Annotated in this window: 58 protein-coding genes, 1 tRNA gene and 2 pseudogenes (1 of these 61 cut by a window edge); 55 read left to right on the top strand and 6 right to left on the bottom strand. The window is 68.9% G+C overall.

Going from position 1 to position 55,249, the window contains the following annotated elements; genetic code table 11:
* Positions 1-1,151, bottom strand: partial view of a diaminopimelate decarboxylase gene (gene lysA / locus IM725_RS05490; protein WP_193779570.1) — the 5' portion only. It extends 127 nt beyond the left edge of the window; only the first 1,151 of its 1,278 coding nucleotides appear in the window; its start codon is at positions 1,149-1,151; the stop codon falls past the left edge of the window.
* Positions 1,148-1,372: an LPS translocon maturation chaperone LptM gene (lptM, locus tag IM725_RS05485; RefSeq protein ID WP_227753599.1), complete on the bottom strand. Its 225-nt coding sequence runs from the start codon at positions 1,370-1,372 to the stop codon at positions 1,148-1,150. Before lptM ends, lysA begins: the two co-directional genes overlap by 4 nt.
* A 107-nt stretch (positions 1,373-1,479) precedes the next feature.
* On the opposite strand from lptM, the gene cyaY reads away from it, so the two are divergent.
* On the top strand, positions 1,480-1,806 hold the full coding sequence (gene cyaY / locus IM725_RS05480) for an iron donor protein CyaY (RefSeq protein WP_193779569.1): 327 nt from the start codon (positions 1,480-1,482) through the stop codon (positions 1,804-1,806).
* A gap of 12 nt (positions 1,807-1,818) precedes the next feature.
* Here cyaY and IM725_RS05475 read toward each other — a convergent pair whose 3' ends face one another.
* Positions 1,819-4,233 (bottom strand): penicillin-binding protein 1A, encoded by a 2,415-nt coding sequence (locus tag IM725_RS05475; protein WP_193779568.1) that lies wholly within the window; start codon positions 4,231-4,233, stop codon positions 1,819-1,821.
* Positions 4,234-4,499: 266 nt separating this feature from the next.
* On the opposite strand from IM725_RS05475, the gene IM725_RS05470 reads away from it, so the two are divergent.
* From IM725_RS05470 to tatC, 43 genes and pseudogenes are all read left to right on the top strand, one after another.
* On the top strand, positions 4,500-5,579 hold the full coding sequence (locus IM725_RS05470; protein ID WP_193779567.1) for a pilus assembly protein PilM: 1,080 nt from the start codon (positions 4,500-4,502) through the stop codon (positions 5,577-5,579).
* On the top strand, positions 5,576-6,214 hold the full coding sequence (locus IM725_RS05465; RefSeq protein WP_193779566.1) for a PilN domain-containing protein: 639 nt from the start codon (positions 5,576-5,578) through the stop codon (positions 6,212-6,214). The genes IM725_RS05470 and IM725_RS05465 overlap by 4 nt, the downstream gene beginning before the upstream one ends.
* Before the next feature lie 2 nt (positions 6,215-6,216).
* The gene (locus IM725_RS05460) at positions 6,217-6,906 is read left to right on the top strand and encodes a type IV pilus inner membrane component PilO (RefSeq protein WP_193779565.1); all 690 of its coding nucleotides are present in this window, start codon (positions 6,217-6,219) and stop codon (positions 6,904-6,906) included.
* Complete coding sequence (locus tag IM725_RS05455; RefSeq protein WP_193779564.1) at positions 6,903-7,445, top strand: pilus assembly protein PilP; 543 nt, start codon at positions 6,903-6,905, stop codon at positions 7,443-7,445. Before IM725_RS05460 ends, IM725_RS05455 begins: the two co-directional genes overlap by 4 nt.
* On the top strand, positions 7,442-9,574 hold the full coding sequence (gene pilQ / locus IM725_RS05450) for a type IV pilus secretin PilQ (RefSeq protein ID WP_193779563.1): 2,133 nt from the start codon (positions 7,442-7,444) through the stop codon (positions 9,572-9,574). The genes IM725_RS05455 and pilQ overlap by 4 nt, the downstream gene beginning before the upstream one ends.
* 30 nt (positions 9,575-9,604) lie before the next feature.
* Complete coding sequence (locus IM725_RS05445; protein WP_193779562.1) at positions 9,605-11,341, top strand: Ig-like domain-containing protein; 1,737 nt, start codon at positions 9,605-9,607, stop codon at positions 11,339-11,341.
* A 4-nt stretch (positions 11,342-11,345) separates the two neighbouring features.
* On the top strand, positions 11,346-11,870 hold the full coding sequence (locus IM725_RS05440) for a shikimate kinase (protein WP_193779561.1): 525 nt from the start codon (positions 11,346-11,348) through the stop codon (positions 11,868-11,870).
* Between the two features lie 9 nt (positions 11,871-11,879).
* Positions 11,880-12,992, top strand: coding sequence for a 3-dehydroquinate synthase (gene aroB / locus IM725_RS05435; protein ID WP_193779560.1), 1,113 nt, complete (start codon positions 11,880-11,882; stop codon positions 12,990-12,992).
* A 2-nt stretch (positions 12,993-12,994) separates the two neighbouring features.
* Positions 12,995-14,125, top strand: coding sequence for a deoxyguanosinetriphosphate triphosphohydrolase (locus tag IM725_RS05430; protein ID WP_193779559.1), 1,131 nt, complete (start codon positions 12,995-12,997; stop codon positions 14,123-14,125).
* The gene (locus IM725_RS05425; RefSeq protein WP_193779558.1) at positions 14,125-15,339 is read left to right on the top strand and encodes an MFS transporter; all 1,215 of its coding nucleotides are present in this window, start codon (positions 14,125-14,127) and stop codon (positions 15,337-15,339) included. Before IM725_RS05430 ends, IM725_RS05425 begins: the two co-directional genes overlap by 1 nt.
* Positions 15,340-15,373: 34 nt before the next feature.
* A complete protein-coding gene (locus tag IM725_RS05420) occupies positions 15,374-16,021 on the top strand; it encodes a hypothetical protein (RefSeq protein WP_193779557.1) in 648 nt (215 codons plus the stop codon).
* Position 16,022: 1 nt separating this feature from the next.
* Positions 16,023-16,601 (top strand): DUF1415 domain-containing protein, encoded by a 579-nt coding sequence (locus tag IM725_RS05415; RefSeq protein ID WP_193779556.1) that lies wholly within the window; start codon positions 16,023-16,025, stop codon positions 16,599-16,601.
* Positions 16,598-17,440 (top strand): class I SAM-dependent methyltransferase, encoded by an 843-nt coding sequence (locus IM725_RS05410; protein ID WP_193779555.1) that lies wholly within the window; start codon positions 16,598-16,600, stop codon positions 17,438-17,440. Before IM725_RS05415 ends, IM725_RS05410 begins: the two co-directional genes overlap by 4 nt.
* 41 nt (positions 17,441-17,481) lie before the next feature.
* On the top strand, positions 17,482-18,186 hold the full coding sequence (locus tag IM725_RS05405; protein WP_193779554.1) for a transposase: 705 nt from the start codon (positions 17,482-17,484) through the stop codon (positions 18,184-18,186).
* A 118-nt stretch (positions 18,187-18,304) separates the two neighbouring features.
* Positions 18,305-23,038, top strand: a complete 4,734-nt coding sequence (locus IM725_RS05400) for a glutamate synthase-related protein (RefSeq protein ID WP_193779553.1) — start codon at positions 18,305-18,307, stop codon at positions 23,036-23,038.
* A 12-nt stretch (positions 23,039-23,050) separates the two neighbouring features.
* Positions 23,051-24,517, top strand: a complete 1,467-nt coding sequence (locus IM725_RS05395) for a glutamate synthase subunit beta (RefSeq protein WP_193779552.1) — start codon at positions 23,051-23,053, stop codon at positions 24,515-24,517.
* Between the two features lie 105 nt (positions 24,518-24,622).
* Positions 24,623-25,438 (top strand): ABC transporter ATP-binding protein, encoded by an 816-nt coding sequence (locus tag IM725_RS05390; RefSeq protein ID WP_193779551.1) that lies wholly within the window; start codon positions 24,623-24,625, stop codon positions 25,436-25,438.
* Positions 25,435-26,217 (top strand): lipid asymmetry maintenance ABC transporter permease subunit MlaE, encoded by a 783-nt coding sequence (gene mlaE, locus IM725_RS05385; protein WP_193779550.1) that lies wholly within the window; start codon positions 25,435-25,437, stop codon positions 26,215-26,217. The genes IM725_RS05390 and mlaE overlap by 4 nt, the downstream gene beginning before the upstream one ends.
* Before the next feature lie 10 nt (positions 26,218-26,227).
* Positions 26,228-26,719 carry an outer membrane lipid asymmetry maintenance protein MlaD gene (gene mlaD, locus IM725_RS05380; protein ID WP_193779549.1) on the top strand — a complete coding sequence of 164 codons (492 nt, stop codon included), beginning with the start codon at positions 26,228-26,230 and terminating at the stop codon, positions 26,717-26,719.
* Positions 26,716-27,528: an MlaA family lipoprotein gene (locus tag IM725_RS05375; RefSeq protein WP_193779548.1), complete on the top strand. Its 813-nt coding sequence runs from the start codon at positions 26,716-26,718 to the stop codon at positions 27,526-27,528. The genes mlaD and IM725_RS05375 overlap by 4 nt, the downstream gene beginning before the upstream one ends.
* Before the next feature lie 101 nt (positions 27,529-27,629).
* Positions 27,630-28,301, top strand: a complete 672-nt coding sequence (locus IM725_RS05370) for an MlaC/ttg2D family ABC transporter substrate-binding protein (RefSeq protein ID WP_193779547.1) — start codon at positions 27,630-27,632, stop codon at positions 28,299-28,301.
* Positions 28,302-28,304: 3 nt separating this feature from the next.
* Complete coding sequence (locus tag IM725_RS05365) at positions 28,305-28,577, top strand: STAS domain-containing protein (protein ID WP_193779546.1); 273 nt, start codon at positions 28,305-28,307, stop codon at positions 28,575-28,577.
* 58 nt (positions 28,578-28,635) lie between these two features.
* Positions 28,636-29,607 (top strand): ABC transporter ATP-binding protein, encoded by a 972-nt coding sequence (locus IM725_RS05360; RefSeq protein WP_193779545.1) that lies wholly within the window; start codon positions 28,636-28,638, stop codon positions 29,605-29,607.
* Positions 29,604-30,359: an ABC transporter permease gene (locus IM725_RS05355; protein WP_193779544.1), complete on the top strand. Its 756-nt coding sequence runs from the start codon at positions 29,604-29,606 to the stop codon at positions 30,357-30,359. The genes IM725_RS05360 and IM725_RS05355 overlap by 4 nt, the downstream gene beginning before the upstream one ends.
* Entirely contained in the window at positions 30,356-30,598 is a 243-nt protein-coding gene (locus tag IM725_RS05350) for a BolA family protein (RefSeq protein ID WP_193779543.1), read from the top strand. Before IM725_RS05355 ends, IM725_RS05350 begins: the two co-directional genes overlap by 4 nt.
* Before the next feature lie 4 nt (positions 30,599-30,602).
* Complete coding sequence (murA, locus tag IM725_RS05345; protein ID WP_193779542.1) at positions 30,603-31,865, top strand: UDP-N-acetylglucosamine 1-carboxyvinyltransferase; 1,263 nt, start codon at positions 30,603-30,605, stop codon at positions 31,863-31,865.
* Positions 31,866-31,873: 8 nt separating this feature from the next.
* Positions 31,874-32,539 (top strand): ATP phosphoribosyltransferase, encoded by a 666-nt coding sequence (hisG, locus tag IM725_RS05340; RefSeq protein WP_193779577.1) that lies wholly within the window; start codon positions 31,874-31,876, stop codon positions 32,537-32,539.
* A gap of 7 nt (positions 32,540-32,546) precedes the next feature.
* Positions 32,547-33,872: a histidinol dehydrogenase gene (hisD, locus tag IM725_RS05335; RefSeq protein WP_193779541.1), complete on the top strand. Its 1,326-nt coding sequence runs from the start codon at positions 32,547-32,549 to the stop codon at positions 33,870-33,872.
* Between the two features lie 78 nt (positions 33,873-33,950).
* Positions 33,951-34,187 carry a CopG family transcriptional regulator gene (locus tag IM725_RS05330; RefSeq protein WP_193779540.1) on the top strand — a complete coding sequence of 79 codons (237 nt, stop codon included), beginning with the start codon at positions 33,951-33,953 and terminating at the stop codon, positions 34,185-34,187.
* Positions 34,184-34,642 (top strand): PIN domain-containing protein, encoded by a 459-nt coding sequence (locus IM725_RS05325; protein ID WP_193779539.1) that lies wholly within the window; start codon positions 34,184-34,186, stop codon positions 34,640-34,642. Before IM725_RS05330 ends, IM725_RS05325 begins: the two co-directional genes overlap by 4 nt.
* On the top strand, positions 34,635-35,741 hold the full coding sequence (gene hisC / locus IM725_RS05320) for a histidinol-phosphate transaminase (RefSeq protein ID WP_227753598.1): 1,107 nt from the start codon (positions 34,635-34,637) through the stop codon (positions 35,739-35,741). The genes IM725_RS05325 and hisC overlap by 8 nt, the downstream gene beginning before the upstream one ends.
* Positions 35,738-36,334, top strand: coding sequence for an imidazoleglycerol-phosphate dehydratase HisB (gene hisB / locus IM725_RS05315; RefSeq protein ID WP_193779538.1), 597 nt, complete (start codon positions 35,738-35,740; stop codon positions 36,332-36,334). The genes hisC and hisB overlap by 4 nt, the downstream gene beginning before the upstream one ends.
* Positions 36,335-36,339: 5 nt before the next feature.
* Complete coding sequence (gene hisH, locus IM725_RS05310) at positions 36,340-36,984, top strand: imidazole glycerol phosphate synthase subunit HisH (protein WP_193779537.1); 645 nt, start codon at positions 36,340-36,342, stop codon at positions 36,982-36,984.
* 37 nt (positions 36,985-37,021) lie between these two features.
* Positions 37,022-37,762, top strand: coding sequence for a 1-(5-phosphoribosyl)-5-[(5-phosphoribosylamino)methylideneamino]imidazole-4-carboxamide isomerase (hisA, locus tag IM725_RS05305; RefSeq protein ID WP_193779536.1), 741 nt, complete (start codon positions 37,022-37,024; stop codon positions 37,760-37,762).
* On the top strand, positions 37,762-38,541 hold the full coding sequence (hisF, locus tag IM725_RS05300; RefSeq protein ID WP_193779535.1) for an imidazole glycerol phosphate synthase subunit HisF: 780 nt from the start codon (positions 37,762-37,764) through the stop codon (positions 38,539-38,541). Before hisA ends, hisF begins: the two co-directional genes overlap by 1 nt.
* A 54-nt stretch (positions 38,542-38,595) precedes the next feature.
* On the top strand, positions 38,596-38,997 hold the full coding sequence (gene hisI, locus IM725_RS05295; protein ID WP_193779534.1) for a phosphoribosyl-AMP cyclohydrolase: 402 nt from the start codon (positions 38,596-38,598) through the stop codon (positions 38,995-38,997).
* Entirely contained in the window at positions 38,994-39,371 is a 378-nt protein-coding gene (locus IM725_RS05290; RefSeq protein ID WP_193779533.1) for a phosphoribosyl-ATP diphosphatase, read from the top strand. Before hisI ends, IM725_RS05290 begins: the two co-directional genes overlap by 4 nt.
* On the top strand, positions 39,368-39,715 hold the full coding sequence (locus IM725_RS05285) for a DUF4870 family protein (protein ID WP_193779532.1): 348 nt from the start codon (positions 39,368-39,370) through the stop codon (positions 39,713-39,715). The genes IM725_RS05290 and IM725_RS05285 overlap by 4 nt, the downstream gene beginning before the upstream one ends.
* Before the next feature lie 5 nt (positions 39,716-39,720).
* Entirely contained in the window at positions 39,721-40,083 is a 363-nt protein-coding gene (locus tag IM725_RS05280; protein ID WP_193779531.1) for a histidine triad nucleotide-binding protein, read from the top strand.
* A 98-nt stretch (positions 40,084-40,181) separates the two neighbouring features.
* A complete protein-coding gene (tatA, locus tag IM725_RS05275) occupies positions 40,182-40,427 on the top strand; it encodes a Sec-independent protein translocase subunit TatA (protein ID WP_193779530.1) in 246 nt (81 codons plus the stop codon).
* A gap of 54 nt (positions 40,428-40,481) precedes the next feature.
* Positions 40,482-40,716, top strand: a pseudogene (gene tatB / locus IM725_RS20780) (Sec-independent protein translocase protein TatB); the annotation flags it as partial.
* Between the two features lie 110 nt (positions 40,717-40,826).
* Positions 40,827-40,970 (top strand): annotated as a pseudogene (tatB, locus tag IM725_RS20775) (Sec-independent protein translocase protein TatB); the annotation flags it as partial.
* Entirely contained in the window at positions 40,970-41,755 is a 786-nt protein-coding gene (tatC, locus tag IM725_RS05265; protein WP_193779528.1) for a twin-arginine translocase subunit TatC, read from the top strand. The pseudogene tatB (IM725_RS20775) and the gene tatC, both read left to right, overlap by 1 nt.
* A 24-nt stretch (positions 41,756-41,779) precedes the next feature.
* Here tatC and IM725_RS05260 read toward each other — a convergent pair whose 3' ends face one another.
* Positions 41,780-42,931, bottom strand: coding sequence for a S1C family serine protease (locus IM725_RS05260; protein ID WP_193779527.1), 1,152 nt, complete (start codon positions 42,929-42,931; stop codon positions 41,780-41,782).
* Between the two features lie 123 nt (positions 42,932-43,054).
* On the opposite strand from IM725_RS05260, the gene IM725_RS05255 reads away from it, so the two are divergent.
* Entirely contained in the window at positions 43,055-43,813 is a 759-nt protein-coding gene (locus IM725_RS05255) for a Nif3-like dinuclear metal center hexameric protein (protein ID WP_193779575.1), read from the top strand.
* Positions 43,810-44,838 carry a 4-hydroxythreonine-4-phosphate dehydrogenase PdxA gene (gene pdxA, locus IM725_RS05250; protein ID WP_193779526.1) on the top strand — a complete coding sequence of 343 codons (1,029 nt, stop codon included), beginning with the start codon at positions 43,810-43,812 and terminating at the stop codon, positions 44,836-44,838. The genes IM725_RS05255 and pdxA overlap by 4 nt, the downstream gene beginning before the upstream one ends.
* A gap of 9 nt (positions 44,839-44,847) precedes the next feature.
* Here pdxA and mscL read toward each other — a convergent pair whose 3' ends face one another.
* Positions 44,848-45,291, bottom strand: a complete 444-nt coding sequence (mscL, locus tag IM725_RS05245) for a large conductance mechanosensitive channel protein MscL (protein ID WP_193779525.1) — start codon at positions 45,289-45,291, stop codon at positions 44,848-44,850.
* 150 nt (positions 45,292-45,441) lie between these two features.
* Between mscL and petA the strand changes: the two genes are divergently transcribed.
* The 6 genes from petA (at position 45,442) to IM725_RS05215 (ending at position 49,649) form a co-directional block, all read left to right on the top strand.
* Positions 45,442-46,041, top strand: coding sequence for a ubiquinol-cytochrome c reductase iron-sulfur subunit (gene petA / locus IM725_RS05240; RefSeq protein WP_193779524.1), 600 nt, complete (start codon positions 45,442-45,444; stop codon positions 46,039-46,041).
* A 10-nt stretch (positions 46,042-46,051) separates the two neighbouring features.
* Positions 46,052-47,497, top strand: a complete 1,446-nt coding sequence (locus tag IM725_RS05235; protein ID WP_193779523.1) for a cytochrome b — start codon at positions 46,052-46,054, stop codon at positions 47,495-47,497.
* A 17-nt stretch (positions 47,498-47,514) separates the two neighbouring features.
* Complete coding sequence (locus IM725_RS05230) at positions 47,515-48,270, top strand: cytochrome c1 (RefSeq protein WP_193779522.1); 756 nt, start codon at positions 47,515-47,517, stop codon at positions 48,268-48,270.
* 94 nt (positions 48,271-48,364) lie between these two features.
* A complete protein-coding gene (locus IM725_RS05225) occupies positions 48,365-48,976 on the top strand; it encodes a glutathione S-transferase N-terminal domain-containing protein (protein WP_193779521.1) in 612 nt (203 codons plus the stop codon).
* Between the two features lie 33 nt (positions 48,977-49,009).
* A complete protein-coding gene (locus tag IM725_RS05220) occupies positions 49,010-49,519 on the top strand; it encodes a ClpXP protease specificity-enhancing factor (RefSeq protein ID WP_193779520.1) in 510 nt (169 codons plus the stop codon).
* A 55-nt stretch (positions 49,520-49,574) separates the two neighbouring features.
* Positions 49,575-49,649, top strand: a tRNA-Thr gene (locus tag IM725_RS05215).
* Between the two features lie 67 nt (positions 49,650-49,716).
* Here IM725_RS05215 and IM725_RS05210 read toward each other — a convergent pair.
* Positions 49,717-50,031: a DciA family protein gene (locus IM725_RS05210; RefSeq protein ID WP_193779519.1), complete on the bottom strand. Its 315-nt coding sequence runs from the start codon at positions 50,029-50,031 to the stop codon at positions 49,717-49,719.
* A 16-nt stretch (positions 50,032-50,047) separates the two neighbouring features.
* Here IM725_RS05210 and IM725_RS05205 point away from each other — a divergent pair, with 16 nt between their 5' ends.
* The 3 genes from IM725_RS05205 to cqsA all read left to right on the top strand — a co-directional run bounded on the left by IM725_RS05205 (position 50,048) and on the right by cqsA (position 55,125).
* Complete coding sequence (locus IM725_RS05205) at positions 50,048-51,007, top strand: M23 family metallopeptidase (RefSeq protein WP_193779518.1); 960 nt, start codon at positions 50,048-50,050, stop codon at positions 51,005-51,007.
* A 119-nt stretch (positions 51,008-51,126) separates the two neighbouring features.
* Positions 51,127-53,895, top strand: a complete 2,769-nt coding sequence (gene secA, locus IM725_RS05200; protein ID WP_193779517.1) for a preprotein translocase subunit SecA — start codon at positions 51,127-51,129, stop codon at positions 53,893-53,895.
* A 150-nt stretch (positions 53,896-54,045) separates the two neighbouring features.
* Positions 54,046-55,125, top strand: a complete 1,080-nt coding sequence (gene cqsA, locus IM725_RS05195) for an alpha-hydroxyketone-type quorum-sensing autoinducer synthase (RefSeq protein ID WP_193779516.1) — start codon at positions 54,046-54,048, stop codon at positions 55,123-55,125.
* Positions 55,126-55,249: the final 124 nt, after the last annotated feature.

The following is a 55,249-nucleotide window of genomic DNA, read 5'->3' as shown; positions in this document are numbered from 1 at the left end:
CTCATGCAGTAGGCGCCGGCCGACATCACGGCCAGGTTGTCCCCGGCGGCGACCGCCAGCGCGCGGTCGCGGCCGATCCAGTCGCCGCTCTCGCACACCGGGCCCACCACGTCCCAGGTCTGCGCCGGGCCCTCGGCGGCCTGCAGCGGCTCGATGGCGTGGAAGGCCTGGTACATGGCCGGGCGCGGCAGGTCGTTCATGGCCGCGTCGACGATGCAGAAGTTCTTCTTTTCGCCGGGCTTGAGGTACAGCACCTCGGTCACGCAGGCGCCGGCGTTGCCCACCAGCGAGCGGCCGGGCTCGATCATCAGCGTCTTGCCGCCCATGCCGCGCGCGTCCACCTTGGCCAGCAGCTTGTGCCAGAGTTCGTCGGCCGCGGGCGGGGTGTCCTCGCCGTAGAGGATGCCCAGGCCGCCGCCGAAGTCGATGTGCGCGAGCGGCACGCCGGCCGCCTCGATGGCCTGCACCAGGTCCAGGATGCGGTCCATCGCGTCCAGGTAGGGCGACTCCTCGGTGATCTGCGAGCCGATGTGGCAGTCGATGCCCACCACGCGCAGGCCCGGCAGCGAGGCCGCGTGCCGGTACACGCGCACCGCGTCCTCATGGGCGACGCCGAACTTGTTGCCCTTCAGGCCGGTGGAGATGTAGGGGTGGGTCTTGGGGTCCACGTCGGGGTTGACGCGGATGCTCACCGGCGCCCGGACGCCGCCGGCCTCGGCGGTGGCGCTGAGCACCTCCAGTTCGGCCTCGCTCTCGACGTTGAAGCAGCCGATGCCGGCGTCCAGCGCGCGCCGCATCTCGGCGCGGGTCTTGCCGACGCCCGAGAAGATGATGCGGGACGGGTCGGCCCCGGCGGCCAGCGCACGCTCGAGTTCGCCGCCGGAGACGATGTCGAAGCCGCAGCCGGCCCGCGCGAAGAGCTGCAGGATGGCCAGCGAGGAGTTCGCCTTCATGGCGAAGCAGATGCGGGCGTTGCGGCCCGCGAAGCCGCGCTGGTAGGCGGCGAGCGCGTCCAGCATGGACGCCTTGGAGTAGACGAACAGGGGCGTGCCGTGCTCGCGCGCCAGGGCTGCCAGGGGCACGCCCTCGCAGTGCAGGGCGCCGTCCTCGCGGTGGAAGTGGGGTTGGCCGGGAAGGGGACGGACGCTCATGGCTGGGTCGGCTGCGCGGGGGCGCCGGCGGTGCTGGGGTTGGAGGCGGCGCGGAGGGGGTTCAGCACCTGGGGCAGCGTGGCGCGCTGGGCACTGGCCTCGCCGCTGGGAATGTAGAGCGGGCCACGCTGGCCGCAGGCACCCAGCAGGGCGCCCACGCACAGCAGCAGGCACAACCGTGCGACGCGGCGGCCGCGCAGGGTGGGGAATTCGGGAGGCATAAGGTTCGAAATTGTAGGGGCGGGCCCGCCTGGCCCTGGCGGTGCGGTCTTTGCCGCTCCACTACACTCCGGGGCCCAGGCCCGCAACGGGCTGCCCGAGCAACACGATGACCGATTCCGAGTTCATGGACCGCGCCGAGGCGCTGCTGGCGCGCATCGAGGCCCGCTGCGACGAGATCAACGACGAGACCGATGCGGACATCGACAACCAGCGCGTGGGCGGGATGATCACGCTGACCTTCCCCAAGGGCAGCCAGATCGTCGTCAACCTGCAGAAGCCGCTGCACGAGGTGTGGCTGGCGGCGCGGGCCGGCGGCTTCCACTACCGCTTCGACGGCAGCGCCTGGCGCGACACCAAGGGCCCCGGCGAGTTCTTCGAGGAACTGAGCGCCCAGGCCAGCGCCCAGGCCGGCCTGCAGCTTCGCTTCGCCTGAGGCGCCTGCCCCTCAGTTCCTGAACAGGTCGAGGATGCTCTTGCGCTCCTCGACCGGGGCCGCCGGCGCCCGGGCGGGTGCCGTGGCGTCGCCGCCGGCCGGCGCGGCGGGCGCCGCGGCCGCATCGCTCGCACCGCCCAGGCTGGCCACGCCGCCGCCGCGCGCGTACTCGTCGTAGTACCACTCGCCGTTGACGTTCACCACGCCTTCGGGCGGGGTCGGCTCCATCACGGGCACGCCCTTGAGCGCGGTCTGCATGAAGTCGATCCACACCGGCAGGCTGAGGCCGCCGCCGGTTTCACGGTCGCCCAGGGAGCGCGGCTGGTCGTAACCCATCCAGACGATGGCCACCAGGCTGGGCTGGAAGCCGTTGAACCAGGTGTCGATGGAGTCGTTGGTGGTGCCCGTCTTGCCGTACAGGTCGGGCCGCTTGAGCATGGCCTGCGCCCGCGCCGCCGTGCCCGAGCGCGCCACCTCCTGCAGCAGGCGCTCCATGATGAAGGCGTTGCGGGCGTCGATGGCGCGCACCGACTCGTTGGGCAGGGGCGGCTGGCTTTCCACCAGCACCTTGCCCTTCTGGTCGGTGATGCGGCTGATCAGCCAGGGGTTGACGCGGAAGCCGCCGTTGGCGAAGACCGAGTAGCCCATCGCCATCTGCATGGGCGTGACCGAGCCGGCGCCCAGGGCCATGGTGAGGTAGGGCGGGTGCTTCTCGGGGTCGAAGCCGAAGCGCGAGATCCATTCCTGCGCCGTCTGGGTGCCCACGGCCTGCAGGATGCGGATGGACACCATGTTCTTGGACTTCGCCAGCGCGGTGTGCAGCGGCATCGGGCCCTCGAACTTGCCGTCGTAGTTCTTGGGCTCCCAGGGCTGGCCGCCGGTGACGCCGGCGTCGAAGAACAGCGGCGCGTCGTTGACGATGGTGGTGGGCGTGAAGCCCTTCTCCAGCGCCGCCGAGTAGATGAAGGGCTTGAAGCCGGAGCCCGGCTGGCGCCAGGCCTGGGTGACGTGGTTGAACTTGTTCTTGTTGAAGTCGAAACCGCCGACCAGGGCGTGGATCGCGCCGTCGCGCGGGTCCGCGGCGACGAAGGCGCCCTCGACCTCGGGCAGCTGGGTGATCTCCCAGGTGTTCTTGGGCGTCTTCATCACCCGGATCACGGCGCCGGGACGGATCTTCACCTTGGGCTGGGCCTTGTCCAGCAGGCCGGACTGGGCCGGGCGCAGCCCTTCGCCGACGATTTCCAGGCGCTCGCCGCCCTGGCGCTCCGCCACGATCTTCTTGGGCGAGGCCTCCAGCACCACGGCCGACATCACGTCGCCGTTGTCGGGGTGGTCGCCCAGCGCGTCGTCGATCGCCTCCTCGCGGTCCTTGGCGGCGGCCGGCAGCTCGATGAACTCCTCCGGGCCGCGGTAGATCTGCCGCTTCTCGTAGTCCATGATGCCCTTGCGCAGGGCCTTGTACGCGGCCTCCTGCTGCACGGCATTGAGGGTGGTGTAGACGTTCAGCCCGCGGGTGTACGCATCGTCGCCGTACTGGGCGAACACCAGCTGGCGCACCATCTCGGCCACGTAGTCGGCATGCGCCCGGGTGTCGTCGGCGGCCGAGCGGATGTGGAGTTCCTGCTGCTTCGCCGCCGCGGCCTGCGCCGCGCTGATGAAGTGGTTCTCCTCCATGCGGTCGATGATGTACTGCTGGCGGGTGCGCGCCCGTTCGGGGTTGCTGATGGGGTTGTAGGCCGAGGGGGCCTTGGGCAGCCCGGCCAGCATCGCCGCCTCGGCGACGGTGAGCTCCTTCATGGGCTTGCCGAAATAGGTCTCCGAGGCCGCCGCGAACCCGTAGGCCCGGTTGCCCAGGTAGATCTGGTTCATGTAGATCTCGAGGATCTGGTCCTTGCTGAGCGTGTGCTCCAGCTTGAAGGTCAGCAGCACCTCGTAGAGCTTGCGGGTGAATGTCTTCTCGGAAGAGAGGTAGACGTTGCGGGCCACCTGCATGGTGATGGTGGAGGCGCCCTGGCTCTTGGCCCGGCCCAGGTTGGCGATGGCCGCGCGCAGCATGCCGATGTAGTCCACGCCGCCGTGCGAATAGAAGCGCGCGTCCTCGATGGCCAGCACGGCGTTCTTCATCACCTGCGGGATTTCGGCGATCGGGGTCAGGCTGCGCCGCTCTTCGCCGAATTCGCCGATCAGCACGCCGTCCGACGAGTAGACCCGCAGCGGCAGCTTGGGCCGGTAGTCCTGCAGGTCGGACACGTCGGGCAGGTTGGGATAGGCGACGGACAGGGCGACCGCCACCACGATGAGCACGGAGACAGTACCGGCCAGGCCGATGCCGACCAGCCAGAGGAAGGCTCGGCCGAGCAGGGACCGGGGGCGCCGCGGCGAGGGGGGCGGCGGCGCTGCGCGGCCGGATTCTTGGTCGGGGGGCATAGGCTTCGAGTTGCGTCCGGACGACATTATCGAGATTCAGTCACATCCGGACACGGCCAATTCCGGGCTGGCTCTGGCGTCCTCCTGTCGGATGGATGAGGATGTGACCGGTTCACAGTATGGCAGGACAGCTCGTCGGTTTTTGGCAACGGGACGTAGGGGCTAAACCTGAAAAATCCTTTTCCGATAAGGACCTTACTGCTAGCATTGAAGTGAAATCTTAAGTTTGTTACGCCTTGAAATAAAGGCGTTCCAGGAGACTCAACTTGATCGCTCTGGGGTCGCTATTCAGCCGTCAACCGGCGCCGCTGCTGGGCTTGGACATCAGCTCATCCAGCGTGAAGCTGGTCGAGCTCAGCCGCGACAAGGAGGGGAACCTGGTCCTCGAACGCTGCGCCATCGAGCCCCTGGAGCGCGGCTGGATCACCGACGGCAACGTCGAGAAGTTCGACGAGGTGGCCGAGGCCATGCGCCGCGTGGTCAAGAAAAGCGGCACCCGCACCCGCAACGTGGCCATGGCGCTGCCCCCGTCGTCCGTCATCACCAAGAAGATCATCCTGCCCGGTGGCCTCAGCGAGCAGGAACTGGAAGTCCAGGTCGAGGCCGAGGCCAACCAGTACATCCCGTTCTCGCTCGATGAGGTGAGCCTGGATTTCTGCGTCATCGGGCCCAGCAGCAACTCGGCCGGCGACGTCGAGGTGCTGATCGCCGCCTCCCGCAAGGAAAAGGTCCAGGACCGCCAGGGCCTGGCCGAGGCCGCGGGCCTGAAGCCGGTAGTGCTGGACGTGGAGTCCTATGCCTCCCGACTGGCGGCCGGCCGCCTGATCCGCTCGCTGCCCAGCGAGGGCAAGGACACCATGGTGGCCCTGTTCGAGGTCGGCGCCTTCACCACCAGCATGCAGGTCATCCGCAACGACGAGGTCCTGTACGACCGCGACCAGGCCTTCGGCGGCGCCCAGCTCACCCAGCTCATCGTGCGCCAGTACGGCTTCTCCCCCGAGGAGGCCGAAGCCAAGAAGCGCAGCGGCGACCTGCCCGAGGACTACGCCGCCGGCGTGCTCAAGCCCTTCGTGGACAGCCTGGCCCAGGAAGTGGCGCGCGCGCTCCAGTTCTTCTTCACCAGCACCCCGCACAACCGCGTCGACCACATCATGCTGGCCGGCGGCTCGGCCGCGCTGCCGGGCCTGTCCGAAGCCGTCACCGCGCAGACCTCCTTCCCCTGCAGCCTGGCCAACCCCTTCGAGGGCATGCACGTGGGCGAGGGCGTGCGCGAGAAGAAGATGCGGCGCGAGGCCCCGTCGTACCTCACGTCCTGCGGCCTCGCGATGCGGAGGTTCCCCCAGTGATCCTGATCAACCTCCTGCCCCACCGCGAGGCGGCGCGCAAGCGCCGGCGCGAGACCTTCTACGCCATGCTGGGCGCCTCGGCGCTGGCGGGCGGCGTGATGGCCGGCCTGATCTACGTCTGGTACGCCGCCCAGATCTCCACCCAGCAGGCCACCAACCAGATGCTGCAGACCGAGATCAAGCGCCTGGACGAGCAGATCAAGGACATCGCCAACCTGCAGTCCGAGATTGCCGCGCTGCGGGCCCGCCAGCAGGCGGTGGAAGACCTGCAGTCCGACCGCAACATGCCGGTCCACCTGCTCAACGAGATGGTCGCCGAGCTGCCCGACGGCGTCTACATCACCAGCATGAAGCAGGACAACCAGACCGTGACCATCATCGGCACCGCGCAGTCCAACGAGCGCGTCTCCGAGCTTCTGCGCAACCTGGGCGGCCGCAGCCCCTGGCTGACCAAGCCCGAACTGGTCGAGATCACCGCGTCCACCGTCAACCTCGCGCCGCGCGACCAGCGCCGCGTCTCGAACTTCACCTTGAAGGCCCGGCTGCTTCGCACCGCCGAGGCCCAGAAGGCGGCCAGCGGCGCCAGCGGCGCGGCCGCCGCCGCCTCCGGTGCCTCCGCACCGGCCAGGAGCTGACCATGGCGACCACCACCAAGAAGGCGCCCGCCGTCGACCTCAAGGCCCTGCAGGCCTCGGTGTCGTCGCAGTTCCGCGGCCTGGACCCCAACGACCCCTCGAGCTGGCCGCTGCTGCCGCGCTCCCTGCTCTTCGTCGCCGTGATGGCGCTGATCGTGGTGGCGCTCTGGTTCGTCTGGCTCAGCAGTTCCGACGACGAGCTGGAGGTCGAGCGCAAGAAGGAGCTCAGCCTGCGCGACGACTTCAAGTCCAAGCTCGGGCAGGCGGTCAACCTGGAGGCGCTGCGCAAGCAGCGCGAGCAGGTGCAGCAGTACGTCACCCAGCTCGAGAAGCAGCTGCCCAGCAAGGCCGAGATGGACGCCCTGCTGTCCGACATCAACCAGGCCGGCCTGGGCCGCAGCCTCAGCTTCGAGCTCTTCCGTCCTGGCCAGGTCAGCGTCAAGGATTACTACGCCGAGCTTCCCATCACTCTGCGCGTCACCGGCCGCTACCACGACATCGGCGCGTTCGCGTCGGACATCGCCAACCTCTCGCGCATCGTCACGCTGAACAACCTGGCGGTGACGCCGTCCACGGCCAAGGACGGCAGTTTGGCCATGGAGGCCACAGCCAAGACCTTCCGCTACCTGGACGCGGACGAAGTCGCCGCCCAGCGCAAGGCCACCGAGAAGAAGGCGCCGGCCAAGAAATGAACGCCCACCGCACACTCGCCCTCGTGCTCGCCGCCGCGGCCCTGGCCGGCTGCGGCTCCTCGCAGCAGGACGAACTGCGCCAGTGGATGGCCGCCCAGCGCCAGTCCACCAAGCCCAGCGTCAAGCCCATCCCCGAGCCCAAGAAATACGTTCCCGAGCCCTACACCGAAGAGTCGGCCACCGACCCCTTCAGCAACCTCAAGCTGACCCAGGCGCTCAAGCGCGAGTCGACCCAGTCCACCTCCAGCGCGGCCCTGGTCGCGCCCGAACTGGCACGCCGCAAGGAGCCGCTGGAGGCCTACCCGCTGGACGCGATGACCATGGTCGGTTCGCTGATCAAGCAGGGCTCGCCGGTGGCCCTGGTGCGGGTCGACAACCTGATCTACCAGGTGCGCCCGGGCAACTACCTGGGCCAGAACTACGGAAAGATCACCAAGGTGAGCGAGACGGAGGTGAGCCTGCGCGAGATCGTGCAGGACGCCTCGGGCGAGTGGATTGAACGCCCGGCGACGCTGCAACTGCAAGAGAGGTCCAAATGAAGAAGAACCTGATCGCCGGACGCTGCGGCCGGGCCCTGGTGGGAGCCGTGCTGGCGCTCGCCTCCCTGGCGGCATCGGCCGAGGCTGTCGTCCAGTCCGTGAGCAGCACGGTGCAAGGCGGCGCGGAAGTCGTCCGCATCGAATTCTCGGAACCGCTGAAGGCCGTGCCCGCGGGCTTCGCCATCCAGGCCCCGGCGCGTGTCGCGCTGGACATCCCCAACGCCGGCAACGGCATGGGCCGCAACACGGTGGAGATCAACCAGGGCAACGTGCGCTCGGTCAACGTCGTGCAATCGGGTGACCGCACGCGCGTGGTGCTGAACCTGAACGCTCCGGCGGCCTACAAGGCCCAACTGCAGGACAAGGCCCTGCTGGTGGTCTTCGAGCCCACCGCGGTCGCCAGCCCCAGGCCTGGCGCCCAGCCCATGTTCGCGGAAAGCCGCAACACCGACATGCTGCCGCTGCGCGACCTCGACTTCCGCCGCGGCGCGGACAGCGCCGGCCGCGTGGTCGTCTCGCTGCCGAACAGCCAGGTCGGCGTGGACATCCGCCAGCAGGGCCAGAACCTGGTGGTCGATTTCCTGAAATCCTCACTGCCCGAGGGCCTGCGCCGCAAGCTGGACGTCTCGGACTTCGGCACCCCCGTCCAGATGGTGACCACCACCCAGGTCGGCGACCGCGTGCGCATGGTCATCGAGCCCAAGGGCGCCTGGGAGCACAGCGCCTACCAGAGCGACAACCAGTTCGTGGTCGAGGTCCGCCAGGTCAAGGCCGATCCCTCCAAGCTGACCGCGGGCCCCGGCTTCGCGGGTGAGAAGCTCTCGCTGAACTTCCAGAACATCGAAGTGCGCGCGCTGCTGCAGGTCATCGCCGACTTCACCAACTTCAACGTGGTCACCTCCGACTCCGTCACGGGTGCGGTCACCCTGCGCCTGAAGGATGTGCCCTGGGACCAGGCCCTGGACATCGTGCTGCAGGCCAAGGGCCTGGGCATGCGCAAGACCGGCAACGTGCTGTGGATCGCCCCCAAGGAGGAGATCGCCGCCAAGGAGAAGCTGGAGCTCGAATCGCGCGCCACCATCCAGTCGCTGGAGCCGGTGCGCACCCAGTCCTTCCAGCTCAATTACAGCAAGGCGGCCGACATCGCCGCCCAGCTGACCGGCGGCGCCGGGACGCCCGGCGTGGTCAGCGCGCGGCTGCTGACCGCTCGCGGCAGCGTGATCCCCGAGGCCCGCACCAACCAGCTCTTCGTCACCGACATCCCCTCCAAGCTGGAGCAGGTGCAGGACCTGATCACCAAGCTGGACATCCCGCAGCGCCAGGTGCTGATCGAGGCCCGCATCGTCGAGGCGTCCGACACCTTCGGCCGCTCGCTGGGCGTGCGCCTGGGTGGCAGCGACCAGCGCGGCATCAACGGCGGCGACCCCGGCTATTCCGTGGGCAACGGCAACCGCGTGGCCCTGGGCGGCTCCTACGACGCCGTCTCTTCGACCACCCGCGAGCAGAACCTGCCGCTGAACTCTTCCAACACCAGCTTCATCAACCTGCCGGCGCTGGCGCAGTCCGGCTACACGCCGGGCACCTTCGCGATCTCCCTGTTCAACGCGGCGGCCAACCGCTTCCTGAACCTGGAGCTGTCGGCGATGGAAGCCGACGGCAAGGGCAAGCTGGTCTCCAGCCCGCGCCTGGTGACTGCCGACAAGACCAAGGCGCTGATCGAGCAGGGCACGGAATTCCCGTACCAGCAGGCGACCTCCAGCGGGGCCACCTCGGTGTCCTTCCGCAAGGCGGCGCTCAAGCTCGAGGTCACGCCCCAGATCACGCCCGAGGGCAACATTATCCTGGACCTGGACATCAACAAGGACAGCCGCGGCGAGACCACGGCCGCGGGCGTCGCCATCGACACCAAGCACATCAAGACGCAGGTGCTGGTGGAGAACGGCGGCACCGTGGTGATCGGTGGCATCTTCACCCTCGAGGAACAGGACAGCGAAGGCAAGGTGCCCCTGCTGGGCGACATCCCCGCCCTGGGCAACCTGTTCAAGACGCGCACCCGCACCTCCAACAAAAAGGAGATGCTGGTGTTCATCACGCCGAAGATGATTTCCGACAAGGCAGCAGCTCGCTGACCCAGCAGTACACAGAGAGGACAAAGACCCATGATCAAGATGTTGAGGCTGTTCGCCGGCCTGGCGCTCGTCGCGACGCTGGCCGCGTGCGGCGGGGGCGGGGGCAGTGCCGGGACCACGGCCGGCTCCGGCGGCACCACCGGCACGACCGGCACGGGGGGAACCACCACCACGGCCAACCCCACGACCCAGGTCACCAACTTCGTCATGCTGCTGGACAAGTCCACGCTGCTGAACGCCGGCACGGCGACGGCCAAGCTGACGGTGCTGGCGGTGAATGCGCAGAACAACATCGTGCCGGGCGCCACGGTCTCGGTCTCGACCGATGCCAACAGTATTTACACCCCCGGCGGCACGGTGACCGACGCCAACGGGCTGTACACCGGCACCGTCGGCTTCGGCGCGGACAAGTCGGATCGCACCATCACCATCACGACGACCGTGAATGGGCTGGTAAAGAAGATCACCTTGCAGGTGAGCGGGTCGCAACTCGCGTTGGTGACCAACCCCAGCTTGCCCTCGACGAATCAATCAGGCACGTTTACTGCCCGGCTGACCGATGCGTCGACCCAGCCGATCGCGGGCGTTACGCTCACTATCACCAGCGACATTGCCACTCTTAATGGCAAAACGGCCACCACGGATTCGAATGGCAATATCTCGGTGAACTTCACCGCCCCCGGTACGGCGGGCGGATCTTCGATCACGGTCGCGGGCAACGGCATCAGCAGTACGCTGGGCCTGCAGGTTGGCACGACCGTCGCGTCCGTGGCCCTGCCGACCAACGCCACGCCTTCGCTGTCCGCCTTGCCTAACGTGGTGGCGCCGAATGTCTCGGGCTCGACGAGCAGTCAAAGCCAGCTCAAGTTCCTGTTCCTCGACAGCAATAACCAGCCTGTGCAGAACGTGCGCGTGCGCTTCGATATCACCAGCACCGGTCTGGGTTCGACGGATTCGTCTATCAGTAGCGGGACGAATACCGTGTACACCACCTCCGCTGGCGTGGCGACGGCGAACTTCATTCCCGGTACCACCAGCAGTCCTAACGATGGCGTTCACATCCGCGCTTGCTACAGCGGCTCTGATTTCGCAAGCACCACCGATTGCCCGCAGTCCGTCGCAGTGAACCTGACCGTAGCACAGCAAGCCCTGGCGATCTCGATCGGCGACGACAACCTGCTGCAGCGTGGCACTGGCACCTACATCAAGCAGTTCACGATCACGGTGGCCGACTCCGCCGGCCGCGCAGTCCCCAATGCACCGGTGAGCATCTCTGTGGACATCCCGTACTACGGTAAAGGTCTGTACACCCAGACTCCGACCTTCCCGCTGCTGATCCAACCTGTCGGCAGCAATACGAGTATTCCGAATGCCACGACAGCCCCGTCGGTCTACGGCAACCGCATCTCATGCATCAACGAAGACTTGAACCGCAATGGCTTCGCTGACCCGTTCGAGAACATCGACGGCAGCGTCGACAGTTCCGGCCAGCCCACACTGCAACCTCGCCAGTCGGACATCCTGATTTCTTACGTGGACCCCAACGTCACCACTACTGACGCGAACGGCCTGCTGTTGATCAAGGTGGAGTATTCCCAGCAGGTCGCGACCTGGCTGGAGTACCACGTGCGGGCCAGCACCAGCGTCTCCGGTTCGCAGGGCACGGCCGAGCGGGCGTTCATCACCACCTTCATCAAGGGCGACGAAGTCAACGGCTCGTTCCTCACACCGCCGTACGGCATCAACTCGTGCTCGACGCCCAACTGACCCCGTGCGCCTGATCCTCGTCGGCTTGCCCGGGTCGGGCAAGTCCACGGTCGGGCGCCAGCTGGCCCGGCGGCTGGACTTGCCCTTCGTCGACAGCGACCATGAAATCGAGCAGCGCATCGGCTGCTCGATTTCTTCGTTTTTCGAGCGCGAGGGCGAGCCGGCCTTCCGCGACCTCGAGGAGCGGGTGATCGCCGAGCTCGTGCAGCGCGACGGCGTGCTGGCCACCGGGGGCGGTGCCGTGCTGCGGCCGGCCAACCGCCAGCACGTGCGCGAGGGCGGCTACGTGATCTACCTGCGCTCCACGCCCGAGGACGTGTGGCGGCGCCTGCGCAACGACCGCAAGCGCCCGCTGCTGCAGGTCGAGGACCCGCTGGCGCGCCTGCGCAGCCTCTACGAGCAACGCGACCCGCTCTACCGCGAGACCGCGCACTTCACCCTGGAGACGGGCCGCCCGTCGGTGACCACCCTGGTCAACCGACTGGTCATGCAGCTGGAGCTGTCCGGGCAGGTCCCCCCGCGCCCTTAAACTCGGGGCATGCCCGAGACCGCGCCAGCCGTACCCGTCATCGAAGTTCCCATCGCGCTCGGTGAGCGCAGCTATGGCATCTCCATCGGCTGCGGCCTGCTGGAGGGCGCCTCGGACTGGCCGGGCGTGCCGGCCTCGACGCAGGCGCTGATCGTCACGAACACCACCGTGGGCCCGCTGTACGCGGCCCGCCTGAAGGCCGCGCTGCAGCGCCGCCATCCAACGGTGCATGTGATCGAGCTGCCGGACGGCGAGGCCTTCAAGGACTGGCCCACGCTGAACCTCGTCTTCGACCGCCTGCTGGGCGATGCCTGCGACCGCAAGACCGTGCTCTACGCCCTGGGCGGCGGCGTGGTCGGCGACATGACCGGCTTTGCCGCCGCCGCCTACATGCGCGGCGTGCCCTTCGTGCAGGTGCCCACCACGCTGCTCGCGCAGGTGGATTCCTCGGTGGGCGGCAAGACCGCGATCAACCATCCGCTGGGCAAGAACATGATCGGGGCCTTCTACCAGCCCCGCCGCGTGGTCTGCGACCTGGACACCCTCACCACCCTGCCCGCGCGCGAGCTGTCGGCCGGCCTGGCGGAGGTCATCAAGTACGGCCCCATCGCCGACCTGGAATTCCTGGGCTGGCTGGAGGCGCACATGGACGGCCTCATGGCGCGCGACACCGCGCTGCTGGCGCAGGCCGTGCGGCGCAGCTGCGAGATCAAGGCCGCCGTGGTCGGCCAGGACGAGCGCGAGTCCGGCCTGCGCGCCATCCTCAACTTCGGCCACACCTTCGGCCATGCGATCGAGGCGGGGCTGGGCTACGGCGAGTGGCTGCACGGCGAGGCCGTGGGCTGCGGCATGGTGATGGCGCTGTCGCTGTCGCGCCGGCTGGGCGGCATCGACGCCGGCTTCGAATCGCGCGTGAAGGCCCTGATCCAGCGTGCCGGCCTGCCGGTGGTGGGCCCCGCACTGGGCGCGTCCCGCTACCTGGAGCTCATGCGCGTGGACAAGAAGGCTGAGGCTGGCGAGATCCGCTTCGTGGTGATCGACCGGCCTGGCAGCGCAGCCCTGCGCGGCGCCCCCGATGCCCTGGTGCGCGAGGTGATCGAGGACGCCTGCAGGCCCGGCTGACCATGGCCCTCGCCCCGTACGCCAGCGACCCGGCCCGCTCACGGGGGCGGCGCCATCCGGAGGCGCCGGCGCCCACGCGCACGGAATTCCAGCGCGACCGCGACCGCATCGTCCACTCCACGGCCTTCCGCCGGCTGGTCTACAAGACGCAGGTCTTCCTCAACCACGAGGGCGATCTCTTCCGCACCCGGCTCACGCACTCGCTGGAGGTGGCGCAGCTCGCGCGATCCATCGCCCGCCCGCTGGGCCTGAACGAGGACCTGGTGGAGGCGATCGCCCTGGCCCACGACCTGGGCCACACGCCCTTCGGCCACGCGGGGCAGGACGCGCTGGACGACTGCATGCGCGAGCACGGCGGCTTCGAGCACAACCTGCAGAGCCTGCGGGTGGTGGACGAACTGGAGGAGCGCTACCCGGGCTTCAACGGTCTGAACCTGAGCTTCGAGACGCGCGAGGGCATCCTCAAGCACTGCTCGCGCGCGAACGCCCAGCGCCTGGAGGCCCAGGAGCCCGGCGGCGTCGCGCACCGCTTCCTCGCCCGCACGCAGCCCAGCCTGGAAGCGCAGCTGTGCAACCTGGCCGACGAGATCGCCTACAACGCCCACGACATCGACGACGGCGTCCGCTCGCAGCTGCTGTCGCTGGAGCAGCTGACCTCGGTGCCGCTCTTCGAACACCACCGCCAGGAGACGCTGCGCGAGTTCCCCGACCTGCAGGGCCGCCGCGTGCTGTACGAGGCCATACGGCGCATGCTCAGCGAGCAGGTCTACGACGTGATCGCGGCCACGCGCGAGCACCTGCACCAGGCCCAGCCCGTCGATGCCGATGCGGCACGCCGGGCCGGCCCGCTGGTCGATTTCTCGCCTGCCATGCGCGAGCGCTCCACGCAACTCAAGCAATTCCTGCTGCGCAACCTGTACCGGCATCCGCAGGTGATGGAGATGACGGGCGCGGCCAAGCAGGTGGTGCGCGAGCTCTTCGATGCCTACATGGACGAGCCGGCCCGCATGCCGCCGGATTTCGCCCGGCGCGAACACACCGCGCGCGCCGTGGCCGACTACATCGCCGGCATGACGGACCGTTTCGCCGGCCGCGAGCACGAGCGCCTGACCGGGCGGCGGGCCCTGGCCTGATGCGGCTTCGCATTCCACCCGAGCGCCTGGTGGTGCTGGCCGGCGTGGCCGCCGCCATGCACGTGGCCAAGCTCTCCACCGCCTTGCCCGTGCTGCGCGATGCACTGGGCGTGAGCCTGGTGCAGGCCGGCTTCCTGCTGTCCCTGGTCCAACTGGCTGGCATGCTCCTGGGTGCGCTGGTGGGGCTGGCCGCGGACGGCCTGGGCCTGCGGCGTACGCTGGTCGCGGGCCTGCTGCTGCTCTCGCTCGCGAGCATCGCCGGCGGCTTCGCGACCAGCGCGCCGGCCCTCATGGGCTTGCGCGCGCTCGAAGGCCTGGGCTTCCTGCTGGCGAGCATGCCGGCGCCCAGCCTGATCCGGCGGCTGGTGCCCGCCGCCCGCGTGAGCGCGGCGCTGGGCTGGTGGGGCGCGTACATGCCGCTGGGCACGGCGGGCGCGCTGCTGCTGGGGCCCGCCGTGATCGCCGCAAGCGGCTGGCAGGGCTGGTGGTGGGCGCTGGGCGCCAGCACCGCCGCCATGGCCGCCGTGGTGGTGCGCGCGGTGCCGGCGGACACCGCGCCACCGGCCCACGGCGCCGCTGCGCCCCAGGGCCCGGCACCCTGGGCCGCCCGCCTGCGCCGCACCTTGCGCGCGTCCGGGCCCTGGCTGGTGGCGGCGCTGTTCGCGGCCTATTCCTCCCAATGGCTGGCCCTGGTGGGCTTCCTGCCGACGGTGTACCAGCAGGCCGGGCTGGCGGCGGGTCTCGCGGGCGCCGCCACGGCGCTCGTCGCCCTGGTCAACATGGCGGGCAACATCGCGGCGGGCCGGCTGCTGCAGCGCGGCGTGCCGGCGGCGGTGCTGCTGCGCATCGGTTTCGGGGTCATGGCCCTGGGCGGCTTCATCGCCTTTGCGCCCCTGCCGCTGCAGGGCCCGGCCGCGGCCGGGCTGCGCTACGCGGCGGCCCTGGCCTTCTCCATGGTGGGCGGGCTGGTGCCGGGCACCCTGTTTTCGCTGGCCGTGCGCCTGGCGCCGGGGGAAGACACGGTCTCGTCCACCGTGGGCTGGATGCAGCAGGGCTCCTGCGTGGGCCAGTTCGCCGGGCCGCCGCTGGTGGCGGCCCTGGCCAGTGCGGTGGGGGGCTGGCAGTGGAGCGGCGGGGTGACCGCGGCCTGCGCCGGCGCGGGACTCGTGCTCACCTTGCCCCTGGCGCAGCGGCTGGCGCGGGCCGCGGCCTAGAATGGGCGGCCCCGGCCCCGTCCTTTTCGCCCCCGTGAGTTTCCTCAACCAGCTCAAGTCGCAGGCGCGCGCACTGCAGGACCAGCAGCAGCAGGTCCAGACCCGCGCCCAGTCGCAGTCGCAGCACACCGAGGCGGCGTGCCGGCGTGCGCTGGCCTACCTGCAGGACCTCGCCCACCAGCTGAACGTGCTCGAGCCCGACGGGCCGGCCATGAGCCTGGACGGCAAGACCCCCTGGCCGCGCATGAAGCTAATCGATTTCCGCGTCGACGCCCGGCACCAGAGCGTGCAGGGGCGCGAGGGCTTCGAGCGCATCGCCATGGGCTGGCGCATCGTGCCGCGCAGCGGCATGCCGGTGCGCGGCAGCGTGCGCGTCAATTTCCCGCCCGACCTGGAGCGCGTGCAGGACCGGCTGGCGATGGGCCCGGTGCGCCACGAGCGGCTGGACATCCGCAGCCCCGAGACCAACAAGCTGCTGGCCTACGAGTTCCAGTACGACACGGAGACGCGCGGCAACGTGATGCTGACGCCCGACCACGAGCGCGGCCTCGTGCATTTCCGGGTGATGAACGGCGAGGGCTTCGGCATCCTGCACGCCTCCCACGCCAGCGAGCAGGTCGACCAGGCGCTGCTGGACGAACTCGCCCGGCTGCTCGTCGGCCAGCCCAACAGCTTCCACTGACATGCAGGCCCGGCAGGCGCAGGCGCTGCGCGACATGCGCCACTGGCTGGAGCGCGCCGTCATCGGCCTGAACCTGTGCCCCTTCGCCAAGGCGGTGCATGTGAAGGGGCAGGTGCACTACGCGGCCTGCGACGCGGCCGCGCCGGCCGAGGCGCTGGAAGCCCTGGGGCACGAGATGGATGCGCTCCTGGCCGAGGACCCCGCCCGGCGCGATACCACCCTGTTGGTGCTGACGGGCGGCTTCGCGGACTTCCTCGAGTTCCAGCACCTGGAGGCCATGGCGCAGCGGCTTCTGCGCAAGCGCCGGCTGGACGGCGTGCTTCAGATCGCAAGCTTCCACCCCGATTTCGAATTCGGCGACGCGGCGCCGGACGCCCTCTCGAACTTCAGCAACCGCGCACCCTGGCCCACGCTGCACCTGCTGCGCGAGGACAGCGTGCAGCGCGCCGTGGACGCCTACCCGGATGCGCAGGCCATCTACGGCGCCAACATCGCGACGCTGGAACGCCTGGGACACGAAGGCTGGGCCGCGCTCCGCGTGGGCCGCGGCGATGCGCCGGTGGACGGGGAGGGCGCATGAAGACCCTGGAACAGGACCTGCCCGAGCTGCGACCCGGCCAGTCCGTGGAGTTGCTCAAGGAACTGCACATCCTCACGCGCGAGGGCCGCATCAACCAGGATTCGCGGCGCAAGCTCAAGCAGGTCTACCACCTGGTGCAGTTCATCGAGAAGCTGCTGGCCCAGGTGCCCGACGCGCCCGGCCATCCGACGCTGGCCGACTTCGGCGCCGGCAAGTCCTACCTGGGCTTCATCCTGTACGACCTGGTGCTGCGGCAGCGTGCCGAAGGCCATGTGTACGGTATCGAGACGCGCACCGAGCTGGTGGAGCGCTCGCGCGCGCTGGCGCAGCGCCTGGGCTTCGGCCGCATGAGCTTCCTGGCCATCCGCGCCGAGGACGCGGCGAGCGAATCGGCCCTGCCCGAGGCCATCGACTTGGTCACGGCCCTGCATGCCTGCGACACGGCCACCGACGACGCCATCGCCTTCGGCCTGCGCCGCAAGGCCCGCCACATGGCGCTGGTGCCCTGCTGCCAGGCCGAACTGGCGGGCTGGCTGCGCAAGGAAAAGGCGCAGGCGCTGTCGCGCACGCCCCTGGCCGAGTTGTGGCGGCACCCGCTGCACACCCGCGAGCTGGGCAGCCAGCTCACCAACGTGCTGCGCTGCCTGTACCTGGAGGCCATGGGCTACCAGGTCACCGTGACCGAGCTCGTGGGCTGGGAGCACAGCATGAAGAACGAGCTCATCCTGGCGACCCGCACCGGCCAGCCCAAGCGCGCGGCCGCCCAGCGCCTGCGCGCCATCCTGGCCGAGTTCGGCCTCCAGGGCCTGGAAGTCCTGCGCTACCCCGGCCTGCAATGAGCGGCGGATGGGGCTCTGACCCCCATTAACATCGGTGGACCATGGCCCGCCTGCCCCGACTCACCCTTCCCGGCCAGGCGCACCACATCCTCCAGCGGGGCAACAACGGGCAGGCCGTGTTCGTGGACGCCGAGGATCACGAGCACCTGCTGGCCTTGCTGCAGGAGCAATCGCGCAAGCACGGCGTCGCCATCCACGCCTACGTGTTGATGGACCACCACTTCCACCTGTTGGCCACGCCCGGGACGGCCGAGGGCGTCCCGCAGATGATGCAGGCGGTGGGGCGGGCCTACGTTCGCGGGTTCAACCTGCGGCACGGCCGCAGCGGCACGCTGTGGGAGGGCCGCTACCGCTGCACGCTCGTCCAGCCCGAGCGCTACCTGCTGGCCTGCATGGCCTACATCGAGCTGAACCCGGTCCGTGCCGGGCTGGTGACCGACCCGGCCGCCTACCCCTGGTCCAGCCATGCGCACCACCTGGGCCTGCGCACCGACCGGCTGGTCGTCCCCCATGCCCTGTACTGGGCACTCGGCAACACCCCCTTCGCCCGGGAAGCGGCCTACGCCGACCTGGTGCGGGCCGGACTGAGCCCGGCCCAGCAGGCGGCGCTGACCGAGGCGACCCTGCGCGGCTGGGCCCTGGGCGACGCCGACTACGTCGCAGAGCTGCAGAAGCGGACCGGCCGGCGGCTGAGCAAGGGCAGGGCGGGCCGGCCGCCGAAACGCCCAGAATCTGTCCCCAATTAAAAGCACGCAATTCGGCTAAGCGGATTAATTGGGGTCAGACCCCAATTTTTCTACTTGGCAGGCTTGTTGCACTGCATTAAGCTCCGTCCTCCACGTTTTCCCTAGGCAGGAGCAGCCCATGACCACGGCCGCCGAGATTTCCCATCTGCAACGCAACGGCCTGTATTCCTCGGCCAACGAGCACGACGCCTGCGGCGTCGGCTTCGTCGCGCACATCAAGGGCGAGAAGAGCCACAACATCGTCCAGCAGGGCCTGAAGATCCTGGAGAACCTGGACCACCGGGGCGCCGTGGGCGCGGACAAGCTGATGGGCGACGGCGCCGGCATTCTGATCCAGCTGCCGGACGCGCTGTACCGCGAGGAGATGGCCAAGCAGGGCGTGGAACTGCCGCCCCAGGGCGAGTACGGCGTGGGCATGGTGTTCCTGCCCAAGGAACACGCGTCCCGCCTGGCCTGCGAGCAGGAGCTGGAACGCGCGGTGAAGGCCGAGGGCCAGGTGCTCCTGGGCTGGCGCGACGTGCCGGTGGACACCGCGATGCCCATGTCGCCCGCCGTGCGCGCCAAGGAGCCCATCCTGCGCCAGGTCTTCATCGGCCGCGGCGCCGACGTGGTGGTGCAGGACGCGCTGGAGCGCAAGCTGTACGTGATCCGCAAGACCGCCAGCGCCGCGATCCAGAACCTGCAGCTCAAGCACTCGAAGGAATACTACGTTCCCTCGATGTCCAGCCGCACCGTGGTCTACAAGGGCCTGCTGCTGGCCGACCAGGTGGGCACCTACTACCTGGACCTGAAGGACGCGCGCTGCGTCTCGGCCCTGGCCCTGGTGCACCAGCGCTTCTCCACCAACACCTTCCCCGAGTGGCCGCTGGCCCACCCGTACCGCTACGTCGCCCACAACGGCGAGATCAACACGGTCAAGGGCAACTACAACTGGATGAAGGCGCGCGAAGGCGTGATGTCCTCGCCGGTGCTGGGCGCCGACCTGAAGAAGCTCTACCCCATCAGCTTCGCCAGCCAGTCCGACACCGCCACCTTCGACAACTGCCTCGAGCTGCTGACGATGGCGGGCTACCCCATCTACCAGGCCGTGATGATGATGATCCCGGAGCCCTGGGAGCAGCACACCACGATGGACGAGCGCCGCAAGGCCTTCTACGAGTATCACGCCGCCATGCTGGAGCCCTGGGACGGCCCGGCCTCCATCGTGTTCACCGACGGCCGCCAGATCGGCGCCACGCTGGACCGCAACGGCCTGCGCCCCTCGCGCTACTGCGTGACCGACGACGACCTGGTGATCATGGCTTCCGAGTCCGGCGTGCTGCCGGTGCCCGAGAACAAGATCGTGCGCAAGTGGCGCCTGCAGCCCGGCAAGATGTTCCTGATCGACCTGGAGCAGGGCCGCATGATCGACGACGAGGAGCTCAAGGCCAGCCTCGCCGCCAGCAAGCCCTACAAGCAGTGGATCGAGAACCTGCGCATCAAGCTGGATGACCTGACGGACACCACCGGCACCATCCCGCACAGCGACCTGGACCTGCTGGACCGCCAGCAGGCCTTCGGCTACAGCCAGGAAGACATCAAGTTCCTGATGTCTCCCATGGCCCAGGCCGGCGAAGAGGCCATCGGCTCCATGGGCAACGACAGCCCGCTGGCCGTGCTCTCGTCCAAGAACAAGCCGCTGTACAACTACTTCAAGCAGCTGTTCGCCCAGGTGACCAACCCGCCGATCGACCCGATCCGCGAGGCGATCGTGATGTCGCTGGTGTCCTTCATCGGCCCCAAGCCGAACCTGCTGGACATCAACCAGGTCAACCCGCCGCTGCGCCTGGAGGTGAGCCAGCCCGTGCTGGACTTCGCCGACATGGCCAAGCTGCGCGACATCGAGACCATCACCCACGGCAAGTTCCGCAGCTACACGCTGGACATCACCTACCCGCTGGCCTGGGGCCACGAGGGCGTGGAAGCCAAGCTGGCCTCGCTGAACGCGGAGGCGGTGGACGCGATCAAGGGCGGCAAGAACATCCTCATCATCAGCGACCGCGCGGTCTCGTCCACGCAGGTGGCGATCCCGGCGCTGCTGGCGCTGTCCTCCATCCACCAGCACCTGGTGCGCGAGGGCCTGCGCACCACCGCCGGCCTGGTGGTGGAGACCGGCTCCGCCCGCGAAGTGCACCACTTCGGCGTGCTGGCTGGCTACGGCGCCGAGGCCGTGCACCCCTACCTGGCGATGGAGACCCTGGTCTCCATCCACAAGGACCTGCCCGGCGACCTGTCGCCCGACAAGGCCATCTACAACTACGTGAAGGCGGTGGGCAAGGGCCTGTCCAAGATCATGTCCAAGATGGGCGTGTCCACCTACATGTCGTACTGCGGCGCGCAGCTGTTCGAGGCCATCGGCCTGAACAGCGACACCGTCGAGAAGTACTTCACCGGCACCGCCAGCCGCGTCGAGGGCATCGGCGTGTTCGAGATCGCGGAGGAAGCGATCCGCATGCACAAGGCCGCCTTCGGCGACGACCCGGTGCTGGAGAACATGCTGGACGCCGGCGGCGAGTACGCCTGGCGCGCCCGTGGCGAAGAGCACATGTGGACGCCCGACGCGATCGCCAAGCTGCAGCACGCGTCCCGCGCCAACAACTGGAACACCTACAAGGAGTACGCCCAGCTGATCAACGACCAGAGCCGCCGCCACATGACGCTGCGCGGCCTGTTCGAGTTCAAGCTGGAGCCGAGCAAGGCGATCCCGATCGACGAGGTCGAGCCGGCCAAGGAGATCGTCAAGCGCTTCGCCACCGGCGCCATGTCGCTGGGCTCCATCTCCACCGAGGCGCATGCCACGCTGGCCGTCGCCATGAACCGCATCGGCGGCAAGAGCAACACCGGCGAAGGCGGTGAGGACCCGGCGCGCTACCGCCAGGAGCTCAAGGGCATCCCGATCAACCAGGGCCAGACCCTGGGCGACATCATCGGCCAGGAACAGGTCGAGGTGGACTACCAGCTCCAGCAGGGCGATTCGCTGCGCTCGCGCATCAAGCAGGTGGCCTCCGGCCGCTTCGGCGTCACCGCCGAATACCTGGTCTCCGCCGACCAGGTGCAGATCAAGATGGCCCAGGGCGCCAAGCCGGGCGAGGGCGGCCAACTGCCCGGCGGCAAGGTCTCCAAGTACATCGGCTTCCTGCGCCACTCGGTGCCGGGCGTGGGCCTGATCTCGCCGCCGCCGCACCACGACATCTACTCGATCGAGGACCTGGCGCAGCTGATCCACGACCTGAAGAACGTCTCGCCGCATTCCTCCATCAGCGTGAAGCTGGTGTCGGAAGTGGGCGTGGGCACCATCGCCGCGGGCGTCGCCAAGTGCAAGGCCGACCACGTGGTGATCGCCGGCCATGACGGCGGCACGGGCGCCTCGCCCTGGTCGTCCATCAAGCACGCCGGCTCGCCCTGGGAGATCGGCCTGGCCGAGACCCAGCAGACCCTGGTGCTGAACCGCCTGCGCAGCCGCATCCGCGTGCAGGCCGACGGCCAGATGAAGACCGGCCGCGACGTGGTCATCGGTGCGCTGCTGGGCGCCGACGAGTTCGGCTTCGCCACCGCGCCGCTGGTGGTCGAGGGCTGCATCATGATGCGCAAGTGCCACCTGAACACCTGCCCGGTGGGCGTGGCCACGCAGGACCCGGTGCTGCGCAAGAAGTTCTCCGGCAAGCCCGAGCATGTCGTGAACTACTTCTTCTTCGTCGCCGAGGAAGTGCGCCAGATCATGGCGCAGCTGGGCATCCGCAAGTTCGACGATCTGATCGGCCGTGCCGACCTGCTGGACATGAAGAAGGGCATCGCGCACTGGAAGGCGCGCGGCCTGGACTTCGGCCGCCTGTTCGCCCAGCCCCAGGTGCCGGCCGAGGTGCCGCGCCTGCACACCGAGACGCAGGACCACCGGCTCGAGAAGAGCCTGGACAACGTGCTCATCGCCAAGTCGCGCCCGGCCATCGAGCGCGGCGAGAAGGTGCAGTTCATGGAGGTGGCGCGCAACGTCAACCGCTCCGTGGGCGCGATGCTGTCGGGCGCCGTGACCAAGGCGCACCCCGAGGGCTTGCCGGACGACACCATCCGCATCCAGCTGGAAGGCACGGGCGGCCAGTCCTTCGGCGCCTTCCTCACGCGCGGCATCACGCTGTACCTGATCGGCGATGCCAACGACTACACCGGCAAGGGCCTGTCGGGCGGCCGCATCGTGGTGCGTCCCAGCATCGACTTCCGCGGCGAGGCGACCAAGAACATCATCATCGGCAACACGGCGCTGTACGGTGCGACCACCGGCGAGGCCTTCTTCTCCGGCGTGGCCGGCGAGCGCTTCGCGGTGCGCCTGTCGGGCGCGACCACGGTGGTGGAAGGCACGGGCGACCACGGCTGCGAGTACATGACCGGCGGCACGGTGGTGGTGCTGGGCAAGACCGGCCGCAACTTCGCGGCCGGCATGTCCGGCGGCGTGGCCTATGTGTACGACGAGGACGGCCAGTTCGCCAAGCGCTGCAACACGGCCATGGTGTCGCTGGAGAAGGTGCACGCCGCCGCCGAGCAGAAGGCGTCGGCCGGCCGCACCCGCCTGCACAAGGACCAGCACGACGAGGTGCTGCTCAAGAAGCTGCTGGAAGACCACAACCGCTGGACCGGCAGCAAGCGCGCCCGCGAACTGCTGGACAACTGGGAGCAGGCCCGGGGCCGGTTCGTGAAGGTGTTCCCGAACGAATACAAGCGTGCGCTCGCCGAGATGTACGAGCGTGAGGTGGAAGAAGCGAGCGCGGGCACCAACGCGCACGTCGCCATGAAGCATGACGCGCCCGTGGCGGCCAAGTAAGGACGAAACAAAATGGGCAAGATCACCGGCTTCATGGAATTCGAGCGCGTCGAGGAGGGCTACAAGCCCGTTCCCGAGCGCCTGAAGCACTACAAGGAATTCGTCATCGGCCTGACCGACGAGCAGGCGAAGGTGCAGGGTGCGCGCTGCATGGACTGCGGCACGCCCTTCTGCAACTCGGGCTGCCCGGTCAACAACATCATTCCGGACTTCAACGACCTGGTGTACCGCCAGGATTGGCAGAATGCCTGGGCGGTGCTGGACTCCACCAACAACTTCCCCGAGTTCACCGGCCGCATCTGCCCCGCGCCCTGCGAGGCGGCCTGCACGCTGAACGTGAACGACGACGCGGTGGGCATCAAGTCCATCGAGCACGCGATCATCGACCGCGCCTGGGAACACGGCTGGGTCAAGCCCCGTCCGGCCCGCATCAAGACCGGCAAGAAGGTCGCGGTGGTGGGCTCCGGCCCGGCCGGCCTCGCCGCGGCCCAGCAGCTGGCCCGCGTCGGCCACGACGTCACGGTGTTCGAGAAGAACGACCGCGTGGGCGGCCTGCTGCGCTACGGCATCCCCGACTTCAAGATGGAGAAGTCGCACATCGACCGCCGCGTGGAGCAGATGAAGGCCGAGGGCGTCACCTTCCGCACCGGCGTCATGGTCGCCCAGCTGCCCGAAGGCAGCAAGGTCACCAACTGGGCCAAGGAAACCGTCAGCCCCGAGCAGCTGCAGAAAGAGTTCGACGCCGTGCTGCTGGCCGGCGGCGCCGAGCAGTCGCGCGACCTGCCGGTGTCGGGCCGTGACCTGGCGGGCGTGCACTTCGCCATGGAGTTCCTGCCGCAGCAGAACAAGGTCAACGCCGGCGACAAGCTCAAGGGCCAGCTGTCCGCGGCCGGCAAGCACGTCATCGTGATCGGCGGTGGCGACACCGGCTCCGACTGCGTGGGCACCAGCAACCGCCATGGCGCTGCCTCGGTGGTGCAGTTCGAGCTGATGCCCCAGCCGCCCGAGGAAGAGGACAAGCCGCTGACCTGGCCCTACTGGCCGTACAAGCTGCGCACCTCCTCCAGCCACGAGGAAGGCTGCGAGCGCGAGTTCGCCATCGCCACCAAGGAGTTCCTGGGCGAGAAGGGCAAGCTGACCGGCCTGAAGACCGTGCGCGTCGAATGGAAGGACGGCAAGATGGCCGAGGTGCCGGGCTCCGAGCAGGTGCTCAAGGCCGACATGGTGCTGCTGGCCATGGGCTTCACCAGCCCGGTGGGCACCGTGCTGGATGCCTTCGGCGTCGACAAGGACAACCGCGGCAACGCCAAAGCGAGCACTGACTTCACGGGTGGCTATGTCACCAACGTGCCCAAGGTGTTCGCCGCGGGCGACATGCGGCGCGGCCAGTCGCTGGTGGTGTGGGCGATCCGGGAAGGCCGACAGGCCGCCCGGGCCGTGGATGAGTTCCTGATGGGCTTCTCCGACCTGCCCCGCTGAACGCGGCGCAGGCCCGGGCCGGGGCGGTGTCATGCACGACACCGCCTCGGCCTTTATGATTCAGGGTTTCCCCTGCACGCCAGCCCTGCTGGCAGTCCCGACCGGATGACCCCACCCCCGTCCGCGGCGCTCGTCGAGTGCCGCCACCTCAGCTTTGGCTACGGTGACCGCCTCGTCCTCGATGACGTGAGCTTCACCATCCCGCGCGGAAAGGTGACGGCGCTCATGGGCGCGTCCGGCGGGGGCAAGACGACCACGCTGCGCCTGCTCGGCGGGCAGGTGCGCGCCACGGGCGGCCAGATCCTCTTCGACGGCGAGGACATCGGCCCCATGGGCCAGGACGACCTGTACCGCATCCGGCGCCGCATGGGCATGCTGTTCCAGTTCGGCGCGCTGTTCGCCGACATGAGTGTGTTCGACAACGTCGCCTTCCCGCTGCGCGAGCACACCGACCTGGCCGAGCACCTGATCCGCGACATCGTGCTGATGAAGCTGCAGGCCGTGGGCCTGCGCGGCGCCCGCGACCTCATGCCCTCGGAGATTTCCGGCGGCATGAACCGGCGCGTGGCCCTGGCCCGTGCGATCGCCCTGGACCCGGACCTGGTGATGTACGACGAGCCCTTCTCCGGCCTGGACCCGATCTCCCTGGGCACGGCCGCCCGGCTGATCCGCCAGCTCAACGATGCCCTGGGCATCACCAGCCTGGTGGTCTCGCACGAGATCCCGGAGACCTTCCACATGGCCGACCAGATCATCGTGCTGGCCAACGGCAAGATCGCCGCCCAGGGCACGCCGGACGAGGTGCGCCGGTCGGACAATCCGCTGGTCAAGCAGTTCGTGAATGCCGAGGCCGACGGCCCGGTGCGTTTCCACTACCCCGGCCCCAGCGTGGCCGAGGACTTCGGGCAAGGACTGGCATGAGCCCGCTGCATCCGGCCGAACTCGGCTTCCGCGTGCGCCGCAGCCTGGCGGGCTGGGGCCATGCCTCGCGCCTGCTCATGCGGCTGGTGACGCTCTTCGGGCCCACCATGCGCCGCTTCGGCCTGGTGCGCGACCAGATCCACTTCCTGGGCAACTACTCGCTGGCCATCATCGCCGTGTCCGGCCTGTTCGTCGGCTTCGTGCTCGGCCTGCAGGGCTACTACACGCTGCAGCGCTATGGCTCCTCCGAGGCGCTGGGCCTGCTGGTGGCGCTCAGCCTGGTGCGCGAGCTCGGGCCCGTGATCACCGCGCTGCTTTATGCGGGCCGGGCCGGTGCGTCCATCACCGCCGAGATCGGCCTCATGAAGACCGGCGAGCAGATGTCGGCGATGGAGATGATGGCGGTGGACCCGGTGCTGCGCCTGCTGGCGCCGCGCTTCTGGGCCGGCGTGATCGCCATGCCCCTGCTGGCGGCAGTGTTCAGCGCCGTTGGCATCTTGGGCGGCTACGTGGTGGGCGTGCTGCTGATCGGCATCGATTCCGGCTCCTTCTGGAGCCAGATGCAAGGCGGCGTGGACGTGTTCAAGGACGTGGGCAACGGCGTGATCAAGAGCCTGGTGTTCGGCGTCGCCACCACCTTCCTCGCCCTGCTGCAGGGCTATGAGTGCGAGCCGACGCCCGAGGGCGTGTCCAGCGCGACCACGCGCACGGTGGTGATTTCCTCGCTGTCGGTGCTGGCGCTCGATTTCGTGCTCACCGTGATGATGTTCAGTATCTAGGAGCCAGTGAATGGAACGATCGAAAAATGACGTGTGGGTGGGGCTCTTCGTGATGCTGGGGCTGGCCGCCATCCTGTTCCTGGCGCTCAAGTCGGCGAACCTGCTGAACCTCAACTTCGAGTCCCAGTACAAGGTGACGGCGAAGTTCGACAACGTGGGCGGCCTGAAGCCGCGCGCGGCCGTCAAGAGCGCCGGCGTGGTGGTCGGCCGCGTCGAGTCCATCAGCTTCGACGACAAGGGCTTCCAGGCCCAGGTCACGCTGTCGCTCGAGGATCGCTACAAATTCCCCAAGGACAGCTCGCTGAAGATCCTCACCAGCGGCCTGCTGGGCGAGCAGTACGTGGGCATCGAGCCGGGCAGCGACGAGCGCAACCTCGCCGCCGGCGACTCGATCAAGGCCACCCAGTCCGCCGTGGTGCTGGAAAACCTGATCGGCCAGTTCCTCTACAGCAAGGCCGCCGACGGCGGCAACGCCGCACCGGCGGCCGCGGGCAAGAAATGAGCGCGCACCGCGTCACCGCACGCGCGCTGCTGGTGGCATTGCTGCTGCCGCTGGCCGGCTGCGCGACCATGGGCAAGGACCCGCGCGATCCCTTCGAGCCCTTCAACCGCAACGTGAGCACCCTCAACGAGAAGGTCGACGGGGTGGTGCTCAAGCCCGTGGCCACGGCCTACCGCGAGTTCGTGCCGCCCCTGGTGCGCACCGGCGTCTCCAACGTGTTCTCCAACCTGGGCGACGCCTGGTCGGCGGTGAACAGCCTGCTGCAGTTCCGGCTGCAGGATGCGGTCGAGAACCTGGCGCGCTTCCAGCTGAACAGCACGGCCGGCGTGCTCGGCCTGTTCGACGTCGCCAGCGACGCGAACATCGAGCGCCACAAGGAAGACTTCGGCCAGACCCTGGGGCGCTGGGGCGTGCCGCCCGGCCCGTACCTGGTGCTCCCGCTGCTGGGGCCCTCGACCCTGCGCGACACGGTGGCCCTTCCGGTGGAGCGCTACGGCGACCTGACCCGCACCGTGCCCACGCAGGCCGAGGCCAACGGGCTGTTCGCGCTGCGCATCATCGACACCCGCGCCAACCTGCTGCGGCTGGGCGACGTGATCGAGGGTGCCGCGCTGGACAAGTACAGCTTCACCCGCGACGCCTACCTGCAGAAGCGGCGCGCCGAGATCTTCGACGACAAGCCGCGCGACGGCGACGGGGCCGAGCCACGCGAGGACGACGACGGCGGCCGCATCCCCAAGCTGGACGATGGCCCGTCCGCACCCCCCGCGCCGGCGGCCAGCCAACCGGATGGGGCTGTGTCGCGTTAAGGTGAAGAGCTGTTTCAAGCATGCGCCACCGGGAACCCGGGCGATGCCGGGTCTTCCAACCCGGACGGCGGGCTGAACGGCCGCACAACAAGGGAAACGCAATGAAAAGACGAGCTTTTGGGATCTGGGTCGCTGGCACCGCGCTGCTGGCCGCACTGGGCATGCCGGCGATCGCGCTGGCGGCCGACGAGGCGCCCGACGCGCTCATCAAGCGCATTTCCGACGAGACGCTGGCCGACATCAAGGCCGACAAGGCGATCCAGGCGGGCGACACGGGCCGCATCGTCAACTTCGTGGACCGCAAGATCATGCCGGTGGTGGACTTCCGCCGCATGACCGCCGCGGCCGTGGGCCCGGCTTGGCGCCAGGCCACGCCCGAGCAGCAGAAGCGCCTGCAGGACGAGTTCAAGCTGCTGCTGGTGCGCACCTATTCCGGCGCCCTGGCGCAGGTGAACGACCAGGTCATCAGCGTCAAGCCCATGCGCGGCGCCCCGACCGATGACGACGTGGTCGTGCGCACCGAGATCCGCGGCCGTGGCGATCCGATCCAGCTCGACTACCGGCTGGAGAAGACGCCCGGCGAGGGCCCGGGCTGGAAGATCTACAACCTGAACGTGCTGGGCGTGTGGCTGGTCGAGACCTACCGCAGCCAGTTCGCGCAGGAGATCAACAGCAAGGGCATCGACGGCCTGATCACCGCGCTGGCCGAGCGCAACAAGGCCAACGCGACCCCGACCCCGCCGGCCGGCATGCCCACGGGCAAGAAGGGCTGAGGGATGCTGGTCCTGCCCGCGGTGCTGACCCATGCCGATGCCTCGGCCTGCCTGCGCATGCTGGCCCAGGGCCTGCGCTCGGAGGCGGGTGACACCGTCGTGGCGGATGCCGCGGCGCTGCAGCACTTCGATTCTTCGGCACTCGCGGTGCTGCTCGAATGCCGCCGCGAGGCCCTGGCCAGTGGCAAGCGCTTCGCCGTGCGCGGCATGCCGGCGCGCCTGGGCGAGCTCGCCGGCGTCTACGGCGTTTCCGAGCTGCTGCCCGTCGCCGGCTGAGGCCATTGCCGCGTTCGCGGCCGGCCCGGGAAGGGCTGGGTAAAATCATGGGTTCCCCATGCCAGCCATCTCCTTCCAATCCGTCACCAAGCAATACCCAGCGGCGCGTGGCGGCGCCGGGCTGAAGGCGCTGGACGCCGTCAGCTTCGACATCGAGGAAGGCGAGTTCTTCGGCCTGCTCGGTCCCAACGGCGCCGGCAAGACCACGCTGATCAGCATCCTGGCCGGCCTCGCCCGGCCGACCTCCGGCCGGGTGACCGTGAACGGCTTCGACGTCCAGGGCGACTACGCCCAGGCCCGCCGCCAGCTCGGCATCGTGCCCCAGGAGCTGGTGTTCGACCCCTTCTTCACCGTGCGTGAGGCCCTGCGGATCCAGTCCGGCTACTTCGGCGTCAAGAACAACGAGGCCTGGATCGCCGAGCTGCTGGAGAGCCTGGGCCTGGCGGACAAGGCCCATGCCAACATGCGCCAGCTCTCCGGCGGCATGAAGCGCCGCGTGCTCGTGGCCCAGGCGCTGGTGCACAAGCCGCCCGTGATCGTCCTGGACGAACCCACGGCGGGCGTGGACGTGGAGCTGCGCCAGACCCTGTGGCAGTTCATCGCCCGCCTGAACAAGCAGGGCCACAGCGTGCTGCTGACCACCCACTACCTCGAAGAGGCCGAGGCGCTGTGCAGCCGCATCGCCATGCTGCAGCTCGGGCGCGTCGTCGCCCTGGAGCGCACCAGCGACCTGCTCAAGGCCGCCTCCAGCAACGTGCTTCGCTTCAAGGTCGACGGCGCGCTGCCGGCCGCGTTCGAAGGCAAGGCCCGCGTCACCGGCCGCATCGTGCAGCTGCCCGCGCACGACGCGCACGAGATCGAGCAGCACCTGGCGGTGATCCGCCAGGCCGGCCTGCGCGTGGAGGATGTTGAGATCCGCAAGGCCGACCTCGAGGACGTGTTCTTCGACGTCATGGCGCGGGGCCGCGAAGGCGCGGGGAACCCGCCCGCCGCCGCCCGCGGCATTGAGAAGGCGGGGGCGCTGTCATGACCGGCTGGCAGGCCCTGCTCTACAAGGAAGTGCTGCGCTTCTGGAAGGTCATCTTCCAGACCGTGGGCGCGCCGGTGCTGACCTCGGTGCTGTACATGCTCATCTTCGGCCACCTGCTGCAAAGCCAGGTGACGGTGTACGAGGGCGTGAGCTACTCCAGCTTTTTGGTGCCCGGCCTGGTCATGATGACCATGCTGCAGAACGCCTTCGCCAACAGCTCCTCCTCGCTGGTGCAGAGCAAGATCATGGGCAACCTGGTCTTCGTGCTGCTCACGCCGCTGTCGCACTGGAGCTGGTTCATCGCCTACGTGGGCTCCTCGATGGCGCGCGCCTTCCTGTGCGGCATCGGCGTCTGGCTGGCCACGCTGCTGTTCGGCTGGCACCCCGTGGCGCAGCCGCTGTGGCTGCTGGGCTTCGCCTTCATGGGCGCGGCGCTGCTGGGCACGCTGGGCCTGATCGCCGGCCTGTGGGCCGACAAGTTCGACCAGATGGCCGCCTTCCAGAACTTCGTCATCGTGCCCATGACGCTGCTCTCGGGCGTGTTCTACTCCATCCACTCCCTGCCCGGCTTCTGGCAGCAGGTGAGCCATTTCAACCCCTTTTTCTACATGATCGACGGCTTCCGCTACGGCTTCTTCGGCGTCAGCGACGTCTCGCCGCTGCTGAGCCTGTCCATCGTCGGTGTGTCCCTGCTCGTCGTGGCCGCGATCGCGGTCCACCTGCTGCGCATCGGCTACAAGATCCGCCAATGACTGCCCAAGAACTGCGCTCGCTCATCGCCGCGGGCCTCGCCTGCGACCACCTCGAGGTGGACGGCGACGGCCGCCACTGGGAGGCCGTGGTGGTCTCCGCCGACTTCGAGGGCAAGCGCCTGATCCAGCGCCACCAGCGCGTCTACGCCACGCTGGGCGAGCGCATGCGCACCGACGAGATCCACGCGCTGTCCATCAAGGCGCTCACCCCCGCCGAGTGGGCCGCGGCCCGCGCCTGACGCCATGGACAAGCTGCTGATCCGCGGCGGCCGCGCCCTGCAAGGCGAGGTCCGCATCTCAGGCGCGAAGAACGCCGCCCTGCCCGAGCTGTGCGCGGCCCTGCTGACCGACGAACCGGTGGTGCTGGAGAACGTGCCGCACCTGCAGGACGTGGCCACCATGGTCACCCTGGTGCGCAACATGGGCGTCAGCGTGGAACGCGACGAGAACCGCGTGCGCATCGACGCCGCGAAACTCTCCTCGCCGGAAGCGCCCTACGAGCTGGTGAAGACCATGCGGGCGTCGGTGCTGGCGCTGGGCCCGCTGCTGGCGCGATTCGGCGAGGCCACCGTGTCGCTGCCCGGCGGCTGCGCGATCGGCTCGCGCCCGGTCGACCAGCACATCAAGGGCCTGCAGGCCATGGGCGCCGAGATCGTGGTGGAGCACGGCTACATCATCGCCCGCCTGCCGCAGGGCCGCAGCCGGCTCAGGGGCGCGGCCCTGCGCACCGACATGATCACGGTCACGGGCACCGAGAACTTCCTCATGGCCGCCTGCCTCGCCGAGGGCGAGACCGTGCTGGAAAACGCCGCCCAGGAGCCGGAGATCACCGACCTGGCCGAGATGCTGATTGCCATGGGCGCACGCATCCAGGGCCACGGCACCAGCCGCATCACCATCCAGGGCGTGGAGCGCCTGCACGGGGCCACGCATCAGGTGGTGGCCGACCGCATCGAGGCCGGCACCTTCCTGTGCGCCGTGGCGGCCACCGGCGGCGAGGCGCTGCTGCGGCACGGCCGCGCCGACCACCTGGAGGCCGTGATCGACAAGCTGCGCGATGCCGGTGCCCAGGTCGAGGCCGTGCCCGGGGGCATCCGCATTCGCGCCCAGGGCCGGCTCACGGCGCAGGGCTTCCGCACCACCGAGTACCCCGGCTTCCCGACCGACATGCAGGCGCAGTTCATGGCGCTCAACGCGATCTCCCGGGGCGCCGCGCAGGTGACCGAAACCATCTTCGAGAACCGCTTCATGCACGTCAACGAGCTGCTGCGCCTGGGTGCGAAAATCCAGGTCGAGGGCAAGGTGGCGCTGGTGGAGGGCGTGGAGCGCCTGTCGGGCGCCACCGTGATGGCCACCGACCTGCGCGCCTCCGCCAGCCTGGTGATCGCCGGCCTGGTGGCCGAGGGCGAGACCGTGGTGGACCGCATCTACCACCTGGACCGCGGCTACGACCGCATGGAAGCCAAGCTGCGCGGCCTGGGCGCCGACATCGAACGCATCAAGTGAGCACCAACCTGATCACGCTCGCGCTCTCCAAGGGGCGCATCTTCGACGAGACCCTGCCGCTGCTCGCAGCCGCCGGGATCGAGGTGCTGGAAGACCCGGAGAAGTCGCGCAAGCTCATCCTGCCGACCAGCCAGCCGGGCGTGCGCGTGGTGCTGGTGCGCGCCAGCGACGTGCCCACTTACGTGCAGTACGGCGGTGCCGACCTGGGCGTCACCGGGCTGGACACGCTGATCGAACACCGCGCGGAGTGGGGCGGCGCCACCGGCCTGTACCAGCCGCTGGACCTGCACATCGCCAAGTGCCGCGTCAGCGTCGCGGTGCGCGCCGACTTCGACTACGCGAACGCGGTGCGCCAGGGCTCGCGCCTGCGCGTGGCCAGCAAGTACGTCAACATCGCGCGCGACTTCTTCGCCGCCAAGGGCGTGCACGTGGACCTCATCAAGCTCTACGGCAGCATGGAACTGGCGCCGCTCACGGGCCTCGCCGACGCCATCGTCGACCTGGTCTCGACCGGCAACACGCTCAAGGCCAACAACCTGGTCGAGGTCGAGCGCATCATGGACATCAGCTCGCGCCTGGTGGTCAACCAGGCCTCGCTCAAGCTCAAGCAGGACCGCATCCGGCCCATCATCGACGCCTTCGCCGCTGCCGTCGCGAAACGCACCTCCGCGTGATCCCCGCATGACCCTCTCCGCCCGCCCGCTACGCCTCACCACCGACCAGGCCGATTTCGAGCCGCGCTTCCGCGAGCGCCTGCACTGGTCCGCCGACACCGATGCCGAAGTCGAGCAGCGGGTCGCGGCCATCCTGGCCGACGTGCAGAAGCGGGGCGATGCGGCGGTGCTGGAGTACACGCGCCGCTTCGACGGCCTGGACGCGGCCAGCGTGGGCGCGCTGGAGCTCACCCCCGCCGAGCTGAAGGCGGCCTTCGAGGCCCTGCCGGCGGACCAGCGCGAGGCGCTGCAGGCGGCGGCGGCCCGCGTGCGCAGCTACCACGAGGCGCAGCGCCGCGCCAGCGGCGAAAGCTGGAGCTACCGCGACGCCGACGGCACGCTGCTGGGGCAGAAGGTCACGCCCCTGGACCGCGTGGGCATCTACGTGCCGGGCGGCAAGGCGGCCTATCCCTCCTCGGTGCTGATGAACGCGATCCCGGCCCACGTGGCGGGGGTGGGCGAGATCATCATGGTGGTGCCCACGCCGCGCGGCGAGAAGAACCCGCTGGTGCTGGCCGCGGCGCACGTGGCGGGCGTCAGCCGCGCCTTCACCCTGGGCGGTGCCCAGGCCGTGGCGGCGCTGGCCTACGGCACGGCCACGGTGCCGCGCGTGGACAAGATCACCGGCCCGGGCAACGCCTACGTCGCCAGCGCCAAGCGCCGGGTGTTCGGCCAGGTCGGCATCGACATGATCGCCGGCCCCAGCGAGATCCTGGTGCTGGCCGACGGCAGCACGCCGGCCGACTGGGTGGCCATGGACCTGTTCTCCCAGGCCGAGCACGACGAACTCGCGCAGAGCGTGCTGCTGTGCCCCGATGCCAGCTACCTGGACCGGGTGCAGGCCGAGATCGACCGCCTGCTGCCGCAGATGCCGCGCGCGGCCATCATCGCCGCCTCCCTGAACGGGCGGGGCGCGCTGATCCAGACCCGCAACATGGAAGAGGCCTGCGCCATCAGCAACCGCATCGCGCCCGAGCACCTGGAGATCGCCAGCAGCGAGCCCGGTCGCTGGGAGCCGCTGCTGCGCCACGCGGGCGCCATCTTCCTGGGCAGCTACACCAGCGAGTCGCTGGGCGACTACTGCGCCGGCCCCAACCACGTGCTGCCGACCAGCAGCACGGCGCGCTTCTCCAGCCCCCTGGGTGTCTACGACTTCCAGAAGCGCAGCAGCCTGATCGAGGTGAGCGAGTCGGGCGCCCAGACGCTGGGGCGCATCGCTTCGGTCCTGGCGCATGGCGAAGGCCTGCAGGCGCACGCCCGGGCCGCCGAGATGCGTCTCAAGGGCGGCGCTTGAGCTGAAAATCAACACGAAGTTCGTGTTGCACGAACTTCGTGTTATCCTTGGCGCCTGGATACCGCAGGAGCCTGCGTCATGAAGAACGTCACCGTCACCATGGAAGACAGCGTCGCCGAGTGGGCGCGGCTGGAGGCTGCGCGCCGCAACACCAGCGTCTCTCGCCTGGTGGGCGAGATGCTGGCCGAGAAGATGCGGTACGACGACCTCTACGAGCGGGCCATGCGCGAGGTGCTGGAGTTCAAGAGCCTCGGGTGCTCGGACGGCCGGTACCCAGGCCGCGAGCAAACCGACGACCGGGGCGATCCGCGGTGAGCGCCACCGTCCTGGTGGACACGAATGTCCTGCTCTACACGGTGGACGATCGGGACCCTGCCAAGCGTGACGCGGCACAGGCCTGGGTGAAGGCCTGCTGGATGCGCCGCAGCGGCCGCATCAGCGTCCAGGTGCTCAACGAGTTCTACGCCAATGCCCGGCGCAAATTCACGGCGGCCATCTCCGCAGGGGACGCGAGAGCCCTGGTGCGCCGCTACCAGGCCTGGCGGCCCTGGCAGGTCGACGCGCAGACCGTGGAGACCGCCTGGGCCATCGAGAGCCGCTACGGCATCCACTACGGGGACGCGCTGGTCGTCGCCTGTGCCCAGCACATGGGTTGCCGTTATGTCCTCACCGAAAACCTGCAGCACGGCCAGCAGATCGACAGCGTGCAGGTGATCAACCCCTTCCTCACCGGCCCAGACATCCTGGACCGGCCCGAACCCGATGCCTGACACCGCCATCCCCTCCCTCGCCGACCGCATGAAGCGCGTGCTGCGCGCCGACGTGCAGGACATGCACGGCTATGCGGTGCAGCCCAGCGCCGGCATGGTCAAGGTCGACACCATGGAGAACCCGTTCCCGCTGCCGCCGGCCCTGCGCCGCGCGCTCGGCGAGCGGCTCGCCGAGGTGGCCCTGAACCGCTACCCGGCCGAGCGCATCGACGAGCTGCGCGCGGCACTGGCCCGCCATGCCCGCATGCCCGAGGGCTGCGACCTCATGCTGGGCAACGGCTCGGACGAGCTCATCAGCCTGCTCACCCTGGCCGCCGACGTCCCGGGCAACACCATCCTCGCCCCGCTGCCGGGCTTCGTGATGTACGCCATGAGCGCGAAGCTGCAGGGCCTGCCTTTCGTGGGGGTGCCGCTCACGGCCGATTTCGAGCTCGACGGCCCGGCCATGCTGGCGGCCATCCGCGAGCACCGGCCCGCCATCGTCTGGCTGGCCTACCCGAACAACCCCACCGGCAGCCTCTGGGACGACGCCGCGATCGAGGCCATCATCGAGGCCGCCCCCGGCCTGGTCGTGATGGACGAGGCCTACCAGCCCTTCGCCGCCCGCGATTCGCTGGACCGCCTGCGCCGCCATCCGCACGTGCTGGTGATGCGCACCATGAGCAAGTTCGGCCTGGCGGGCGTGCGCATCGGCTACCTGATGGGCCGCACGGCCCTGGTGCGCGAGCTGGACAAGCTGCGGCCGCCCTTCAACGTGAGCGTGCTGAACTGCGAGGCCGCCCTGTTCGCCCTGGAACACGTGGACGAATACGAGCGCCAGGCGGCCACCATCCGGGCCGAACGCGCCCGCGTCTTCGCGGCGCTCGCGGCGGTGCCGGGCGTGAAGGTCTTCCCCAGCGAAGCCAACATGCTCCTGGCCCGGGTCGCCGACCCGGCGGCCGTCTTCGCCGGCATGAAGGCCCGCAAGGTGCTGGTCAAGAACGTCGCCGGCCTGCACCCGCTGCTGGCTGGATGCCTTCGCATTACCATCGGGACGCCCGAGGAAAATACGCAGATGCTGGCCGCCTTCGAGGCGGCCCTCAAGGAAAGCCAGGCATGAGTCCCTCCCGCAGCGCCGAAGTCAGCCGCGACACCGCCGAAACCCAGATCACCGTCAAGCTCGACCTCGACGGCACCGGACAGGCGCGCCTGGCCACCGGCATCGGCTTCTTCGACCACATGCTGGACCAGATCGCCCGCCACGGCCTGATCGACCTGGACATCCATGCCAAGGGCGACCTGCACATCGACGGCCACCACACGGTGGAGGACGTGGGCATCACCTTCGGCCAGGCGGTGGCCCGCGCCGTGGGCGACCGCAAGGGCATACGCCGCTACGGCCACGCCTACGTCCCGCTGGACGAGGCGCTGTCGCGCGTGGTGATCGACTTCTCCGGCCGCCCCGGCCTGGTGATGAACGTGCCCTTCAAGAGCGGCATGATCGGCGGCTTCGACACCCAGCTGGCGCACGAGTTCTTCCAGGGCTTCGTCAACCACGCCTTAGTCACGCTGCACATCGACAACCTGCGCGGCGAGAACGCCCACCACCAGTGCGAGACCGTGTTCAAGGCCTTCGCCCGGGCGCTGCGCTTCGCCGTGGAACTGGACCCGCGCGCGGCCGGCACCATCCCGTCCACGAAAGGCACGCTCTGAGCGTCATGAAGACCGTCGCTGTCGTCGACTATGGGATGGGCAACCTGCGCTCGGTGGCCAACGCCGTGCGCGCCGTTGCCGCGGGCACCGGCTTCGAGGTGGTGGTCACCGCGAAGCCGGAGGACGTGCGCGCCGCCGACCGCGTGGTGCTGCCGGGGCAGGGCGCCATGCCCGACTGCATGCGCGACCTGCACGAGTCCGGGCTGATGGGGTCGGTGCTGGAGGCCGCGGCGTCCAAGCCGCTGTTCGGCGTCTGCGTGGGCATGCAGATGCTGCTGGACCGCAGCGCCGAGGGGCCCACCGACTGCCTGGGCCTGATCCACGGCGAGGTGACGCGCTTCGATCTGGCGGGCCGCCTGCAGCCCGACGGCAGCCGCTACAAGGTGCCCCAGATGGGCTGGAACCGCGTCTACCAGACCCAGCCGCACCCCCTCTGGGCCGGTGTGCCCGAGGGCAGCTACTTCTACTTCGTCCATTCCCTGTACGCCCGGCCGTCGGATGCGCGCCACAGCCTGGGGGAATCCGACTACGGCGCTCGCTTTACCGCCGCGGTTGGGCGCGATAACATTTTTGCCACCCAGTTCCATCCCGAGAAAAGCGCGGACCAAGGCCTCGCCCTCTACCGAAACTTCCTCCACTGGAATCCCTGACGTCCGGGCCGCGTGCCCGCTCGCCCCACCTTCCCCCATGCTGCTCATCCCCGCCATCGACCTCAAGGACGGTCACTGCGTTCGCCTGAAACAAGGCGACATGGACCAGGCCACCATCTTCAGCGAGGACCCGGCGGCCATGGCCCGCACCTGGCTGGAAAAGGGCGCCCGGCGCCTGCACCTGGTCGACCTCAACGGCGCCTTCGCCGGCAAGCCGCAGAACTTCAGCGCCGTGAAGTCCATCCTCAAGGCTGTCGGCGCCGACATCCCGGTGCAGCTGGGCGGCGGCATCCGCGACCTGGACACCATCGAGAAGTACATCGACGGCGGCCTGCGCTACGTGATCATCGGCACCGCCGCGGTGAAGAACCCCGGCTTCCTCAAGGACGCCTGCACCGCCTTCGGCGGCCACATCATCGTCGGCCTGGACGCCAAGGACGGCAAGGTGGCCACCGACGGCTGGAGCAAGCTCACCGGCCACGAGGTGGTCGACCTGGCGCGCAAGTTCGAGGACTGGGGCGTCGAGTCCATCATCTACACCGACATCGGCCGCGACGGCATGCTCACCGGCATCAACATCGAGGCCACGGTGAAGCTGGCGCAGGCGCTCACCATCCCGGTCATCGCCTCCGGCGGCCTGTCCAACATGGCCGACATCGAGAAGCTGTGCGCCGTGGAGGACGAGGGCATCGAGGGCGTGATCTGCGGCCGCGCGGTCTATTCCGGCGACCTCGATTTCGTCCAGGCCCAGGCCAAGGCCGACGAGCTGGGCGCCTGATGCTCGCCAAGCGCATCATTCCCTGCCTGGACGTCACGGGCGGACGCGTCGTCAAGGGCGTCAACTTCGTCGAGCTGCGCGACGCCGGCGACCCGGTGGAGATCGCCGCCCGCTACAACGAGCAGGGCGCCGACGAGATCACCTTCCTGGACATCACCGCAACCAGCGACGAGCGCGACCTGATCCTGCACATCATCGAGGCGGTGGCCTCGCAGGTCTTCATCCCGCTCACCGTGGGTGGGGGCGTGCGCACCCCCGAGGACGTGCGGCGGCTTCTGAACGCGGGCGCCGACAAGACCAGCTTCAACTCGGCCGCGATCGCCAACCCGGACGTCATCAACGCCGCGTCCGACAAGTACGGCGCGCAGTGCATCGTGGTCGCGATCGACGCCAAGCGCCGCACGGCCGCCGAGGCCGCCGAGCGCGGCCCGGGCTGGGACGTCTACAGCCATGGCGGGCGCCGCAACACCGGCTTGGACGCGGTGCAGTGGGCGGCCGAGATGGCGCGGCGCGGCGCCGGCGAGATCCTGCTCACCAGCATGGACCGCGATGGCACGCGTTCCGGCTTCGACCTGGAACTCACGCGCGCGGTGAGCGACGCCGTGCCAGTGCCGGTCATCGCCTCCGGCGGCGTGGGCAAGCTCGACGACCTGGCCGACGGCATCCAGAAGGGCGGCGCCGACGCCGTCCTGGCGGCCAGCATCTTCCATTACGGCGACCACACCGTGGGCGAAGCCAAGCAGCTCATGGCCAGGCGCGGCATTCCGGTCCGGCTCTGACCCTGCAGGGCCGGGCGCCCCTCGGGGCCGCTGCGCTGCGTCACAATAGAGCCCATGGAATGGCTCGCTCAGGTCAAGTGGGATGCGAAAGGCCTGGTGCCGGTGATCGCCCAGGAGGCGTCCACCGGCGACGTGCTCATGTTCGCCTGGATGGACCGTGAGGCCCTGCGCCTGACGGCCGAGACCGGCCGCGCGGTGTACTTCAGCCGTTCGCGCGGCAAGCTCTGGCACAAGGGCGAGGAGTCCGGCCACGTGCAGCAGGTGCACGAGATCCGCCTGGACTGCGACGACGACGTGGTGCTGCTCAAGGTGACGCAGCTGGGCCACGACCCGTCCATCGCCTGCCACACCGGCCGTCACAGCTGCTTCTTCCAGAAATACGAGGGCGGCGCCTGGCGCGCCGTCGAGCCGGTCCTCAAGGACCCGGCCCGCATCTACAGCCACTCCGCGTCATGAGCTCCAACGATTCCCTGGCCCGGCTCGCAGCCGTCATCGAAAGCCGCAAGCCCGCCCACGGCGGCGACCCCGAGGCCAGCTACGTGGCGCGCCTGCTGCACCGTGGCGTCGACCAGGTGCTCAAGAAGGTGGGCGAGGAGGCGGCCGAGGTGGTGATGGCCGCCAAGGACGCGCAGCACGGCGGCGACCGGCAGAAGATCGTCGGCGAGGTGGCCGACCTGTGGTTCCACAGCATGATCGCGCTGGCCCTGTTCGACCTCGCGCCCGCCGACGTGATCGCCGAACTCGAGCGCCGCGAGGGCACCAGCGGCATCGAGGAGAAGGCCCTGCGCAAGGCCCAGGCCCGCGAGGCGGGCGAGCAGGGCGCGGCATGAGCGCCAGCCTCGTGGACGACAAGACACCGGGCGACCGCACGGTGATGCACGTGCTCTACGGCATGCACACCATCGCCTGGGCATCCATGGGCTCGCTGGCCGTGATCGCCCTGGTCGTGAACTACGTCAAGCGCGGCGACGAGGGCGACCCGCTGTACCTGGCCCACCACCGCTGGATGATCCGCACCTTCTGGTGGACCCTGCTGTGGCTCGTCCTCACCGGCCCGTTGTGGCTGGTGCTGGTCTTCCCCGGCGCTGCCGCGTACACGGTGATCGGCCTGTGGTACCTCTACCGCTGCCTGCGCGGCTGGCTGCGCTTTTCCGAAAACCGGATGCCCGACTGAACGCCATGAGCCACTCCGACCCGAACTGCATCTTCTGCAAGATCGTCGAAGGCAAGATCCCCTCGCGAAAAGTTCACGAAGACGAGGAGATGATCGCCTTCCACGACATCCATCCCTGGGCGCCCGTGCACTTCCTGATGGTGCCCAAGGCGCACATCCCCTCCATGGCCCAGGTCGGCCCGGAGCATGCAGGGGTGCTGGGGCGCATGATGGCGCTGGCGCCGCGGCTGGCCCTGGAGGCCGGCTGCCAGCCGTACCCGGCCGGGGGCTACCGCATCGTCGTCAACACGGGCGAGCATGCCGGCCAGGAGGTGCACCACCTGCACATCCACGTGATGGGCGGTCCGCGGCCCTGGCTCAAGGGCTGAATTCCGGGCGGCCCGAGGGCCGTCCCCACCGCTTCCGGCTGAACTTGCGTGGAAGACTAGAATCCCACTCCAGTTCACCAGATCACTAGAGGTTTTCCATGGGTTCGTTTTCCATCTGGCATTGGCTGATCGTCCTTCTGATCATCGTGCTGATCTTCGGCACCAAGAAGCTCAAGAACATCGGTACCGACCTGGGCGGCGCCGTGAAGGGCTTCAAGGAAGGCATGCGCGACGGCGCGTCCACCCCCGAGACCCCGGTGCCCCCGGCCAGCCAGGTCACCGCGGCGCAGCAGCCCGGTGCCGGCAAGGACACCATCGACGTCGAAGCGCGCAACCGCTCCTGAAGCGGCCCGGGCCCCAGGGCCCGCTGACCCGCCGGGTTGCCGGCGTGCACAAGCATGATCGATCTCGGCATCGAGAAAATGATGGTGATCGGCGCCGTGGCGCTGATCGTGATCGGGCCTGAAAAACTGCCCCGGGTGGCGCGCACCGTCGGCCACCTGATGGGCAAGGCCCAGCGCTACGTCAACGACGTCAAGGCCGAAGTCAACCGCAGCATCGAGCTGGAAGAGCTCAAGAAGATGAAGGACTCGGTGGAGTCCGCCGCGCGCGAGGTGGAGACCTCCATCCACAGCGGCATGAGCGAGTTCGACCGCCAGCTGCGCGACGTCGCCGCCGGCCTGGACCCGGCCTCGGGCGGCACCGGCACGCCCGCGCTGGAAGCTTCGGCCGACCCGGCCTATCCCGAGTACCGCCACCCCGGCAAGAAGTGGCGCCTGAAGCAGGGCGCGACGCCCGGCTGGTACAAGGCCCGCAACGGCATCCGCACCCGTGCGCTCTCCGGCGCGGCCCGGGTGGCGCGCTACCGTCCCAAGAAATACAACTGATGGCCACCGATTCCGAAGACGAGCTGGCCGGCACCGAGCAGCCCTTTGTCGCCCACCTCATCGAACTGCGCGACCGCCTGATCAAGGCGATGGCGGCCGTGGCCGTGGCCGCCGGCGTGCTGTTCCTGTGGCCCGGCCCCGGCGCCCTGTACGACCTGCTGGCCGCGCCCCTGGTGGCGCACCTGCCGCACGGCGCGACGCTGATCGCCACCTCGGTGATCTCGCCCTTCATCGTGCCGCTGAAGATCCTGCTGATGGCGGCCTTCCTGCTGGCGCTGCCGGTGGTGCTCTACCAGCTCTGGGCCTTCGTCGCCCCGGGGCTGTATTCGCACGAGAAGAAGCTGGTGCTGCCGCTGGTGGTCTCCAGCACGGTGCTGTTCTGCATCGGCGTGGCCTTCTGCTACTTCTTCGTCTTCGGCCAGGTGTTCCGCTTCATCCAGAGCTTCGCGCCCAAGAGCATCACGGCCGCGCCGGACATCGAGGCCTACCTGAGCTTCGTGCTGACCATGTTCATCGCCTTCGGCCTGGCCTTTGAAGTGCCCATCGTGGTGATCGTGCTGGCGCGCCTGGGCTTCGTCTCGATCGAGAAGCTGAAGTCCTTCCGCGCCTACTTCATCGTGCTGGCCTTCGTCATCGCGGCGGTGATCACGCCGCCCGACGTGGTCTCCCAGCTTGCCCTCGCCATTCCCATGTGCCTGCTGTACGAGGCGGGCATCTGGGCGGCGCAGATCTTCATCCGCAACACCACGGCGCCTGGCGACGCCCCTGCGGCGGCTGACCAGTAAGACCGGCAGGCGGCCGGCTGCAGTTCAGCGCTGGGCCGGTTCCTGCTGCGGACGCGGCCGCAGCCCGGGCGTCACGTCCAGGTCCAGCGGCGTCTCGCGGCGCTGCATGTGCAGCTTGGCGGCAACCCCCGGCTTGAGCGCGGCCACGGTGGACAGCAGCTCCGACACGTTGCCCACCGGCTTGTCGCCGACCTTGAGGATGACGTCGCCCGGCTTGACGCCGGCCTGGGCGGCCGGGCCGTTCTGCAGCACGCCGGTGATCAGCACGCCAGTGCTGGCGCGCACGCCGAAGGTCTCGGAGAGTTCGGGCGAGAGGTCGGCCGGTTCCACGCCGATCCAGCCGCGGCGCACCACGCCTTCCTTCACGATCCCTTCGAGCACCATGCGGGCGGTGGACATGGGGATGGCGAAGCCGATGCCCATGCTGCCGCCCGAGCGCGAATAGATGGCGGTGTTGATGCCCATCAGCGTGCCGCCGGCGTCCACCAGCGCGCCGCCCGAGTTGCCCGGGTTGATGGCCGCGTCGGTCTGGATGAAGTTCTCGAAGGTGTTGATGCCCAGCTGGTTGCGACCCAGCGCGCTCACGATGCCGCTGGTCACGGTCTGGCCGACGCCGAAGGGGTTGCCGATGGCCAGCACCTGGTCGCCCACCTGCAGCGAATCCGAATTGCCCATGGCCAGCACCGGCAGGCGGTCCAGGCCGATCTTGAGCACGGCCAGGTCGGTGTCGGGGTCCGTGCCTATGACCTTGCCGCGGGCCCGCCGGCTGTCGTTGAGCACCACCTCGATCTCGTCGGCGCCCTCGACCACGTGGTTGTTGGTGAGGATGTAGCCCTCGGGGCTGACGATCACGCCACTGCCCAGGGCGGCCTGCGGCTGGGCCCCCTGCTCGCCGAAGAAGAAGCGGAACCAGGGGTCGTTGGCGTGCGGGTTGGATTCCGCCGCCTTCATGATGTTGATGCTGACCACGGCCGGCGAGGCCTTCTGCGCCGCCACCCGGAAGCCGCCGGGCGGCGCCGTGCCGCCCACGGCAGCGGCGGGCGCCTGCAGGAAGGGGCTGCCGTTGCCCGTGCCGGCGCCGCGGCCCAGCCACTCGGGCTTGAGCGTGCCCACCACGAACCATGCCGCGAGCAGCACCGTGACGGTCTGGGAGAAAAGCAGCCAGTAGCGACGCATATGTCACCCTAGTGTAGACGGGCGTCGCGCCGCTTGCCGGCGCGCGCGGCGGCCGCCCCGGCGGGCCGCGAGGGCTGCTCTGCCACCGCTTTGGCCGACAATCGGCTTTTGCTCCAGCACGCCATGGCCACCGCACAGCAACTGCTCCAGGCTTTCGACCAGCTCCTCGAGCCCGGCCGCTTCCGGGACTACGGGCCCAACGGCCTGCAGGTCGAAGGCAAGTCCGAGGTCCGGCGCATCGTTTCGGGCGTCACCGCCAGCCGGGCCCTGATCGAGGCCGCCGTCGAGCGCGGCGCCGACGCCATCTTCGTCCACCACGGCCTGTTCTGGCGCGGCCAGGACGGCCGCGTGACCGGCTGGATGAAGCAGCGCCTGGCGCGCCTGCTGGCCGCCGACGTGAACCTCTTCGCCTACCACCTGCCGCTGGACGCGCACCCCAGCCTGGGCAACAACGCGCAGCTCGGCCTGAAGCTGGGCCTGCAGGACGACGGCCGCTTCGGCGAGCAGGACCTGGGCTTCCTCGGCCGCCCGGCCGCCGCGCCGGCCTTCGCTTCGGCGCAGGCGCTGGCGCAGCAGGTGGCGGCCGCGCTGGGCGGTGCACCGCGCTGCGTGCCGGGTGACGGCCGGCCGCTGTCGCGCATCGCCTGGTGCACCGGTGGCGGCCAGGGCTATTTCGAGGCCGCGATCGCGGCGGGCGCCGACGTCTTCATCACCGGCGAGATGTCGGAGCCGCAGCCGCACTACGCGCGCGAGAGCGGGGTGGCCTACATCGCCTGCGGCCACCACGCCAGCGAGCGCTACGGCGCGCCGGCCGTGGCCGCGCACGTGGCGCAGGCGCTGGGCATCGCGCACGAATTCATCGACGTGGACAACCCCGCATGAGGCTCGCGCTGGCCATCACCCAGGGCGACGTGGCGGGCATAGGCCCGGAGATCATCGCCCACGCCTTCCTGGACGGGCGCGAAACGGCGGGCTGCTTCGTCGCCGGCGACCTGGGCGCGCTGCGGCGCGGTGCCCGGGTGGTGGCGGGCGCGGGCGCGGCCCTGCCCGTGGTCGAGATCGAATCGCCGGCCGAAGCCCTGGCCATGCCCCCGCGCTGCATCCCGGTGCTGCCGGTGGCGCCGCTGGACGTGCTGCCGCCCCTGGGCCAGGTCAGTGCGCAGGCGGGACGGGCGGCGGCACAGGCCGTCACCTGGGCCGCCCGGGCGGCGCTGCGCGGGGAGATCGCCGGCCTGGTGACGGCGCCCCTGCACAAGGAGGCGCTGGCCGCCGCCGGCGTGCCGTTCCCCGGCCACACCGAACTGCTGCAGGCCGAGGCCGCGCGCCACCTGGGGCGCGCCAGCAGCCAGGTGCCGGTGCGCATGATGCTGGCCAATGATGAGCTGCGCACGGTGCTGGTGAGCATCCACGTCGCCCTGCGCGAGGCGATCGCGGCGGTGACGGTGCGCAATGTCGCGCAGACGCTGCAGATCACGCACCAGGCCCTGGCCCGGGTGCTGGGGCGGGCGCCCCGCATCGCCGTCGCCGGGCTCAATCCCCATGCCGGGGAGGGCGGCCTGTTCGGCCGTGAGGAGATCGAGGCCATCGCACCGGCGATCGCGTCGGCGCGCGCGGACGGGCTGGACGTCAGCGGTCCCTATGCGCCCGACACCGTCTTCATGCGGGCCCGCCATGCGCCCGGCCACCCCGGCGAGTTCGACGTGGTGGTGGCCATGTACCACGACCAGGGTTTGATCCCGGTCAAGTATCTCGGGGTGGACAAGGGCGTGAACGTCACGCTGGGCCTGCCGCTGGTGCGCACCAGCCCGGACCACGGCACGGCCTTCGACATCGCGGGCACCGGCCGTGCCGACCCGGCCAGCCTGGTGGAGGCGATCCGCCAGGCCCGGCGTCTCGCCGCGGCCTGAGCCGCCGCCTCAGCGCCGCAGCGCGTCGCGGATCTCGCGCAGCAGCTTCACCTCTTCCGGCGGTTCCACCGGCGCCGCCGGGGCCGCGGCCGCCTGCTCGCGCGCCTGCAGGTTCTTCAGGCGGTTGATCTGGCGGACCATGATGAAGATGATGAAGGCCAGGAGCAGGAAGTTCACCACCACGGTGATGAAGCTGCCGTAGGCCAGCACGGGAACGCCGGCCTTCTTCAGGTCGACCAGGGTGTGCGGGATGCCGGGTGGTGGCTCGCGCAGGATGAGGAACAGGTTGGTGAAGTCCAGCGAGCCGATGATTCGCCCGACCACCGGCATGATGATGTCGCCCACCAGCGAGTCGACGATCTTCGCGAAGGCCGCGCCGATGATCACGCCCACCGCCAGGTCCACCACATTGCCCTTGGCCGCGAACTCGCGGAATTCTGTCAGCATCCCCATGGCTTCTCTCCTTGATCTGGGCGCGAGTATCCCGGAAACCGGCGGCGACGGGGAGGGGTGGGGCATTCCGTGCGTTGAAGTCAGAGATTACGGTCCGCTACAATCTTCGGTTGTCCCGCAATTCCGCGACGCCCCTCGAGGATCTTCTTCATGAGTGACACCCCAATGGACGCCAGCAAGCGCACGTGGCTCATTGCCTCCGGTTGCGCCGGCGCCGTGGGCGCGGCCTTCACGGCCGTTCCCTTCGTGAGCAGTTTCGAGCCTTCCGAACGCGCCAAGGCGGCCGGAGCGCCCGTGGAAGTCGACATCTCCGCCCTCAAGCCGGGCGAGAAGATGACCGTCGAGTGGCGGGGCAAGCCGGTCTGGATCCTGCGCCGCACGCCCGAGCAGGTCGCTGACCTGCCCAAGCATGACGGCGAGCTGGCCGACCCGCTCTCCAAGCGCAAGCCCGACGAACTCACGCCCGCCTACGCGCGCAACGAGAACCGCTCCATCAAGCCCGAGGTGCTGGTGGTGGTGGGCATCTGCACGCACCTGGGCTGCTCGCCCGGCGACAAGCTGGTGCCCGGCCCGCAGCCTTCGCTGCCGGACGACTGGCCCGGTGGTTTCCTGTGCCCCTGCCACGGCTCCACCTTCGACCTGGCCGGCCGCGTCTTCAAGAACAAGCCTGCGCCGGACAACCTCGAAGTGCCCCCGCACACGTACCTGTCGGATTCGCGCCTGCTGATCGGCGAAGACAAGAAGGCCTGAGGACGCTGTCATGGCTCAATTCAAGGAAATCTCCCCGAACGCCAGCGCCGGCGAAAAACTCGGCAACTGGTTCAACAACCGCTTCCCGACCGCCGGGGCCGCGTTCCGCGACCACATGTCGGAGTACTACGCGCCGAAGAACTTCAACTTCTGGTACTTCTTCGGCTCGCTGGCGCTCCTGGTCCTGGTGATCCAGATCGTCACCGGCATCTTCCTCGTGATGAACTACAAGCCCGACGCCGCCAAGGCGTTCGAGTCGGTGGAATACATCATGCGCGACGTGCCCTGGGGCTGGCTGGTGCGCTACATGCACTCCACCGGCGCCTCGGCCTTCTTCGTCGTGGTCTACCTGCACATGTACCGTGGCCTGATCTACGGCAGCTACCGCAAGCCGCGCGAACTGGTGTGGATCTTCGGCTGCGCGATCTTCCTCGCGCTGATGGCCGAGGCCTTCATGGGCTACCTGCTGCCCTGGGGCCAGATGTCCTACTGGGGCGCCCAGGTGATCATCAACCTGTTCTCCGCCATCCCCTTCATCGGCCCGGACCTGGCGCTGCTGATCCGCGGTGACTACGTGGTGGGCGACGCGACGCTGAACCGCTTCTTCAGCTTCCACGTCATCGCCGTGCCGCTGGTGCTGCTCGGCCTGGTGGCGGCGCACATCCTGGCGCTGCACGACGTCGGCTCCAACAACCCCGACGGCGTCGAGATCAAGGGCCCCAACGCCCCGCGCGACGAGCAGGGCCACCCGCTGGACGGCATCCCGTTCCACCCGTACTACTCGGTGCACGACATCATGGGCGTGAGCGTGTTCCTGATGGTGTTCACGGCGATCATCTTCTTCGCGCCCGAATTCGGCGGCTACTTCCTGGAGTACAACAACTTCATCCCGGCCGACCCGCTGAAGACCCCGCCGCACATCGCGCCGGTCTGGTACTTCACGCCCTTCTATTCCATGCTGCGCGCCATCACCACGCAGATGATGCAGGCGCTCTCGCTGATCCTGGTCGCGGTGGTCGCGTTCATCTTCGTGCGCACCCGCCTGCCGGCCATGGTGAAGTACGCGGTGGCCGCCGCCGGCCTGGTCGGTCTGGTGCTGTTCGGCGCCTTCTCCTTCACCGGCGTGGGCCCGCTGTCCGGCCTGGATCCCAAGTTCTGGGGCGTGGTTGCCATGGGCGGCGCCGTGATCATCCTGTTCTTCCTGCCCTGGCTGGACAACAGCCTGGCCAAGTCCATCCGCTACCGCCCGGACTGGCACAAGTGGGTGTACGCCGTGTTCGTGGCGAACTTCCTGGTGCTGGGCTACCTGGGCACGCAGCCGCCCTCGCCCTCGGGCCAGCTGATCTCGCAGATCGGCACCCTGTTCTACTTCGGCTTCTTCCTGCTGATGCCGTGGTGGAGCCGCATGGGCAGCTTCAAGCCGGTGCCTGACCGCGTCACCTTTGCGGCCCACTGAAGACAAGGCCAACGACAATGAAGAAACTGATCCTGTCCTTCATCGCCGCGCTCGGCCTGTCGCTGGGCGCGCATGCCGCGGAGGAATCCTTCCACTGGGACAAGGCGCCCAACCGCACCAACGACCTGGCCGCGCTGCAGAACGGCGCCAAGCTGTTCGTCAACTACTGCCTGAACTGCCACTCCGCCGCCTTCATGCGCTACAACCGCCTGAAGGACATCGGCCTGACCGAGCAGCAGATCAAGGACAACCTGCTGTTCGCCACTGACAAGGTCGGCGACACCATGAAGTCGGCGATCGATCCCAAGCAGGCCAAGGCCTGGTTCGGCGCGGTCCCGCCGGACCTGACCCTGGTGGCGCGTTCCCGCGCCGGCCACGGCGGCAGCGGTTCCGACTACCTCTACACCTACCTGCGCAGCTACTACCGCGACCCCAACCGCCCCACGGGCTGGAACAACCTCGCCTTCCCCAACGTCGGCATGCCGCACGTGCTCTACCAGCTGCAAGGCGAGCGTGAGCCGGTGTTCGAGACGGTGATGCAGCACGGCGAGGAAGAGAAGGTCTTCAAGGGCTGGAAGCAGGTCACCCCGGGCACCATGAGCACCCAGGAGTACGACCAGGCGATCGGCGACCTCGTCGGCTACCTCACATGGATGGCCGAGCCGGCCCAGAACTCCCGCGTCCGCGTGGGTGTGTGGGTGCTGATCTTCCTGGGCGTGTTCACGTTGTTCGCGTGGCGCCTGAACGCCGCGTTCTGGAAAAACGTGAAATAACACGCAACCGTGGCCGGCTCGCGCCGGCCGCATGCGCCAGATTCCCCCCGGGTGGACGCGAGTCCACCCCTTTGCTTTTCAAGGAGCCACAACCATGATGGTCCTGTATTCGGGCACCACCTGCCCCTTCTCCCATCGCTGCCGTTTCGTCCTGTTCGAAAAGGGCATGGATTTCGAGATCCGCGATGTCGACCTGTACAACAAGCCGGAAGACATCAACGTGATGAACCCGTACGGCCAGGTGCCCATCCTGGTCGAGCGCGACCTCATCCTGTACGAGTCGAACATCATCAACGAGTACATCGACGAGCGCTTCCCGCATCCGCAACTGATGCCCGGCGACCCGGTGGACCGCGCCCGCGTGCGCCTGTTCCTGCTCAACTTCGAGAAGGAGCTGTTCGTGCACGTGAGCACGCTGGAGTCGCGCGCTTCCAAGGGCAACGAGAAGGCGCTCGAGAAGGCCAGGGCGCACATCCGTGACCGCCTGACCCAGCTGGCACCCGTGTTCCTCAAGAACAAGTACATGCTGGGCGAGAGCTTCTCCATGCTGGACGTGGCGATCGCCCCGCTGCTGTGGCGCCTCGACTACTACGGCATCGAGCTCTCCAAGAACGCCGCGCCGCTGCTGAAGTACGCCGAGCGCATCTTCTCGCGCCCGGCCTACATCGAGGCGCTCACCCCTTCCGAGAAGGTGATGCGGAAGTAAGATGGGAACCGGCGGCCCCCGCCCCCTCCCGGCATGAACGCGCTCGAATCCACCTCCACCCGTCCCTACCTCATCCGTGCGTTGTACGACTGGTGCACGGACAACGGGCTCACGCCCTATGTCGCGGTGCTGGTCGACGACACGGTGCAGGTGCCGCGTGAGTACGTGAAGAACGGCGAGATCGTGCTCAACATCAGCTTCGACGCGACCAGTTCGCTGAAGCTGGGCAACGATTTCATCGAGTTCAAGGCCCGCTTCGCCGGCACCGCGCGCGAGATCATCGTGCCGGTGAACCGCGTGATCGCCATCTACGCGCGCGAGAACGGCCAGGGCATGGCCTTCCCGGTGCCCGTGGCCGGCAGCGCGGCCGAGGCCCCCAAGGGCTCGCCGCTGTCCAGCGTGCCGGCCGCAGGGGGCGTGAACCCGGTGGACGACGAGGTGCGGGTGTTCCAGATGACCTCGCCCGAGCCCGGCAGCGAGCCGCCGGAGGAGCCGCCGCGCCCGCCCGCCGGGCCGCGGCCCGCGCTCAAGCGCGTCAAGTAACAGCGGGCCAGGGTGCGGCACGCGCGCCGTGCCCCGGCCTAGAATCCGGCCAGCCGCCGATTTAGCTCAGGGGTAGAGCAACCGCCTTGTAAGCGGTAGGTCGTCCGTTCAAATCGGACAATCGGCACCACAGACCCGGCCCCGCCCGGTGTCTTCCGGCGCGGGCCCGCAGGCCCGGCCGGCGCTTGGGCAATAGCTCACCCAAGCCCTGCTTGGACCTTCAGGCGGATCGAAGTAACCTCCCAACCCCGGCTGCGCAGGTGCGCCTGCAAGGCCGGCAGCAGCTGCCGCAGCTTGGCGGCCGCGGCACTGCTGTCCACCAGCAGGCACCACGACGCGCCTTCGATGGGGCCGGGCCGCACCGCCTGCCGCAGCGCCGCCGGCATCAGCGGCTTCACCGCCTTCAGCCGCTCGCCCGATTCGCTGGCGAGTTGGGCCAGCCGGGCCAGGGTCGGCGAGTCTTCGGCGGCCTGCAGTGCCGTGACGGACAAGGGGCGCCGCTGCGGGTTCATGTTTCGGGGGAGGGGAGTGCACATCATTATCACGGATGCCCGCGGGGCCCGCACCCGCGCGCTGCACCTGAGCGGCGCCCGCCTGGGCCTGCTCTGCCTGGGCCTGGCGCTGGGGCTGCTGCTGGCCTCGGCCGCGCTCTACCACTGGGTGTTCCAGAAAGGCGCGCGCGAAGGCTGGCCCGGCGTGGGCGCGCTGGTGCGCCTGGCAAGCCGGGATGAGCTCGAGCAGCGCGACCGCTTCCTGCGCGACAACCTGGACGCCATGGCCCGCCGGCTGGGGGACCTGCAGGCGCGCCTGCTGCAGATCGAGGCGCTGGGCGAACGCGTGTCCGGCCTCGCGGGGATGGACCCCGCCGAGCTGCGTGCGCGCCCGGGCCAGGGCGGCGCGCTGGTGGACGGCCCGCCGCTCTCCCTGGAAGCGCTGCAGGCCACGCTGGCCGCGCTCGAGCGCAACGCCGGGCGCGATGCCGACCTGATGGCCGTGGCCGAGTCGCGCCTGTTCGACCAGAAGATGAAGAGCCTCATGGTGCCCACGCGCACGCCCCTGGACGGTGGCGTGCCGGGCTCGCCCTTCGGCTGGCGCATCGACCCCTTCACCGGCCGCATGGCCCTGCACACCGGCGTTGATTTCCAGGCCGAGCCCGGTACGCCCATCCTGGCGGCCGCCGGCGGCGTGGTGGTCGCGCTGGGCTGGCACCCGGAATATGGAAACCGGGTCGAGGTCGACCATGGCAACGGCCTGGTCACCCGTTACGCCCATGCCTTGCGGCTGGCGGTGCACCTGGGCGACCTGGTGCGGCGCGGCCAGCAGCTCGCCACGGTGGGCAGCACCGGCCGCTCCACCGGCCCCCACTTGCATTTCGAGCTTCTGGTCCAAGGTGTGCCCCAGGATCCGCAGAAATTCCTGGAGGCGGGCCGCACGCCGCCTCCCGCCCCGCTGGCCCTTGCGGCCCAGCGGTCGCGCGGCCAAAGGTAAAATCTGAGGTTTGGCCGGACGCCGCCCCCCACAGGGTGGCCGAAGGCCCCGATCGTTGACGACAACCCATCCGGATTTGCGCTGCCCACCGTGTGCCGGGCGCAGGCAGCGACCCATTCATGGCCAAGAACCTCCTCACCAAAATCTTCGGTTCCCGCAACGACCGCCTGCTCAAGCAGTACCGCAAGGTCGTCGAGCGCATCAACGCGATGGAGCCGCAGTTCGAAAAGCTGGACGACGAGGCCCTGCGCGCCAAGACGCAGGAGTTCCGTGACCGGCTGGCCAAGGGCGAGGACATCGACGACCTGCTGCCCGAGGCCTTCGCCGTGGTGCGCGAGGGCTCCAAGCGCATCATGAAGATGCGCCACTTCGACGTGCAGATGCTGGGCGGTATGGCCCTGCACCACGGCAAGATCGCCGAGATGCGCACCGGCGAGGGCAAGACGCTGACGGCCACGCTGCCGGTCTACCTGAACGCACTCACCGGACGCGGCGTGCACGTGGTCACCGTCAACGACTACCTCGCCAACCGCGACGCGCAGTGGATGGGCCGGCTGTACAACTTCCTGGGCCTGTCGGTGGGCATCAACCTGCCCAACATGCCGCGCGAGGAGAAGCAGGCGGCCTACCGCAGCGACATCACCTACGGCACGAACAACGAGTACGGCTTCGACTACCTGCGCGACAACATGGTGTACGAGCCGGGCGACCGTGTGCAGCGCGGGCTGAACTACGCCATCGTCGACGAGGTGGACTCGATCCTGATCGACGAGGCGCGCACGCCGCTGATCATCAGCGGCCAGGCCGAGGACCACACCGAGCTGTACCTGGCCATGATGAAGGCGGTGCCGCTGCTCACGCGCCAGGAAGGCGAGGAAGACCCGCACACCGGCAAGGGCGTCACCAAGCCGGGCGACTTCACCGTGGACGAGAAGAGCCACCAGGTCTTCCTCACCGAGCAGGGCCACGAGAACGCCGAGCGCATCCTGTCCAACCTCGGGCTGATCCCGGAGGGGTCCTCGCTGTACGACCCGGCCAACATCACCCTGATGCACCACCTGAACGCGGCGCTGCGGGCCCAGCACCTGTACCACCGCGACCAGCACTACGTGGTGCAGGAGAGCGAGGTCGTCATCGTCGACGAGTTCACCGGCCGCCTGATGTCGGGCCGCCGCTGGAGCGATGGCCTGCACCAGGCGGTGGAGGCCAAGGAAGGCGTGCAGATCCAGGCCGAGAACCAGACCCTGGCCTCCATCACCTTCCAGAACTACTTCCGCCTGTACGGCAAGCTGGCCGGCATGACGGGCACGGCCGACACCGAGGCCTACGAGTTCCAGGAGATCTACGGCCTGGAGACCATGGTCATCCCGCCGAACCGGCCCAGCCGCCGCGACGACCAGCTCGACCGCGTCTACAAGACCGGACGCGAGAAGTACGAAGCCGCCATCCAGGACATCCGCGAGTGCCACGGCCGCGGCCAGCCGGTGCTGGTGGGCACGACCTCGATCGAGAACTCCGAGATCATCTCCAACCTGCTGCAGCAGGCCGGGCTGGAGCACCAGGTGCTCAACGCCAAGCAGCACGCGCGCGAGGCAGACATCGTGGCCCAGGCCGGCCGGCCGAAGATGATCACCATCGCCACCAACATGGCGGGCCGCGGCACCGATATCGTGCTGGGCGGCAGCCTGGAGAAGGCGATCCAGGCGGTGGAGGCGGACGAGTCGTTGGACGCCGCCGCGCGCGAGGCGCGCATCGCCGAGCTGCGCGTGCAGTGGCAGAAGGAGCACGATTTCGTCGTGGCGCAGGGCGGCCTGCGCATCATCGCCACCGAGCGCCACGAATCGCGCCGCATCGACAACCAGCTGCGTGGCCGCTCGGGCCGCCAGGGCGACCCCGGCTCCTCGCGCTTCTACCTGAGCCTGGACGATCCGCTGATGCGCATCTTCGCGGGCGACCGCGTGCGCTCCATCATGGAGCGCCTGAAGATGCCCGACGGCGAGGCCATCGAGGCCGGCATCGTCACGCGCAGCATCGAGAGCGCGCAGCGCAAGGTCGAGGCGCGCAACTTCGACGTGCGCAAGCAGCTGCTGGAGTACGACGACGTCTCCAACGACCAGCGCAAGGTGATCTACCAGCAGCGCAACGACATCCTGGATGCGGGTGACCTGGGCGCCCAGATCGCGTCGCTGCGCGAGGGCTGCTTCAGCGACCTGGTGCGCCAGTTCGTGCCCGCCGAGTCGGTGGAGGAGCAGTGGGACCTGCCGGGCCTGCAGAAGGTGCTGGCCGACGAGTGGGGCCTCCAGCTGGACCTGCAGCAGCTGGTGCAGCAGGCCAGTTCCATCACCGACGAGGACATCGTCGAGCACGTCACCAAGGCGGCCGACGCCGCCTTCGAGGCCAAGGTGCAGCTGGTCGGCGCCGCGAACTTCACGCAGTTCGAGCGCATGGTGCTGCTGCAAAGCATGGACACCCACTGGCGCGAGCACCTCTCGGCGCTGGACTACCTGCGCCAGGGCATCCACCTGCGCGGTTACGCCCAGAAACAACCCAAGCAGGAATACAAGCGCGAGGCCTTCGAGCTCTTCGGGCAGTTGCTCGATTCGGTGAAGAACGAGGTCACGCGCGTGCTCATGACGGTGCAGGTGCAGTCCGGCGAACAGCTGGAGCAGGCGGCCGAGGACATGGAAGAGCAGGCCGAGCGCATCGCCAACGTCACCTACACCGCCCCCACCGAGACGGGCGAGCCCGAGAGTCAGGTCGACGCCGCCACCGCCCGCGCCGCCGTGCCCCTGGTCACCGCGGCCGCGGCGGGCCACGTCGGCCGCAACGACCCCTGCCCCTGCGGCAGCGGCAAGAAGTACAAGCAGTGCCACGGCAAGCTGGCCTGAGCGCCAGCTGACCCGGCCGCCGGCCCCGGCGGCGACCCCGCTGCCCGACCGGGCAGGCCCCCCTGTCAATCTTGACAGGGGGTTCCCGCATTTGCGGGACGAATCGCTCTTCAATGCGGACATCCCCCTTCTTTCTACAAAGGTGTCCCCATGGAAGCAGTTGCTACACGTCCGTCCGTTCCCAAATCAGAACCCATCCAACGAGAGCCCGGCCTGCCGCAGGCCTTGCGTGCGCGGGTCGAGCGCGAGTTCACCCGGCGGTTCCAGGAGCAGTGGGGCGGACGCTTCATCCTGCATGGCCAGCCCGCCAGGAGCAACGCCGTGCGGCTGGACGGGAACGACTACCTGAGCGTCACGGGCCACCCGGACATCGTGGCCGCGCAAATTGCCGCACTGAGGCAGGACACCGAAGCCGTGGTGCAGTCCGGTGTTTTCCTCCTCGATGACCACCCTTCACGTGCGCTTGAAACCGCCCTGGCCCACTGGATCGGCAAGGATGATGTGTTCCTCAGCCAGTCGGGCTACTGCGCCAACCTCGGGCTCCTGCAAATCATTGCTGATGCCCAGACCCCTGTGTACCTCGATGGCCTGGCCCACATGTCGCTGTGGGAAGGCGCACGCGCAGCCGGCGCGCCCGCACATGCCTTCCGTCACAACGATGTCGCGCACCTGGAGCGGCTGTTGGCCAGCCATGGGCCGGGCGTCGTGGTCGTCGATTCCGTCTACAGCACCACGGGCGCGCTTTGCCCCTTGCTGGATCTTGTCGAAGTTGCCGAGCGCCACCAGTGCACCTTGGTCGTCGACGAGTCCCATTCCTTGGGCACACACGGGCCGCAGGGTCGGGGTCTGTGCGCAGAACTGGGGCTGACTCACCGCGTCCACTTCATCACCGCCAGTCTCGCCAAGGCCTTCGCGGGCCGGGCTGGCATCTTCACGGCACCCGCGGGCTTGCGCCCGTACGTCCAGATCTCCGCCTTCCCGAACATCTTCAGTTCTTCCCTGCTGACGCACGAAATCGCTGGTTTGCGAGCTACCCTGGAGGTGCTCCGTGGCGCCGATGAGGCGCGTGCGCGGCTGCATGCCAACGCCAAGCGGCTGCGCCAGTCATTGGCCGATGCAGGCTACCCCGTTCACAACGGAACCGAACAGATCATCGCACTCGAGGCGGGAAGTGAGCCCGCAGCCATCGCGCTGCGCGACGCGATGGAGGCGCATGGCGTGGTGGGCTGAGGTTGCCCTCGAATTTCGGAGTTCATAGCTCAGTCCCGGAGAATGCCGGGAAAGGAGATGAGAGATGGACGAAGGAAGAAGCCGAGGGAAGTACACCCTGGAGTTCAAGCAGGAGGCGGTCAGG

Origin of the sequence: Ramlibacter aquaticus, from assembly GCF_015159745.1 — a bacterium.
Classification (GTDB): domain Bacteria; phylum Pseudomonadota; class Gammaproteobacteria; order Burkholderiales; family Burkholderiaceae_C; genus Ramlibacter; species Ramlibacter aquaticus.
Note: the sequence above shows the minus strand (reverse complement) of the source record. Positions and strands in the feature narration are given on the sequence as shown.

What these genes read in the sequence shown, in the direction of transcription:
- lptM (WP_227753599.1), bottom strand. Translation starts at nt 1,372, where the DNA reads ATGCCTCCCGAATTCCCCACCCTGCGCGGCCGCCGCGTCGCACGGTTG.
- cyaY (WP_193779569.1), top strand. Translation starts at nt 1,480, where the DNA reads ATGACCGATTCCGAGTTCATGGACCGCGCCGAGGCGCTGCTGGCGCGC.
- IM725_RS05475 (WP_193779568.1), bottom strand. Translation starts at nt 4,233, where the DNA reads ATGCCCCCCGACCAAGAATCCGGCCGCGCAGCGCCGCCGCCCCCCTCG.
- IM725_RS05460 (WP_193779565.1), top strand. Translation starts at nt 6,217, where the DNA reads ATGGCGACCACCACCAAGAAGGCGCCCGCCGTCGACCTCAAGGCCCTG.
- IM725_RS05455 (WP_193779564.1), top strand. Translation starts at nt 6,903, where the DNA reads ATGAACGCCCACCGCACACTCGCCCTCGTGCTCGCCGCCGCGGCCCTG.
- pilQ (WP_193779563.1), top strand. Translation starts at nt 7,442, where the DNA reads ATGAAGAAGAACCTGATCGCCGGACGCTGCGGCCGGGCCCTGGTGGGA.
- IM725_RS05445 (WP_193779562.1), top strand. Translation starts at nt 9,605, where the DNA reads ATGATCAAGATGTTGAGGCTGTTCGCCGGCCTGGCGCTCGTCGCGACG.
- aroB (WP_193779560.1), top strand. Translation starts at nt 11,880, where the DNA reads ATGCCCGAGACCGCGCCAGCCGTACCCGTCATCGAAGTTCCCATCGCG.
- IM725_RS05430 (WP_193779559.1), top strand. Translation starts at nt 12,995, where the DNA reads ATGGCCCTCGCCCCGTACGCCAGCGACCCGGCCCGCTCACGGGGGCGG.
- IM725_RS05425 (WP_193779558.1), top strand. Translation starts at nt 14,125, where the DNA reads ATGCGGCTTCGCATTCCACCCGAGCGCCTGGTGGTGCTGGCCGGCGTG.
- IM725_RS05415 (WP_193779556.1), top strand. Translation starts at nt 16,023, where the DNA reads ATGCAGGCCCGGCAGGCGCAGGCGCTGCGCGACATGCGCCACTGGCTG.
- IM725_RS05410 (WP_193779555.1), top strand. Translation starts at nt 16,598, where the DNA reads ATGAAGACCCTGGAACAGGACCTGCCCGAGCTGCGACCCGGCCAGTCC.
- IM725_RS05405 (WP_193779554.1), top strand. Translation starts at nt 17,482, where the DNA reads ATGGCCCGCCTGCCCCGACTCACCCTTCCCGGCCAGGCGCACCACATC.
- IM725_RS05400 (WP_193779553.1), top strand. Translation starts at nt 18,305, where the DNA reads ATGACCACGGCCGCCGAGATTTCCCATCTGCAACGCAACGGCCTGTAT.
- IM725_RS05395 (WP_193779552.1), top strand. Translation starts at nt 23,051, where the DNA reads ATGGGCAAGATCACCGGCTTCATGGAATTCGAGCGCGTCGAGGAGGGC.
- IM725_RS05390 (WP_193779551.1), top strand. Translation starts at nt 24,623, where the DNA reads ATGACCCCACCCCCGTCCGCGGCGCTCGTCGAGTGCCGCCACCTCAGC.
- mlaE (WP_193779550.1), top strand. Translation starts at nt 25,435, where the DNA reads ATGAGCCCGCTGCATCCGGCCGAACTCGGCTTCCGCGTGCGCCGCAGC.
- mlaD (WP_193779549.1), top strand. Translation starts at nt 26,228, where the DNA reads ATGGAACGATCGAAAAATGACGTGTGGGTGGGGCTCTTCGTGATGCTG.
- IM725_RS05375 (WP_193779548.1), top strand. Translation starts at nt 26,716, where the DNA reads ATGAGCGCGCACCGCGTCACCGCACGCGCGCTGCTGGTGGCATTGCTG.
- IM725_RS05370 (WP_193779547.1), top strand. Translation starts at nt 27,630, where the DNA reads ATGAAAAGACGAGCTTTTGGGATCTGGGTCGCTGGCACCGCGCTGCTG.
- IM725_RS05365 (WP_193779546.1), top strand. Translation starts at nt 28,305, where the DNA reads ATGCTGGTCCTGCCCGCGGTGCTGACCCATGCCGATGCCTCGGCCTGC.
- IM725_RS05360 (WP_193779545.1), top strand. Translation starts at nt 28,636, where the DNA reads ATGCCAGCCATCTCCTTCCAATCCGTCACCAAGCAATACCCAGCGGCG.
- IM725_RS05355 (WP_193779544.1), top strand. Translation starts at nt 29,604, where the DNA reads ATGACCGGCTGGCAGGCCCTGCTCTACAAGGAAGTGCTGCGCTTCTGG.
- IM725_RS05350 (WP_193779543.1), top strand. Translation starts at nt 30,356, where the DNA reads ATGACTGCCCAAGAACTGCGCTCGCTCATCGCCGCGGGCCTCGCCTGC.
- murA (WP_193779542.1), top strand. Translation starts at nt 30,603, where the DNA reads ATGGACAAGCTGCTGATCCGCGGCGGCCGCGCCCTGCAAGGCGAGGTC.
- hisD (WP_193779541.1), top strand. Translation starts at nt 32,547, where the DNA reads ATGACCCTCTCCGCCCGCCCGCTACGCCTCACCACCGACCAGGCCGAT.
- IM725_RS05330 (WP_193779540.1), top strand. Translation starts at nt 33,951, where the DNA reads ATGAAGAACGTCACCGTCACCATGGAAGACAGCGTCGCCGAGTGGGCG.
- hisC (WP_227753598.1), top strand. Translation starts at nt 34,635, where the DNA reads ATGCCTGACACCGCCATCCCCTCCCTCGCCGACCGCATGAAGCGCGTG.
- hisB (WP_193779538.1), top strand. Translation starts at nt 35,738, where the DNA reads ATGAGTCCCTCCCGCAGCGCCGAAGTCAGCCGCGACACCGCCGAAACC.
- hisH (WP_193779537.1), top strand. Translation starts at nt 36,340, where the DNA reads ATGAAGACCGTCGCTGTCGTCGACTATGGGATGGGCAACCTGCGCTCG.
- hisA (WP_193779536.1), top strand. Translation starts at nt 37,022, where the DNA reads ATGCTGCTCATCCCCGCCATCGACCTCAAGGACGGTCACTGCGTTCGC.
- hisF (WP_193779535.1), top strand. Translation starts at nt 37,762, where the DNA reads ATGCTCGCCAAGCGCATCATTCCCTGCCTGGACGTCACGGGCGGACGC.
- hisI (WP_193779534.1), top strand. Translation starts at nt 38,596, where the DNA reads ATGGAATGGCTCGCTCAGGTCAAGTGGGATGCGAAAGGCCTGGTGCCG.
- IM725_RS05290 (WP_193779533.1), top strand. Translation starts at nt 38,994, where the DNA reads ATGAGCTCCAACGATTCCCTGGCCCGGCTCGCAGCCGTCATCGAAAGC.
- IM725_RS05285 (WP_193779532.1), top strand. Translation starts at nt 39,368, where the DNA reads ATGAGCGCCAGCCTCGTGGACGACAAGACACCGGGCGACCGCACGGTG.
- IM725_RS05280 (WP_193779531.1), top strand. Translation starts at nt 39,721, where the DNA reads ATGAGCCACTCCGACCCGAACTGCATCTTCTGCAAGATCGTCGAAGGC.
- tatA (WP_193779530.1), top strand. Translation starts at nt 40,182, where the DNA reads ATGGGTTCGTTTTCCATCTGGCATTGGCTGATCGTCCTTCTGATCATC.
- tatC (WP_193779528.1), top strand. Translation starts at nt 40,970, where the DNA reads ATGGCCACCGATTCCGAAGACGAGCTGGCCGGCACCGAGCAGCCCTTT.
- IM725_RS05260 (WP_193779527.1), bottom strand. Translation starts at nt 42,931, where the DNA reads ATGCGTCGCTACTGGCTGCTTTTCTCCCAGACCGTCACGGTGCTGCTC.
- IM725_RS05255 (WP_193779575.1), top strand. Translation starts at nt 43,055, where the DNA reads ATGGCCACCGCACAGCAACTGCTCCAGGCTTTCGACCAGCTCCTCGAG.
- pdxA (WP_193779526.1), top strand. Translation starts at nt 43,810, where the DNA reads ATGAGGCTCGCGCTGGCCATCACCCAGGGCGACGTGGCGGGCATAGGC.
- mscL (WP_193779525.1), bottom strand. Translation starts at nt 45,291, where the DNA reads ATGGGGATGCTGACAGAATTCCGCGAGTTCGCGGCCAAGGGCAATGTG.
- petA (WP_193779524.1), top strand. Translation starts at nt 45,442, where the DNA reads ATGAGTGACACCCCAATGGACGCCAGCAAGCGCACGTGGCTCATTGCC.
- IM725_RS05235 (WP_193779523.1), top strand. Translation starts at nt 46,052, where the DNA reads ATGGCTCAATTCAAGGAAATCTCCCCGAACGCCAGCGCCGGCGAAAAA.
- IM725_RS05230 (WP_193779522.1), top strand. Translation starts at nt 47,515, where the DNA reads ATGAAGAAACTGATCCTGTCCTTCATCGCCGCGCTCGGCCTGTCGCTG.
- IM725_RS05225 (WP_193779521.1), top strand. Translation starts at nt 48,365, where the DNA reads ATGATGGTCCTGTATTCGGGCACCACCTGCCCCTTCTCCCATCGCTGC.
- IM725_RS05220 (WP_193779520.1), top strand. Translation starts at nt 49,010, where the DNA reads ATGAACGCGCTCGAATCCACCTCCACCCGTCCCTACCTCATCCGTGCG.
- IM725_RS05210 (WP_193779519.1), bottom strand. Translation starts at nt 50,031, where the DNA reads ATGAACCCGCAGCGGCGCCCCTTGTCCGTCACGGCACTGCAGGCCGCC.
- secA (WP_193779517.1), top strand. Translation starts at nt 51,127, where the DNA reads ATGGCCAAGAACCTCCTCACCAAAATCTTCGGTTCCCGCAACGACCGC.
- cqsA (WP_193779516.1), top strand. Translation starts at nt 54,046, where the DNA reads ATGGAAGCAGTTGCTACACGTCCGTCCGTTCCCAAATCAGAACCCATC.